Below are 57,671 nucleotides of genomic sequence, written 5' to 3' on the forward strand. Positions count from 1 at the left end.
CAACACACATTTAAAACATAGATTTTTATTTAATATTTTTTCACATATATTTTTTTAAACACCAATATTATAGTATAATGGCGCAGTGACATTGAAATTTACTTTTTAGAACTCTTAATAAAGACCTGTTGAATTAATTGCTTGTCACAATGTTTCATTGGGAGCATGCATTAATTAGACTAGTCTTTATTTTTAGTGTTCTTAAAGTAAATTACTAAGTCCACAAGCTTTATACTATAATATTGCTAGTTCTAAAAATTACTTTCTCATTCCGTTTATCATTCCCCATACTTCATCAGCAGTTGTTATGCCTTTAGAGCTTAATTGGAATGCTCTTTGAGTGCTTATTATATCTGTGAATATCTCAGCAGTATCCACATTAGATCCTTCTAAAATTCCTTGATGAATATTGTAATCATTACTTAATGTTACTTGTGCATCATCTGATGCCACAAAGTAGTTATCTCCAAGAGCAATAAATGCTTTATCTCCTACTGCAGTAAACACTGGTATTTGTCCTACTTTTACGTATTCACCATCAACTTTTGTTGATACCCCACCTTCACCATCTATTGAAATGTCTTCACTAGATAATTTAGGACTTCCTTCTGACATACCATCTGCATATTGTATGTATATCTTATTACCTCTAGCATCAACTAATACACCATCTCTATCAATCTTTAAGTTACCATCTCTAGTATATGCTATAGAACCATCATTTTGAACTGCTGCAAAGTACCCTTTTCCATCTATAGCTATATCAGTTTTAACACCAGTAGTTAAAAGATTACCTTGAGTATCCTTTCTATAATTCATACCTAATTTAACACCAGTACCATTAATGGCATCTTTATTTACAAGAGGAGTTCCTTTTCTATCTAATGATTCAGTTAAAAGATCACTAAATTGAACATCTGTTGCTTTATATCCAGTTGTTGATGTATTTACTAAATCATTTGAAAGATAATCTAATTTTTCTTGATATGCATTCATACCACTTTGGGCATTTGCAAATATATTAAACATATTTTTATCCTCCCTATCTTACAGATCCAATTTCATTTGCAGCTTTTTGAACAGTTTCATCTTGCATGCTAACAAATTTTTGATTAGTTTCAAATTGACGTTTTATTTCCATAAGTTTTACCAGTTCTTCAGTTGGATTAACATTTGAAGTTTCAAGAACGTTTTGTCTTACATTTACCACTGCATTATATACTGGATTATCACTTTTATAATAGTTATCGCCAAACTTTTCTAATGATGCATAATCTGCAAAATCTGCTGTTAATAATTTATATGTTGATTCTCCTGTAGCACTTTGAATATTGTTATTTCCATCTAAAGAAAATTTTTCTTTTCCTACAAATATACGTTCTTCTGCACCAGTTCTATTATTTTTTCCTAGTACATAATCTCCCTGACCTGTTATTAAATATCCTTGTTGATCTATTTTAAAACCACCACTTCTTGTAAATAAACGTTCATTTCCTTTTTGTACTGTAAAAAATCCTCTTCCATCAATACCAAAGTCAGTATAGCTGTCTGTTGTTTTAAAAGCACCCTGCGTATATATAGTGCTTACATCATTAACTTTTACGCCTAAATTTAAATTACCAAGTTTATTTGGAATATGTCTATTTCCAACTTTATTTTGTCTATTAGTTATCATAACATCTTCAAAACTTTGTTTTGTTAAAGTGTTTTTCTTATAACCATTATTATTAACATTAACAATATTATTAGTAACAGTTTGTTGTTCATTTTCTAATGTTATTAAACCGGATACAGCCGTATAAAAACCTCTTATCACTTACTTATCAACTCCCTCTTTAATAATAGCTTTACATTCATCATTATAGTGCATGCCTAAGCCTCTAGCTCTTTCTTCTATTTTGCTGTCAGAAAGATTAAAACTACTCTTATATCCAAACATAAGGGTTACTCCTATAACTAATCCTATACCAATACCAAATAATATTTTACTATCATTTAAGAAAAATATCATGTCTTTTAGCTTTTGAATAAGTTTCTTACTAATAATACTTCCCCCTTACTTATAGACAAAACTTTACATATCTCTTCATCAGTTAAATTTTGCTTTATTAAATCAGTTATCATCAGTTGCTTATTAGATTCATTTGTCACTTTCTGAGTTTGAAAATTTATCTCTGAAATAATTCCGTTACTTATTTCTTCAGTTTCGCTTTGTTCTATAGCAATATGTTCTTCTTGAATATTATTTTCTAGTTCACTAGTACTTTTTGTTTTATAAATATTACTATCTAATATATTATCGTACTCTTCTTCAATATCATTAATCATATTTAAATTTACTTTTATAGTTTTGATTTCTTCTTGAAGTTCTGTAAGACTTTCACCTATATCTTTTCTTAAAAGTCCAAGTTCTAATTTATAATCATTTAAATTTTCTTTTTCTTCATTTAAAGTAAATTCAAATGAAGTTGTGCCTTTACTCATTATTTTATAATTATATACAATTAAAATAATTCCAATTGCAATCAATATTAATGGTACCATCGAATCGCCTCTTTAATCAATGTAATGTAATTTTTTCATAGCTTCTCTTAAATTACTAATAGATCTTGCATGTAATTGACATACTCTTGATTCCGATACTGACAATATAGCTCCTATTTCCTTAAGTGTTAATTTTTCATAATAATATAAATTAAGTATTAATTGCTCTTTTTCTTTTAGTAACTTAATTGCATCTGATAATACTTCTAACTTTTCTTTTTCTTCTAATTCTCCCTCTGGACTAGGACTATTCTTATCTTCTATTATTCCTAAAAGATTAACTTCTTCATCATCTGAAAAAATTATATTTTCTAAAGATACCATAGATATGTGATTAATATAATTTTCTATTTGAGAAACTTCTTCCAAAGATAATTCTAAATATTGTGCTATTTCTAAAATATTAGGTTCTCTCAATAATTTATTCTGCAGAGCTTCAATAGCACTATTATATCTATTTAATTTATCCATGGCACCTTTAGTAATTGGTCTATTCTTACGTATTTGATCTATTATAGCTCCTTTTATTCTAATAGAGGCATATGATGAAAATTTCATTCCTTTTTCAGGATTATATTTGCTAATAGCGTCCATAAGTCCTATTATCCCATAACTAACTAAATCTTCATACTCCATATACTTGTTTTTACCAATCATAATCCTAGAAGCTATATATTTAACTAAAGGGATGTACTCTCGTACTATTTGTTCTTTTACATTATTATCTTGTAAATTACACATTCCTCTCAATCCCCCTTTTCTTACTCTTAATACTCTTATTATTATATTATTTTCAATTTTTTATAATATAAGAGCAACTTTTATCTTTTGTTAAATAATGATTATAGTATTTCTCTTTGTTTTCTCATTATATTAAAAATTTCACTTATAACCTTATCTCTTTGATTTTCACTAATCTCAATAAATTTAACTCCATAAATATATTCGTTAAACTCAGTTATTTCCAAACGCATAATTTGTGCTTTTATATAATTCAACTTATCATTTAATGCAAATTCTAATATTAATTTATCATACTTTTCTAATTTTTCTTTAGTTTTAAATCTCATTCCACCACCACTTAGATCAATCATTAATGCATCCTTAAAACTAGTGATTTCTTCATCTTCTGATTCTGTTATTTTTTTTAACTTAACAATATTCATAAAATCTACTCTTACGAAATCTCGTCTTTGTATTTCTCTTACATTATATGGCTTACTTAATTTATAATAAATTATATTATTTTCTTTTCCACGCTCTAAAACATCACAATAAAAATTAAAGCACTTTCCACCTTTTGCATAAGAATTTATCTCCATCTTATCATCTATCTTTAAAGCTAAATATTCCCCATTAAACACCGGAATATTTATCTTAATGCAATCATCTTCAATATCTTGTATTAAACTTTTAAAAGCTTTATCCTCTACTAAAACCTCTACTCTATCATTAACTTTTAATATAAACTTTGACATCCTTGACCTCCTATGAAAATATTCTAAATAATTTTTTAAACAATTCTCTAGGTCCACTTGAAGTCTTCACATCTTGCCCTAAAATCTTTAATGCAATATTATCTATAGACTTAGATGCTTCACATGTAGGATATGATATTACAAAAGGCTTTTGCATTTTAACACTTTGAACAACTTTTCTGTCATCTATAACACAACCTAAATATTCTAAATTTAATTTCAAAAATCTTTTTACTGCTCTTTGAAGTTTATTATATACATCTATTCCTTCTGATGAATCAATAGCTCTATTAACTACAACCATTGCATGATTTTTAATTTTAAAATGATCGGCTGCTTTTATTAAACTATATGCATCAGTAAGTGCTGTAGGTTCTGGCGTTGTTACTATTATCAAATCTTCTGATACAGCCATAAAAGACAAAATGCTCTTATTTATTCCAGCACCAGTATCCATAAGTATATAATCAAAATCACTAAGAGATTCTAATTTTTCTAAAAATAAATTTCTTTCGCTTTCTTGTAATTCATCTACCTTGTTTAATCCAGATCCAGCTGGTAATAAACTTACTCCATTAGGTCCTAACATAATTATATCCTCTATTTTTTTTCGAGTAAATATAATATCAAATATATTGTACTTAGGATAAATACCCATTAGAACATCGTCATTTCCCATACCTAAATCTGCATCAAAAATCAAAACTTTTTTACCTTTATTTTGTAAACAAATTCCCAAATTAACAACAAAATTACTTTTACCTACTCCACCTTTACCAGATGTAACTGTAATTATCTTAGTATTTGACTTATTATCAGTATTTTCGCTTTTATCAACAAGTTTTCTTAAAGCTTCAGCTTGATCTAGCATAAAGTTTCCTCCCCTAACATAAATCTAGCCAGTTCTTCTTTAGTTGGGACTATTATATCATTAGGTACATTTTGTCCTGTTGTTATATACTTAACAGGTTTATTAGATCTCTTCATTATGTTATATAGTGATCCATATACTGTTGTTTCATCTAATTTAGTAATTATTACATTGTCATAAGATAAATCTGAATAACCATTCAATATGCTTACTATATCTCTATTTTTAGTTGTTGCACTAATTACCATACTCACATAATCTGGATTAGCTTTTTCAACAAATGCTCTTAGCTCTGAAATCTGCATTGTATTTTTACTACTTCTACCTGTAGTATCAATAAGAATAACATCACAATCTTTCATTGAATTTATTGCTTCTTCCATTTCTTTTATAGTAATTACAACCTTAAAAGGTATATTCATTATTTCAGCATAAGTTTTTAACTGTTCTATTGCCCCTATTCTATATGTATCAACAGTTATTAATCCAACATTTTTTTTATCTATAAGAGATAATTTTCCTGCAAGCTTTGCTATTGTAGTAGTTTTTCCAACACCAGTTGGACCCACTAAAGCTATTTTTCCAGAAATATCCCCACTGCATTCCAAAAGAACTTCTTCAAAAACACTTCTAAGAAGTTCATATTTATCTACATTTTCATCATCAATACTATTTATTTTACTAAGTATCTCTTCATGAAATTCCTCATCTACATCTATATCAATAAGTTTTTCTTCAATTTTATCAATCTTTTTAATTTCATCTTTTGAAGTATTTTCTATAACTCTGTTCAAAAGCACTTTCATTTCACTAACCTCTTTATACATAGAATCTTGAACTAATTCTGGCTGTGAATTTTCTTTTTCTTCTACTTTTAAGTTAGTTGATAAATTTAAAGCCGCTATTGTTGTATTTTCATCTTTTTCTATTATGGTATTTTTATCAGAAGTTTCTAACAATCTCTTTATATTACTTAATGAATCTTCTATTTTACCATCTTTTTTGTTATTAGTCTTGTTTAAATCAGCTGCATTTTCCACTGCTGCTGTAACCTCTATTAACTTTCCCGAAAAGAATCCCTTAAATCCAGGCTTTCTTACTTTTCTTTGGCTTATTATGATAGCATCTTTTCCTAGTTCATATCTAATTCTAGTTAATGCTTCATTCATGTTACTTACAAGATATCTTTTTATGATCATTGAATAGTTACAACTCCTCCACTATTAATTTCTATATCATTTGGTACTTCATTTAAAGAAATTACCATGACATGTGGAAATACCATTTCTATTAATTTCTTAAATACTGCTCTTATATTAGGAGATACTAATATAACTGGTTGATTATTATTGAAGTAAGTTGTTTCAAGTATATTTTTTATACCTCCAAGCAATCTAGTTGTTGTATCTGGATCTACGGTTGGGAAAGATCCTTGCATTGTCTTCTGAATATTTGACCCTATCATTTCTTCTACATTAGGATCTAATGTTATAACTGTAATTGCTCTATCTTCATTTATTAACTGATTACAAATTGTTCTTGATAAAGCAAATCTAACATATTCAGTAAGCACTTCAATATCTCTTGTATTTCTTGAATTATCAGCCAAAGATTCCATTATCGTAACCATATCTTTTATAGGCACTTTTTCTTTTAAAAGACTTTGTAATACTTTTTGAAGTTCCCCTATAGTCATTAAATCTGGAATAAGTTCTTCTACAACAGCACTATATTTATCTCTTAAGTTATCAACAATAAGTTTAACCTCTTGTCTACCAAGTAACTCGTAAGAATGAGATTTTATAGTTTCTGTTAAATGTGTTACCATAACTGTCGTTGGATCTACCACTGTAAATCCTTTTATTTCAGCTTCTTCTCTCTGATCTTTATTAATCCATACAGCTGGCAATTTGAAAGTTGGTTCTAAAGTCTTTATACCTGGTATTTCTAAGCCATCCCCTGTGGGATCCATGCAAAGTAACATACTTGGCATAAGCTCAGATGAAGCTACTGTTGTTCCTCTTATTTTTATAACATATTCATTGGTCTTTAATTGAAGATTATCTCTAATTCTTATTGGTTGTACTACAATCCCCATTTCAATTGCACATTGTCTTCTAACAGAAGCAATTCTTTGAAGCAAATCCCCTCCTGAGCTTTCATCTGCAAGAGGAATTAATCCATAACCAATTTCAACTTCCATTGGTTCTACTGAAATTAAATTCATTACATTTTCAGGTTCTTTACGCTCTGCTTCTATAATTTCCTCTTCTTCAGAAACAAATTCTTGTTCTAATTGTTTAGTTTCTTCTTTATAAAGCATATAAGAAAGAACTGCCATTGAAATTGCTGCAATTAAAAATGGAACTTTAGGCATATTAGGAACTAATGCTAAAAAGAACATAGCAGCACTTGCAATGGATGTTGCTATAGGAAATCCTGTTAATTGCCTTGATAAAGATTTACCAAAGTTTTCAGCATTTCCTGAACGTGTAACTAAAATACCAGAAGCTGTAGATATTAATAACGCTGGCACCTGACTTACAAGTCCATCACCCACAGTAAGTTGAACATACTTAAGTGCTGCATCTCCAACACTTAAATCTTTTTGCATAACTCCAATTATTATACCTGCAATTATATTTATTACAGTTATTATTATACCTGCGATAGCATCTCCTTTTACGAACTTAGAAGCACCATCCATAGATCCATAAAAATCTGCTTCTGATTGTAAATCTTGTCTTCTTTGTTTAGCCATTACTTCATCTATAAGACCTGAATTCAAATCAGCATCTATACTCATTTGTTTTCCTGGCATAGCATCAAGTGTGAATCTTGCTGATACCTCAGAAACTCTACCCGCACCGGCTGTGATAACCATAAATTGTATTATAATTATAATTAAAAATATAATTATACCAACTACATAGTTTCCCCCGATAACAAAATCTCCAAATGCTTGAATTATCTTTCCTGCATCACCTTCACTTAATATAAGCCTAGTTGATGATATATTAAGTCCTAATCTAAATAATGTAGTAATTAATAGCAGTGTTGGAAATACTGATAATTGCAATACATTTGTAGTAAACATTGTTATAATTATAATAACAACAGATAACGTTATGTTAAATGCCAAAAGTACATCTAATAATGTTTTTGGTAATGGTATTATCATCATAAGTACTATACATATAACACCAGCCGCTACAAGTACATCTAAGTTGTTTTTTATATCGAGTCTTTTATTTTCAAGTCCCAACCTTATCCCATCCTTTATTTAATATAAAACTAAGAGTTCTTCTTTAACTTCAATACTATTGCTAGTACTTCTGCTACCCCTTGATATAAATCTTGTGGTATATCTTGATCTATTTCTACCCTGTCATACATTAGCCTTGCTAATGGCTTATTTTCAACAATAGGAACATCATTGTCTTTAGCAATTGTTTTTAATCTAATTGCAACATTGTCTGCACCCTTAGCAACAACTTTAGGTGCTTCCATGTTTCCACCCTCTTCATATTTTAATGCAATAGCTAAGTGAGTAGGATTTGTAATTACAACTGTAGCATCTGAAACAGATTGCATCATTCTTCTCATTCCCATTTCTCTTTGCTTTTGCTTTATTTTCGCTTTTAATTGAGGATCACCCTCTGCTTGCTTATATTCATCCTTAATTTCTTGTTTAGTCATTTTTAATTCTTTGTTATGAATTCTAAATTGTACAAAATAATCTGTTGCACCAATAATAACTAATGCCAATGTTATTTGCATAAATATTCCTACAACTAAATTTTTTACTTCATCCCCTAAAGAAGGTAAATATAAACTCGAAATATTTATTATATCAACGTAATTATTCTTAACATACTTATAAGCTAGTATAGATATTATTGTTACTACTATAAGATTTTTAATTAAACCAACTAAACTTCTTTTAGAAAACATATTTTTAAAACCTTTTAAAGGATTTATCTTACCTAATGAAGGTTTTAATGGTTCTCCTGTTATAAGGAAACCAGTTTGAATTATACTTGATGCTACTCCTGCTATCATTATTGCTAATGCAAATGGTAAAAACACAGCAGCTACCTTTAAAAGACTAAATACAATAAAGTTTATAGCAGTTAATTCATTAAAATCTTTTAAACTTGGGAATGCTAAAAAATAAGTTAAAACACCTTTAAAAGTATTTACTAAACTTCCCCACAACATAGAAACTGCTAATGTACATGCAGCCATAGTAATAGCAACACTTACATCTTTACTTCTAGCCATTTGTCCTTTTTTCTTTGAATCTGATTTTTTCTTTGGAGTTGCTTCTTCTGTTTTTTCATCTGCAAATATCAATGCTAGAGGAATTGCAGGAATTGCTCTAAAAATATGTTCAAAAACATCTGATAAGTTATAAACTGCACTACTAACCACTTTAAATATCAGCGGTAATAAAATTACAAATGTAGCAAGTCCTAATAAATTTTTAATTGGTAAACCAAATATCATTATTGGAATTGTAGGTACAGTTCTTGATATCAGTCCTAAACATAAATCAGTTATAACAATTATCAGTACAAGTGGTACTGCTATTTTCACTCCTAATACAAAGTATTCAGTAATAGTAGAAATTACAGCCATCATAGTTTCTTGATAAACTAATGTTTGACCAATAGGTACTATTCTAAAACTTTCAATTAATAATTTTATTACTATATGATGACCGTCCACAATAAAGAAAATAACTGTGGCTATCATATAAGAAAAATTTCCAATTAAAGTAGTTTGAGAGTGTGAAGTTGGATCTAATATTGATACCATAGAAAATCCCGCATGAATATCCATCCAGCTTCCTGCAAATTTTACTACTTCAAAAATCATGTTAGTTATGAATCCTAGCACTAAGCCAGTCATAACTTCATTTAACCCATAAATAATTAAATAATATACATTATTTATTTCATTTACAGTTGAATAATCTACTCCAGCTAATACCGCAATAGAGATTATTAAACTTAATGCTCCTTTTAATATATGTGGTGTTCCTGTTTGAAAAAATGCATTAACAATAACAAAATAAGATGTTAATCTTAAAAATATAAAAAATAATGCAAGAAAGTAGGCCGTTTCAATCACAATGCACTACCTCCCCTTTACGCTGTAACTTTTGTAATCAATTCAAATATTCTTGTTGTAAAAGACATTAAGGTTTGAAGCATCCAGCTTCCTAAAAATATTCCAACTATAGCTCCAGCAATTAATTTAGGAACAAAAGTTAAAGTTTGTTCTTGAATTTGGGTTGTTGCTTGTATAATACTTATAAGTAATCCAACAATTAATACTACAAATAATATTGGTGCTGCTAGTTTTGCAGCAACTATTATAGTATCTTTAACAACCCCATTTAATAACGCTTGACTCATAAATTTCCACCTCACGAAAAGCTCATAATTAACGATTTTACGAGTAAGTACCATCCATCTACCATTACGAATAATAATAATTTAAATGGCAATGATACCATAGCTGGCGGTAACATCATCATACCCATTGACATAAGTACGCTTGCCACAACCATATCAATTACTATAAACGGCAAATATATTAAAAATCCTATTTGAAACGCTGTTTTTAGTTCACTTATTGCAAATGCAGGAATCAAAGTTGTAAATGGAACATTTTCTCTAGTTAATTCTTCTTTATTCACATTATTAATCTCTACAAATAACTCTAAGTCTTTTTCTCTAGTTTGTTTCAGCATAAAATCTTTTATCGGTTTTGAACCTATTTCAATGGCTTCATCCTGTGTTATACTCTGCTCAATATATGGTTTAAAAGCATTTGTATTAATTTCATTATATACTGGTGACATAATAAATATAGTGATAAATAATGCCAATCCTGTTAAAATCTGATTTGGTATTGCTTGTTGTACACCTATAGCACTTTTAATAAATGAAAATACAACTACTATTCTTGTAAAAGATGTTAACATTATGACTATAGATGGTAGTACTGCAAGAATAGTGAAAAATATTAATATCTTTATATTATTAACATAATCGTTGGGACTACTTTCACCATCTCCAATACCTAAATTTACTTGTGGTAAATCTATGCTTTCAGGAACTGCATATGCTTTTATTCCACAAAATGTTATGATAGCAAAAGCCAAAATCAACACAAACATAACTTTGTTTTTATTTTTTTTCATCTTTATCTTCCTTTGATGTGTAAATTCTTAAATATATTTAAAACCTTTTTCTTTATATCTTCAGATTTCTTTATATATGACTCATTTATAAGATACATATTATTTCTTTTCTCTTCTTCAATTTTATTAATTTCTTCTTCAGATAAATCTTCTAATTTTTCCATACCTGTTTGTGTATTTGTAAGTAGATATCCCTTATTACCTACTTTGATTACTACTATAGAATTTTCCTTTGTTATTTGAGTTCTATCTATAACTTTTACATATTTATTGTCATTAACTGCTTTTACCTTACTTCCTAATATTTTAAACATTAAAAACATAAGTGAAAAGACAACTAATAAAGACATTATCAAATTTAGAATCATCTTAAAAAAACTAAATTCCATATTTTTTTCTTCTTTCTATTGAGTTATTATACTATCAAATCTAACATCAACTATCTTACTCTTTGTTAATTGCTTATTTATTTTGTCCATAAGTTGATCTTTTATTTCTTTTTCATTATTAGTATTATTAATATAATCTAATTTTAAAGCTTTTAAATAAAATATTATTGAATCTCTTACTACAACTTTTTTTTCTTTTAGTTCAGTTTCTGCATCTTTATCTGTCTTATCATACCCTATTGATATTTGACCTTTAAAGTATCTCTTTCCACCTTCATCTGCTAGGTTTGCAGTAATTTCTCCAATATCTACATAAGTTATTTCAGTGGTTTTTTCTTGAATAACTGTTTTAGCATTCTTTTGCATAAACATATAAGTTGCGCCAAAAACTCCTCCACCAACTATCAGTAAAGCTACCACAAATATTATAATAGTTTTCATATTGCCTGATTTGCCTTTTGCTTCTTTATCCTTACCCTTATCTTTATCAGCCATTATTATCGCTCCTTATTATCTTTTTCATTAATTATTAATATGTTAACTCTTCTATTTTTAGCTTTATTCTCTTCAGAATTATTATAAACTATAGGTCTATACTCTCCATATCCTGCTGCACTAAATTTCATTGGATCATTACTCTTTGTCTCAACAAAATATTTAACTACATTTACAGCTCTTTGAGTAGATAATTCCCAATTACTTGCATATTTATAATTACTTATAGGTACATTATCCGTATGTCCTTCTACTATAACTGAATTAGGTAATGCTGAAATTAATGTATTAACTTTATCTAAAACTTCCTTACTACCAGGAATTAAATCTGCTTGACCAGATTGAAATAAAACAGTATCTTTTAGCTCTAATATAACGCCACGTTCATCTTGAATAATATCCATAGCTCCAGATAAATTGTTTTTTTCAACATAATCTTTTACATCTTGATACATAGTTTCTTTTCCTAAAGATTCTGCATCAATTACACCTTCAACATCTGATTCTCCACCAATTATAGGAACCTTTCCATCATATTGGTTGTACTGAAGAAATGTGTCAGCTGACTGACCTGTCATAACTGATACAAAAGCCTGAGATATTGATTGTACTTTTTGTGCATCAACACTTGACATAGAATAAAGTAAAATAAAAAAGGTTAAAAGTAGTGTAACACAATCCGAATAGGTACCAAGCCATTCATCACCTCTTAATCCGCCTCCATCATCTGACTTCTTTTTTCTAGCCATTTTTAAGCAACCCCTTCATTATTTTCTGAATTATTTTGAGCATAAACTATTCTTTCTTGTGGTGATAAGTAAGATATTAATTTATCTTCAACAATTCTAGGATTTACTCCTGATTGAATTGAAAGTATACCTTCAAGCATCATTTCTTTTATAGCAACTTCTTTTTGACTTTTGTTATTTAAATTTTGTGCTATTGGTGATGCAAAAATATTAGCTATAAGTGAACCATAGTATGTTGTTATAAGCGCTTTACCCATTCCTGATGCTATTGTACTAGAATCAGTTAAATTGGCAAGCATTTGTATTAATCCTATAAGGGTACCTAACATACCGAATCCCGGTGCAAATGCTCCCCAAGCTGAAAAAATTCCTGCTCCTGATTTATGTCTTACTTCCATTTCTGATATATCAAGTTCTAATATTTCTTTTATAGATTCTGGCTCTATTCCATCAACAACCATTTGTAAGCCTTTTTTTAAAAATTTATCTTCTAATTGAGATATTGTATCTTCTAAAGATAATAACCCGTCTCTTCTAGCTTTTCTTGAAAGTTCTGTGAACTGACTTATTGTTTCCATTGTAGATGACTTTGGTTCTTTAAATGATTGAAGAAATAATATTCCTGCTTTTTTTATTTCATCTAGTGGATATACAATCATTACTGCTGCAATAGATCCACCACCTGTTATAGCAACTGAAGGTAAATCCCAAAAAAGCTTTAAGTTACTTGCACCTGAACCTCCACTTGCCATTCCATAAATCATTAATCCTAAACCCATTATTAATCCCGCGGCAGTCATTATATCAGTTTTTTTCATTACTAAATGCCTCCTCTATCTTCCCTGAATAAAAATTTCTCTTTTATACTTTAGAATTTTAAATTTAATTTCATCTACACTTTCAATAACTATGTACTTCTTCCCATTACTTAGTGTAATTAAAGTTTCTGGAACTTGTTCTATTTTTTCAATATGATCATCATTTAATATAAATGATTTATTATTCATTCCTGTTAGTTCAATCATTGACATCCTCCCATTAAGTATAAATCTTATACTCTAATATTATTTGTTTAAATAATTAGGGAGAAAATATTACTCCCTAATCATTAAATTATCTTATCTCATTAATCCTGTAATTGTTTGAAGTATTTCATCACCTGTAGTTATCATTTTTGATGAAGCTTGGAAAGCTCTTGTTGCTGTTATCATATCTGTAAATTGTTCTGTTAAATCTACATTTGATGATTCAAGGGTTCCTTGTACAAATTCTCCAAAGCCTTTACTATTATCTAACTTCGCTGGATCTCCACCTTCATTTTTCATTCCACCTACAGGTGTTTTTATTATTTCAGGTCCTGAATTAGGAGATGTCTGCAACTTATTTCCTCCTATTGTAGTTAAACCTTCTGGATTTTTAAAAGTAGCCATAGCTATTTGACCAAGTGCAGTTCTACTACCATCTCCAAGAACTGCTGTAATTACACCATCTTTTCCTATAGAAAAACTTTTAACAGGAACTTCTATTGGTTTTTCACTAGTATTAGGAGTACCATCATCATTAAGAGGATAAGTTTTTACCTTATCTGGTATTTTTAAAGTATTAAGTTCTTTTCCTTCCCCTACTGCTTTTAATGTTTTGGAATCAGCATCTACATAGTTTGCTACTGCAACTTTAGTGGTACCTCCATCTGGAGTTTCCCATTCTATACTAGCCTTTGCATCTGCCTCTTCCCCATCTTGAATCAAATATCCCATTACTCTGTATCCATCTGCTGTTAAAAGATTTCCTTCATAATCAAGAGTAAAATTACCATCTCTTGTATATAAAATTTCACTTTCACTACCACCTGATAATTTTCCAGAAGTCTCTATTCCAATAGTTCCAGTACCTTCACTTGTTCCACCTTTATAAACCTCTGGACCTTTACTTACCATAATATATCCATCACCATCAACACATACATCTAAGTTTCTTCCTGTTGATAATGCATTACCTTGTCCCATAACTTTATTTATACTTGAAAGTTGTGCTCCAAGTCCTACTTGTTTAGCATTTGTACCACCTTTTTGCCCAGTTGGTGCTGTTGCTGATGACATATTTTGATAAAGCATATCAGAAAATCTTGCACTTGATGCCTTAAATCCTGTTGTACTTACATTGGCAATATTATTACCTATAACATCTAATTTAACTTGGTTAGCTTTCATCCCACTTATTCCTGAGTACATCGATCTTAGCATATTTAATTTTCCTCCGTTTATTTTCAAATTTTATCTTTTGTTATCAATAATCATTAAAGTTTTATGTTTTATTTACAAACTGTTAATAATCAATTTATCTCTTCTAATCGTATAGCATATAAAAGTTATAATAACTTTTATTAATAAAGCTAATATTCAGCCGGAGTGTAAATTTCTGAATATAAGTTTTTTATTAATCTTATCTCATCAAGCCAGTTATTGTTTGAAGTATTTCATCACCTGTAGTTATCATTTTTGATGAAGCTTGGAAAGCTCTTGTTGCTGTTATCATATCTGTAAATTGTTCTGTTAAATCTACATTTGATGATTCAAGGGTTCCTTGTACAAATTCTCCAAAGCCTTTACTATTATCAGTATAATCATCTGCTAATTTTCCCTTTGGTGTCTTTATTATTTCAGGTCCTGAGTTAGGTGATGTTTGTAACTTATTTGCTCCTATTGTAGTTAAACCTTCTGGATTTTTAAAAGTAGCCATAGCTATTTGACCAAGTGCTGTTCTACTACCATCTCCAAGTACTGCTGTAATTACCCCATCTTTTCCTATTGAAAAACTTTTTACTGGTACTTCAACAAACTCAGTTGTTGGATCTCCATTTTCATCTCTTTTAGGTGCTAAAACTTTATCTGGTATCTTTAAAGTATGAAGTTCTTTTCCTTCACCTACTGCTTGTAAAGACTTAGAATCAGCATCTACATAATTTGCTATTGCAGTTTTTTTGCCATTTTCTTCTTTCCATTCTATACTAGATTTAACATCCCCATCTGTGCCATTTTGAAGTAAGTATCCCATTACCCTGTATCCATCTGCTGTTAAAAGATTTCCTTCATAATCAAGAGTAAAGTTTCCATCTCTTGTATACAAAATCTCGTTTTCGCTACCTCCTGATAACTTTCCAGATTTATCTATACCAATAGTTCCTTTTGCATCAATTGTCCCACCTTTATAAACTTCCGGACCTTTACTTACCATAATATATCCATCACCATCAACACATACATCTAAGCTTCTTCCTGTTGATAATGCATTGCCTTGTCCCATAACTTTATTTATACTTGAAAGTTGTGCTCCAAGTCCTACTTGTTTAGCATTTGTACCACCTTTTTGCCCAGTTGGTGCTGTTGCTGATGACATATTTTGATAAAGCATATCAGAAAATCTTGCACTTGATGCTTTAAATCCTGTTGTACTTACATTGGCTATATTATTACCTATAACATCTAACTTAACTTGATTAGATTTCATTCCACTTATTCCAGAATACATTGATCTTAACATATTTTATTGCCTCCAAATCATAATTTGTTAACTTGTCTCTATCATTCAACAAGTTTAGGCTTCCATACTAACAATGTTCAATTTACAATATTTAATTTACAATCATAAAATTATTTATTCTTTAAATGTTAATTGTCAATTGTCTAAGGTCCAGCCTATAATATTACCACACTATCTATATTGGTAAATATATTATCTTTTGCTCTTTCTTTCTCAATAGCTGTTATTAATGTCCTATTTTCTATACTTGCAATTAATGCAGTATCTTTGTACAAAATAACAGAATTCTTTGAGTTTTTATCTTTTGCGATTTGGAATCCTTTTTCAATTTCTTGCATATCTTTATCTGTAAAGTTAATTTCATTTAGTCTTTCAGCTGCATGCTTTGATACAATAAAACCTTGATTCTTATTGATAACATTATTTAATACATCTTTAAAACTATTTTTTTCTTCTGTTTTTGTTGTAAATTTTGGATTGGTATTCTTAACAGGTTCAAAGGTACCTATTGGATACACTTGACCATTGATTATTCTATAACTCAATTATTTTCCTAATATTGATTGTAATTTTTCAAGGTCATTTGCATAGTCTTGTCCGTATCCTGCCTTGTCCTTATTATCTACCATTCCTAAAACTTGACTTACCTTTTCTTCTTCTGTTGGATTTTGTGAATCCACCTTATTTGTATTTTCTACTTTTGAATCTTCTTCTGGTTTCTCTTCAGGCTTTTCCTCTGGCTTTTCTTCTGGTTTAACATTCATGTCATCTTCAGTTAAATCTCCTGCTTTTACTATTGAAGCGTATGGATATTCCTTTGTAATTAAGTTTCCTTCTTCATCTTCAGTCTCTACTCTAACTTTAACAACACCATTATCTATAAATGTACTTTTTATGGTTCCTTTTATTATGATGTTCTTATTATTTTCATCATAAGTAGAAATAACTACTTTTTGATCCTTTAAAGCTGAAGCTGATAAAAAGTCTGAATTCACTAATATGCTATTAACATCTGACGCTGTATAATTAGGAACTTCTAAGACTGTTTGTATCTTACTAACATCAAATACTTTGTACTCATTTTTACCATTTTCATTAACTTCTACAGAAATATAAGTACCATATTTATCTTTAGACACTCCTCTAACTACGCCTGTATATAATTCACCTTTACCATTTACTGCATCTAATGTTACACCCTTACCAATTAATTGTTGATATGAAAAATTACTCATCGTATCATTTAAGTTGTACATTTGTTCCATAGCTGCAAATTGTGCCATTTGAGTAACATATGCCGTTGAGTCTTGATCAGATGTTGGATCTAAATTAGATAACTGAGCTGATAAAAGCTTTAAAAATGAGTTTTTATCAAATTCTTGACCTGATTTAGATATTTTAGTTCCTCTATCAGTTGTCATTTTCCCTTGAGTAGAATTAGTCTTACTATTTGCTGCATTAGATGCATTGGTCTTACCGAGAGCTGCATTTACATCACTCATAGAAAAAGTCATAACTTCACCTCCTAAGCAAAAAAGTCTAAATTACTATTTAAATCTTCTATAATATCATCTTCTGATTCCACTGAATCAATTTCAGATGTTTGTCCATTATTACTGTTTTGTTTTTGATCTTCTTTAGCTAATCCTCTTCCAAAGCCTTGTTCTTTAAAGAATGTAGTATCTTCTTGATACAATTCTACATTTACATCAGCAACTTTTATATTTTGTTCACCTATGGCTTTTTTCATTTCAACTAAATTTTGTGAAAGAAGTTCAAATGTTTCTTTAGAATTTGCTTTTATATTAGCTTTCATTATTCCATTTTCTTGAATCAAACTAATAGTAACTTGACCTAAATCTTTTGGGTTTATTTTTACTGTTAATTCTTTCATAGAGTTTGTAATCATAAGCTTAACATTTTTAATTAAATCGTCTCCCATAGTTGCTTTATTTATTGTTACTGGCTCAGTTGGAGCAGCTACATTATTTGAATTAATTTCATTTCTTGAAGAAAGTAAATTGATTTTATTTAATACGCTATCATCTTTATTATTGTTTAAAAGCTTATTTAAAAAATCATCTTCATCTGAAGTGCTTGTAGGTACTTTTTCTTCTTCAATATTTTGATTATTCATTTGAGAATTGGCATTTTGCTCAAAATTCTTAAATGCAGTATTAAAGTTAGAAGTTTTATTTTCCTTATTTTCTAATGAACTTGATATTTGGCTCATTAAATCTTTAACTTTATTTGATACATCTGTATCTTCATCAAGTTTATTTCCTAACTTACTCAATAACTTATTTAATAAATCTTTATTATCAGAATTTAATAAATTAGTTAAAGGACTTTCTGAAGCATTTAATAGATTTTCAAGAAGCTTAGGTAAATCACTATTTTCTTTACCTAAGTTGTTAATTATTGAATTCAATATATCAGAATTTAAATCTTTTACTTCAATATTTTCATCTTTAACAGAAGATAACATATTAAAAATTGAATTTAACATTTCAATAATTTCATCTTTTGATGCAGTATCAAGTTTTTCTTCTATTTCATTAATTTTTTCTTCTACATTAACATCTTTGTCATTAACATTTTTATCTACAGCTTCAATCTTACCTTTTATATTTTCACTATCATTCTTTGTATTTTCTACTTTTGTATTTGATTTTTCATTTAGTACATCTTTAAAGCTTGTATCATCTTTACTTTTTGCAGTGTAATTTTTATCATTACTATGTGATACACTATTAACTTTAGATGGTGTTACATTAGATTCTGTATTTAATGATGTTAAATTTAAATTAGAACTTATATTCATTTTCATTTATTCTCACCTCCCTTCATTGATTCTTCTCATATATGAATAAAGGGCTATTTCATCAAGGTTAACTTGTTCAACCCTTTCTTCCTCTTTAATATGTTCTAAAAGTTTTTTTTCTTTTAATATTTCAACAGTTTTCCTATCAACCTGTTTAGATACCAAATCATTTCTAGCTTCATTGACTTTTTTATCCTTCAAAACTAAATCTTTTTCAGTTTCTTTAATTCCAGTTTCAAGTCCTTGAAGATAATACCTTTTTAATTTTTGGTATACTACATCTTCCCCTGGAACAATTCCATTATATTTATCATAATTAAACTTTAATTGATTTAATTTTTTTTCAGTGTTTTGTTTTTGTCTTTGTGTTTCAGTAAAAATTCTTTTGCTCTCTTCTTCTTTATCTTGTCTTATTTCAAGAAGCTTATCTAAACTAAATTTAAATTTTTCTGCCACTTACCATACCTCCACTACTGATGTGTGATATTTACTATTCAAACATTGACACTAAATAACTTATACTCTCATCAAAATTTGATTTTTCATTAACAGTTTGACGCAGAAATTCTTCTATTTTATCATGATAAGAAATTGCTAAATCTATTTTTTTATTACTACCTTTTACATATGCTCCTATATTAATTAAATCCTCTGATTCTTTATATGTTGCTAAAAGGTCTCTAGCAATAGAAGCTGCTTTTATATGCTGTGGTGGAGCTATTGAATTCATAAGTCTACTTACACTATTTAATATATCAATTGCAGGATAATGATTTTTATGAGCAAGAGATCTTGATAGTACAATATGCCCATCCAAGATACCTCTTACAGCATCTGCTATTGGTTCATTAAAATCATCTCCATCAACCAAAACTGTGTAAAAAGCAGTTATTGAACCATCTTCTGACGTCCCAGACCTCTCCATTAATTTTGGTAACTTAGCAAATACTGATGGTGTATATCCCTTTGTTGCAGGAGGCTCTCCTATTGCAAGACCTACTTCTCTCTGAGCCATTGCAAATCTTGTAACAGAATCCATCATTAAAATTACTTTTTTACCTTTGTCTCTAAAATATTCTGCTATTGCAGTAGCCGTAAGAGCACCCTTTAATCTTATTAATGCTGGTTTATCAGAAGTAGCACAAACTACAACTGATTTTTTCATACCTTCTGGTCCTAGATCTTTCTCTATAAATTCCAGAACCTCTCTACCTCTTTCTCCAATTAAAGCAATAACATTGACATCTGCCTTTGCTTCTCTTGCTATCATCCCAAGAGTAGTACTCTTACCAACTCCACTTCCTGCAAAAATACCTATTCTTTGACCATCTCCACAAGTTAAGAATCCATCTATAGCTCTAATACCTGTTGGCATTATTTCTTTAATTCTTTTTCTTTTCAAAGGATCTGGTGGATTATTTTCTAGTGGGTAATCTTCTCCTTCTAGAAGCTCTTCACCCCTTAGTGGCTTTCCTAATCCATCAATAATTTCACCTAATAGTTTGTCAGAACATCTTACACTTAAAGGCTTACGCATTGGAACTACTCTACATCCTGGAGAAATTCCTATTAATTCATCTAATGGCATTAAAACAACAAATCCATCTTTAAAACCAACCACTTCACAATTAACAGGAGTATTTTTTTCATTATATATAATACATAACTCTCCAACAAATCCTTTTATTCCTTTTACTTCAACTGTAAGACCAATTACTTTATTAACTACACCTTCAGTATATATTGAATTAGTATTGTCAACCTTCTTGATTAAGTTATTAAAGTCAATATCCATCATGTTTAATACTCCTAATCTTGTCCCAATATTTCTTTTTTTATTGCTTCCATGCCTATATCAAATCCAACAATTACTTTACCATTGGGCTTTTCTATGATAGCATTTCCTGGCTCTATAAAGTCATCATTTAAGATGAAAATCTCATCTTTTATAGAATAAGAAATTTTCCATCTATTAACTTGTGATTTAAGCTCTTCGGCATGAAGAGAATTGCACTTTATTATTAAATTCTCTTCATCTTTAGATAATTGAATAGCTTCTTCAACCAATAAATTCATTGAATCTTCATGACCTAATTCTTTCCTTAAAATATTTTTAGCAATTTCTAAAGATAATTTTAAAATATCAGATTTCTTATCTTCTAAATATTTAGCATAATTCTCATTAGCAGATCTTAACACATCTTCTGCTTTATCAATAATTTCTTGAGATTTAGCTTTAGCTAAGTCTATATTTTCATCATAAGCTTTTTTATATCCGTCATCATAACCATTTTTTAGCCCTTCTTCATATCCCTTTTCATAAGCTTCTTTTTCCAAATTTTGAGCTTGCATGGTTCCTCTTAAAATGATTCCCTGTTTTTCATTGTTGGCATCTTGTATTATTCTTTTTCCTATTTCTTCATACTTTTCAATTAAAGCATCTACTTCTTCTTTTGAATAAAATTTTTCTTGAAGTTCTTCTTCAATATTTTCTTCAAACTCTGTTTTCTTTTTCTTAGATATATATTCAGTAGAAATTTTCTTTTTTTCTGCATCCAAAGCACAGTTCTTTTTTATAATACTATACGATGATTGCATCTTCTCCACCTCTTGAAATTATTATTTCATTTGATTCGTCTAATCTTCTAATTATAGAAACAATCTTTTGTTGTGCCTTTTCAACATCCATAAGTCTTACAGGTCCTAAGAATTCCATATCTTCCTTTAAAGAAGCAGCAGCTCTCTTAGATTGATTTCTATAAATTGCATTTGCAACATCTTCTGAACAGCCTTTAAGTGCAAGTGATAAATCACTAACTTCAACTTCTCTAAGAATTCTTTGAATAGATACATCATCAAGAGTAATAATATCTTCAAATACGAACATAGAACTCTTAATCTTATCTGCAAGTTCTGCATCTTCTCTTTCAAGACCCTCTGTAATATTCTTTTCAGTTGTTCTATCAACTTGATTTAAAATGTCAACTAATGTTTGAACTCCACCTAAGCTTGTCATCTCTGTCTTTACTACAGAAGACAACTTACTTTCAAGTACTGCCTCTATCTCTTTTATAACCATTGGAGATGTATTACTCATAGTTGCAATTCTAAATGCAACCTCTGCTTGAGTTTCTTCTGAAAGTTCTGCCATAACTTGAGCTGCTTTATCAGCTTGTAAATAGCATAAAATTAAAGCTATAGTTTGAGGATGTTCATAAGTTATTGCATTTAAAAGCTGATGAGCATCAGCTTTTCTAGCAATAGCAAATGGTCTGTATTGTGATGTAGCTTCTGAAACTTTTTCTAAGATTTCATTTGCTCTTTGTGCACCTAAAGCTTTTGATAATAAAACTTTAGCATAATCCATTCCGCCCTCAATTATATAATCTCTTGCTTTATTTATTTCTAAAAATTCATCTAAAATTTCTTCTCTTTGTTCTGATGTAACAGAAGTTATATTAGCAATTTCATATGATATCTTTTGAATCTCTTGCTCAGGTAATTTTTTCAATATTCCTGATGAAGCTTCCGGTCCAAGCGTTATAAAAAGTATTGCTGCTTTTTGAACTCCTGTTAATTTTTTAGGTTCTTTACTCACAGACTATCACCTCTCATCCTCTGCAAGCCAAGCTTTGATAATTTCAACCACTTGCTCTGGCTTATCTGTGGCATATTTTTTAATTTCATTTTCCATATGAGTTTTTTCATTTTTAGTCTCAAATTCTATTGGTTCAAATAATTCTGATTCTTTTTCATCCCCAACTACTACATCTAACAATTGAGTTTCATCATCATACTCATCTTTAGCATTTTTTCTTCTCTTTTTAACTAAAATAACTATTATTATAATTAAAGCTAATAATGCTACAGCACCCATAATTATATATTTTTGCATTTCCTTTTGTTTAGCTTCTGCATTAAATGCATCTGTTTGGTTTTGAGCGTCTTCTTTTAGGCTTGGATCAAAATTCATACCTAATACAGAAATTTGATCTCCTCTAACAGAATTAAATCCAATTGCATTAGATACTGCATTTTCAATAGCCTTTTGAGTTGCTGCGTCTAAATTTCCATCAACCACAACTGAAGCTGTCATTCTCTTAACTTCACCTGGCGCGCTAATAACCTTAGTTTCAGTTTTTCCAATTTCATAGTTATTTTTTTGTTCTTCTCTTGTTGAATTAGAATTTGTATTATTTTTATTATCTGTAGTGTTACTTATATTATTATCAACGGGACTCTCGCTAATGTTCCCATCAGTACCATTATTATTAACTTCTTTAATTGTTTGTTGACTTACAACTACTTTATTAGGATCAAGCACTGTTTGTGTTTGTTGCTTAGAATCAAAATCTAAGTCTACATTAATAGTAGCCTTAACCTTGTCTTTACCTATAACAGGTTCTAATAAGCTTACTATTTCCTTTTGTAATTTACTTTCATAATTTTTTTCTAAAGAATATTGCTTATCTAACGATTCTGAGCTCATCATCTCATTTTCATCATCATTTAAATTAGCTGTAAGTAAATTCATCTTATCATCTATGACTTCAATATTTTCTTTAGGAATATTTTCTGTACTACCTGAAACAAGTGCAACTATTGATTTCACTTGATCTTTAGTAATTTCGCTTCCTGTCTTTAACTCTAAGTATACAGCAGCCTTTCCTGGCGTACTTTCCTTAACAAAAACTGAGTCTGTAGATGGTGTTATATGAACTCTTGCACTTTGTACTTGAGAAAAACTTTTTATTGTTTTTTCAAGTTCTCCCTCTTGCATTCTTAACTTTTTAACTTTAAACTCCTCGTCCGTCATTCCAAAAGAACTTCCACTATCCATTAATTCATATCCACTACTTCCTGATTTCAATTCAGGAGCTAGTTCTAGCCTTAATTGATCTACCTTATCATTAGGTACTAAAATAGTATCCCCTTGTATTTTGGTTGTAACTTTTTGTTCATTTAGCTTAGCGAGTATAGTCTGTGCATCTTTGGGATCAAGATTTGAAAACAAAATTTGGTACTTATTTGATGATGTGTAAATTACTGTACTTGCAATAGCAAGAATTACAGCAACACAGGATACAAAAATAGCAATTTTTATTTTCTTGCTTTGAGTTTTAAACTTTTCCCACAGCCCTTTGACTTTTTCTAAAAGTTTATTCATTTATCGTAGCACTCCTCACTTCAGTTACAATTGCATTTTTATTAATTCTTTATATGATTCCACTAAATTATCTCTAGTTTTAACTAAGAATTGTAATGCTAAGCTTGCCTCTTCTCCTTTTATCATAACTTCATCTATATTTACATCATCACCTTTAACAAAAGCATTGGTGTAATTATCAGCTTGTACTTGTTTTGTATTTACATCACTTATACAATTTTTCAATGTTTCACCAAAGCTCACATTGTTTTCTTTATTAGATGTAACTTCTTGTCCATTTTTATTATTTAAAACATCAAATTTATTGTTAAATAACACTTGTTTTTGGTCAAACCCATTAATAATCTTCATTCTTATTTACTCCTTATTTACCAATTTCTAAAGCTTTTGAAAACATTCCTTTAAGTGCATTTAATGTTTCTACATTGGCTTCATATGATCTTGTAGATACCATCATATCCGCCATTTCATTTAGCACATTAACATTAGGCATAGTTACATATCCTGTTGCATCCGCATCAGGATGAGTAGGGTTATAAACCTTTCTAAGTGGTGATTTATCCTCTACGATTTTCACTGGTTTAATTCCTGCCATTTTTCTATTTTCATCAAGTGCTTCTTGAAAAACTGCTATTTTTCTAACATAAGGACCACTACCATCTGCACTTCTTGTGGTACTTGAATTAGTCATGTTAGATGTTATTGTATCCATTCTTAATCTTTCTGCTGAAATACCTGTGGCACTTATTTGCATAGATGTAAATGCATTCATAAATTATCCCTCCTTTACTTTATAACAGTTTTTAAACTATTAAATTTCCCATTTAATTTAGTAATCAAAGCATTGTATTTTAATGTATTAGCAGCTTGATTAACTTTTTCAAGTTCTAAATCTACATTGTTATCATCAGTTCTCATACTAGTATTTTCTTCTCTTACGACTTCTATATCGCCATTTAAATCATTATTTCCTCTTAAATGTCTAGAATTTGTAATTTTCAATGATAAATCCTTTGTATCTGAGCTATTTTTTAAGTTTTCTTCAAAAATTACATTGAATTTTTTATATCCTTTTGTGTTTATATTTGCCATATTATTAGCTATAGCTTTTGACCTTGCATTAGATGCTTTAAGTCCATCTTTGATCAAATTATATGTATCATATGATTTAATTGAATTTATAGGCATGTGTTTCCCCCCATAATAATTTCTTTAATAATTTAAATAGTTATATTTTACCCAATAATAATACATTTTTTATCTATTTAATATAATTATAAAATAATAACTATATTTATGCTACATCTTTTTTTACTTTTAATCCAAATTATTACAAATATTGCAATATTTTATTCTAAATATTTTGCATTTCCATAAATCCATATTCTATTATACTATATATAAAATTGTTTTTAACTACTTTTTTTGAAAACAATTAAATATTTTATAAAAATTTCATATTTCAGTATATCTTATTGAGAAAACTATAACTTTTTCACCTTTTCTGTCATATTCATTTTTATTTAATATAAGACATGTATTTCATATTTTTTATCTAGTGTTTAATTTTAATTAATTAATCTAATCCAAAATAAAAAACCACCCCTAAAGAGTAGTTACATAATGAAATTAATTATATATAAAAAAACATATTAATTAAATTAATTGCTTTTACATAGAATTAATTAAAACAAAAAGTATATTATACCCTTCGGCAACTGGCTGGCATAGATTGCTCCTTAGCCCCTATAGCTTTGCGTCACTAACTTTAATTAGTTTTGCCTATTCAATTGTATTACATATTACAACTATATTATAACCTATTTTCCATGATTTTTCAAAATAAAACAAAATTTTTTTAAAAATTTTTTAATAAAATTTCCAACAATATATTTTGCTTTTTAATTATATAAATAAAAACGCCTTACTTAATATAAAAATCAACATAAAATCAAATTTATTATTAAGTAAAGCATATAAATATAATATTTATTTATCTAATATTTTTTAAAACATTCAATGCATCTTGTGGGAAATTATTACTTTGAGCAATTAAAGAAATAGATGATTGTATTAATATTTGACTTTCTGAAAACTTAAGCATCTCAAATGCAATATCCGCATCTGCAATATTACTTTGAGATTTTTCTAATGACATACTATTTTCAGATATAGCATCTCCCGTCCCCTCAAGTCTTAATTGTATTGCTCCGTACTTACTCCTAGCACTAGATACAGATTGTATAGCTGTATCTATTATATCTAAAGAATTACCTATATTATCTTTATTTGTTACATCTAAAAGTTTTTTGCCAGTATCATCTTTGAATCCTAACCCTTCAGCTGTAAGATTAAACTTAGGTAGAACTGTAAGTTCATCTTGTAAACTTCCTATCATAGAAGTTACTGCTCCATCTTTAATAGTAGCCTTATCTTCATTTATAAGTTTAACACCATTAAACTCTGTATTTTTAGCCATATAATCTAAATGATTTGTCAACTGATCAATTTCCTTTTGAATTACTTCTCTGTCTTTAGAAGTTAATGTTCCGCCTCCTGCTTGAACTGTTAACTCTTTAACTCTGCATAAACTGTCATTCATTTCTTGCATAGCACCATCAAAAGTTTGAATCATAGAGTTAGTATCTTCAATATTCCTTTTTGCTGCTGCATTACTTAAAACTTGTATCTTAAGCATTTGGCTTTGAGTTATCTTATTAGGATTATCCTTAGCTGAATTAAGCTTAAGACCAGAACTTATATTGTTAACAGCAGAAGAATTATTTGTAAGTTGCTTTTTATAGTTATTATATATATTTGCGGAAAACATATTATGACTTAATCTCATTTAATCACCACCATTTTTTATTTTAACAATATTTAGTTATCGGTTTTTATCATAAAAACTTTATGTTTTAAATTTACATTTGCATCTATCTGGAAATATTTACACCCCAGGGGTGATTTATAAAAAAACAGATAAGGTTTTTATTTTTATCTCATCTGCCATTTATATTTAAACGTCAAACTTTTTTATCCCAAAGACCTTGTTCAAAACATTTGTAATTCGTTCAGCACCTCTACCATCAACAATACATGTACTCTTTTTACTCATTTTCCTTCTTTTATTAATATTCTTATTTAATTCTAAAATTGCATTACACAAAACTTCTTTGTTAAGTTCATCATACCACCCTAAATATTCTATAGCACCTTTACTTTGTAGATTTATAGCAACTTCCTTTTGATTATCTGCAAGTATTATTCCTATTATTGGAACTCCACACGCTGCAAATTCATATAATGTACTTCCACATGCAGAAATAGCTATATCACATTTTTTCATCAACTTAACCATATTAGCATTAAAATATAAATTTACATTTTTCGTTTTTTCACTTAATATTATTAATTCTTTAATATTGTCTTCTTCAAAAGATGGACCTATTACAACATGAAATCTAAATTCTAACTCTTGTATATAATTACATATAATATTCGTAAGTCCTTCAGAATCTGATCCCCCTACAGTTATCATAATATCCGCTATTTGTGGATTAACAACCTTTTTTTGAATGTTTCTAAATTCTTCTCTTAACATAGTATATTCAGTTCCTAAAAATAATTTTGTATTTTTATTTACCTTATAGAAACATTTTTCTGCTCCAATATTTTGATTAATTATAAAATTTACATTAAAGTAATACAAATTCATATCATCTATATATCCAGTAACTTTAAAAAATTTCTTAGTAATATTAAAGTACTCCTCATTCACATCATAACTATCTGTGATTAAGCAATCTGCATTAACTTTGCATAATTCTTCAACAAAAATACCTTCTTTTATAGTTACTACATTAAATCCTTCAGATTTAATCTTGTCTATACCAGGTTTGTACTTATTAGATGTTAGATAATCTATTCTACATACATAAAAAATATCATTGGTTTTTGCTAATTCTTTAGCTAAAACTAATGTTCTCATTATATGTCCCATCCCTATTTGAGAACCACCATCCGCTCTTATTGCTATTTTCACTTAATCACCTGACTCCACATATCCCCATTTTAAAGGTGTCCCTTTTTCAAAATCTCCATTACATCTTTTTCCTATTACATCCTTGATGTACTTAGGATGTAATCCAAATCCTGGTCTTATAGATTTAACATTTTCTTCTGTAAACTTTTCTCCTGCTTTAATATCCTTTACTATAAATAATGATCTACTGAATTCTCTATTCTTCAAAGCTTTATCAGATAATGTATAATTTACTTTTCCTAATGCCTTTTCTATATCTCTTATCGATGATACCATTTGTGCAAATTCATCTATATTTAGTGAGAATGTAGAGTCCGGTCCTCCCATTTTTCTATCTATTATAAAATGCTTTTCAATCACTTTTGCACCTAGAGCGACTGCTCCAGTAGGAACAGTTATACCTAAAGTATGATCTGACAATCCGCATAAAACATCAAATGTCTCTGCCATATTAGGTATAGTTTTTAAATTCATTTCTTCTAATTTAGATGGATACGCACTAGTACATTTAAGTAAAATTACTTGGTCATTTCCAACTTTTCTACATACATCTACTGCATCTTGTATTTCTTGAATAGTTGCTATTCCAGTTGATATTATAACCGGCTTTCCTTTTTTAGCTATATATTCAATTAATGGTATATCCGTAATTTCAAATGATGCAATTTTATATGCTGGAACATTTAATTCTTCTAAAAAATCAACAGCTGATTTATCAAAAGGTGAAGAAAAACATATAATTTCTTCTTCGTCTGCAACCTCCATTAATTCTTTATGCCACTCCCATGGAGTATATGCTTCTTTATAAAGCTTATGTAGAGTAGTTCCATCCCATATAGTTCCTTGTTTAATTTGAAAATATTCATTGTCACAATCAAGAGTTATTGTATCAGCAGTATATGTTTGCAATTTAACTGCGTCTGCACCAGCTTTTTTAGCTTCTCTTATCATTTTTTTTGCAATCTCTATATCATGGTTATGATTTGCAGAAATTTCTGCTATGATAAATGACCTATGGTCATTTGATATTATCTTATTTTTTATCTTTATGCTTTTCATACTTATTCACCTTTTTATACTTCTTATTTTTCCAATAATTATACTAAATATATAAACTATATTATTAATTTAAAATATCAAAATCAACTAACTCCAACACTTTATCAATACACTTAACAAAGTACTTATTATCGATAACTTCAATAACTCCTATTAAACTTAATGAAATTTTTTCACTCGCAATTTTAATTTTATTAATAATTATTTTTCTACCATCTTTCAAATAAGAATATGCGCCTGGATAAGGATATGATTGAGCTCTAACAAAATTAATTATTTGATTTGAGTCTTTAAGAAAATCTATATAGCCCATTTCAGGTATTCTTTTTCCATAATAACTTGCATTATCCTCATCTTGCTCTGTTCCCTTATAGTTATTATCTATTTTTTTTATTGTTTGTATTAACAATTCAGGATATTCTTTTTCAAACTTTTTTAATAAATCATATCCAGTTTCATAATTTTCAATCGTTATTTTTTTTTGTTCTATTATATTTCCTGTATCTACGCTTTCTTCTATAAAATGAGATGTAATGCCCGAATACTCTTCTCCATTTATTATACTCCAAACATGCGGAGTTCTTCCTCTATACCTTGGTAATAATGAACCATGTATATTTATTGCATATTTAGGAATAGTAAAGATTTTTTTAGGAATAATATATCTATAATTTATGCTTATTAAATAATCTAAATTCATATTGCGAAATTGTTTTAAAAATTCATCAGTATTCTTTCTAGTATCTTTATATGAGTAATCTATATTATTTTTAATTGCAAATGTATCTAAACTTTCCTCTCTAAGTTCCTTATGTGTAAGCAGATAACTTATCTCATAATCATTATCTAATAATTTTTCAATACATTCTACTCCTAATTTGCCAAATCCACAAAATAAAATTTTTTTCACAATATTCTCCTTAATATAATTTTTTTTGTTCTATATTTTCATTAATACTTACTATTTGAGGATTTTTATTTAAAAAATTTACTACGTCTTCTAATAAAAAATATCCATTTTCCTCAAACAAAGCTTCATATATAGCTTTTATAACTTGAAGATCCTCTTCTGTATCTAGCGTTACTCTATATTTTGAATAATCCTTAGAATTCTTATATGATAAAATTCTAAACTTATTATTTAAATCATATAGATATGGTGTTACATGTTCTCTTTCATAATCTTTTTTGGCATTATTATATACTTTTTCTAATGCGTCAAATGAAAAAATTTCTACATCATAACCCCTTGGATAAGTTCTATCTATTGTATTACTTATATAATCAATATCATTACTCTTATCTAAATACATATCAATCATATCCTTTAATATTTTATAATCTAAACAAGGACAATCACTTGTTACTCTTATAACTATATCAGCATTGTTTTCTTTAGCAGCAAAATAATATCTAGAAAGAACATCGTTTTCTGATCCTCTAAAATATTTAACTCCAAGCCTATTAGCTTCATATAAAATTTTATCATCTTGAGATTCTACAGTTGTCGCAATAACTATCTCATCAATATTAGGTACTAGTTTTAACCTATTCACATCATGCTCAAGTACTGTTTTCCCGCATATTTCTTTAAGAACCTTGCCTGGTAATCTTGTAGAACCAACTCTAGCTTGCACTATACATACTACTTTCACTTAAACTCCCTACCTTAACTTATTTAATTATTTAACTATAAAACCTAATAATTCCACTTCTTTTCTTAATTGCTCTATACTAAGCCATTTATTATTATTTGATGAGTTATATTCAAATCCATCTTCTATTTTTTTGCCACCTGCAGTCATAAATAGTTTTGAATTCCACCAATCAAAATTAGGGTAAATTATGTAATGTTTGTCATATTCATAAGTCATTCTAGAATCGTCACTAGTTATCATAACTTCATGAAGCTTTTCCCCTTCTCTTATTCCAACTTCTTTAATATCAATTTCCTTACACATAGCTTGCGCTAAATCTGTTATTTTAAATGACGGTATCTTAGAAATATATGTTTCTCCACCTTTCGATTCATTTAATGCCTTAAACACTAAATCTACACCTTGATCTAAAGTAATCCAAAATCTTGTCATTCTAAAATCAGTTATAGGTAAAACTCTCTCCCCTTTATCTAACAATTGATTAAAAAATGGAATCACTGACCCTCTGCTTCCTGCAACATTACCATATCTAACTACAGAAAATATAGTTCCATCTCCACCCGAATATGCATTTCCTGAAATAAACAACTTATCTGAAACAAGCTTTGTTCCACCATAAAGATTTATTGGGTTAACTGCCTTATCTGTTGATAAAGCTACACATTTCTTAACTCCTTTGTCAATACAAGCATCAACTATATTTTGCGCTCCATGAATATTAGTCTTGATAGCTTCAAATGGATTATATTCACAAGCTGGAACTTGCTTCATAGCTGCTGCATGAATAACATAGTCAACATCCTTAAATGCTCTATATAATCTATCTTTGTCTCTAACATCTCCTATAAAAAACCTTAGTTTATTCACCTTATCTGGAAATTTTGTAGTAAAATCCTTTTTCATCAAATCCTGCTTAAATTCATCTCTTGAATATATAATTATTTTTTGAGGATTATATTCAGTTAATATTCTTTCTGCAAATTTTTTACCAAATGATCCTGTTCCACCTGTTATCAATATATTTTTATTATTTATCAATTTTAACCCTCCAATTACTAGTCATTTATAAAATTTCTTTTTTCATATTCTTTAATCCTTTTATAATAACTATCAAAAAAACTTTCTTTTATGTAAAATTTTTCAGCTATAAATACAGGTATGGTAAATCCTCCAAATCCTCTTTTAAAATCGCTAATACTTTTATCCTTTTGGGTTGGAAAATATCCTATAGTATCATTATAATCCTGTATTCCTAAATCTATATATTTTATATTTAGTGATTTTAAATATTTTATTGCTTCCCATATCATAATATGAGATATTTCAAAATCAAACTCTTTATAATTCTTTGACTTGCAACCCATGGAATAATATGCAACATCTTTATAGTAATGAAACAGTATATAACCAACTACTTCACCATTGTAAGAAGTCTCTATAAGTATTGCATGATTATTTACTATCCATCTATAAATATTTTCGAATGTGTTTTTAGGTCTTGTAACTTTCCCTGCAATGTTAAAATAATATTTCATAAACTTATGCACATCTTCATCATTTATATTCGTATAATCTATTATTTTTGAAGTTAAATATCTATCTGCTTTGTTAATACATGATTTAAATCCTTTATTAAATTCAGAAAAAATACCTTTTTTATCTTTTAAAATAGATATCATAGAAGTTTGTCTACTAATATCTAGAAAACCATTATATCTTAAAAGATAATTGTGCTTATCAATGCTTTCAATATAAGTAACATTTTGATATGGAATGATCATTTCAATTTTTTCCACATTAACATCTAATGCTAATCTATCTATAGTCTCTATTATTAAGCTTAATGTTTTCTGTCTAGTTTTTTTATTTAATTTATCACTTATTAATGGTGCTAATAGTGGACCTCCTCCATAAGCCAAATATTTTTTTTCTTCACATTCTTCAATAAAAACAACCATTACACCAATTACTTCTTTATTATCATTTAATACAAAAAAAGATTTATTCGTAGCAGTAATATTAAAATTTGAATTAATGTTATATTCAATTACATTTGAAGTATAAAAGAAAGTTCCATTAGAATTTTTGTAGCAAAAATCATCCCATTTATCATATTCATCTATATTTAAAAATTTTATCTTCAACTAAACTCTCCTATTTCTTAATGTATTAAATATGCCAGTTTGATCATATGAATCATTTTTATATATTACTACGGTATAATCAAATGGCAAATAATCGCTTTTTAATACAACTTTTTTTGAATATTTATAAGCAATATTTAATATTTTTTCTGGATTGACATAATAGAAGTCTTTATCTTTAAAATTTACTCTCTCTGTAAGAAAGTTAAAAGCAATTGCTTCCTTACACATATCCATAGCCTTTTCAATAGTATTATGAATTAACTCTAAATTATCTATTTCGCTAGATTTTATATTAAAAATTCCAGATTCAACTATGTAATCATATTTTTCATCAAAATCTTTGTTTAAGAAATCACAACATTCGAATTTAACATGTGAATTACCATATTTTTTTTCAGCAACATTAATAAATTCTTCTACTATATCTAAACCACAGTAATTGTAATTATTATTTTGTTCTTTTAATAATTTATTTAAGTCACCAAATCCGCATCCAATATCTAATATAGATTTTCCTTCTATAGAAAAGGAATTTATAAGATTTTCAAATCTTATAAATTGTTTTTCTTTTGTCCATAAAACCGCCTCTGGAGAATACCCATTACTCTCAAAACTTTTCTTATATTTATTTTTTAAATATACATTTCTATTTACTAATTTGTATTTATCCACTTTATAACTCTCCTATATTTTCCCATACTTTTCTAAATGCATTAATCACATCATCCATGTCTTCTTCAGTCATGGATGGAACTATAAATTCATGAGTCATTAAATCTTCAAAATGCATTTTTTCACACGTTGGACAAATTCCTTTGCTATAGTTTAGTTGTCCTTTATACATTGGACACTTAAATGGGCATCCTGTTTCACCATAACCTACAAGTTTTTGATAAATTGGTTGTAAATATAGTGGCCTAACATAACCACTACTAAGTTTTACACCTTCATTTTCTCTCATTTCAAAAGGAGTTAATTCGGCATTTACAGCTTCAATAAATCTTTCTCTGCTTATTCCTGCAATTTCTTTTTTTAACTTAATGGCATGAACATAAAAAGCATGCTTACAACCTTCTCTAGTTTCTGGAATTTCGATACAAGGAATTTCAGACAATTTCTCCGATATATATTCTACATTCTTTAATCTTGCTTCTAATAAATTATCTAATTTCTTCAACTGTTCTCTTGCAATAGCAGCTTCTATCTCTGTCATTCTATAATTAAATCCAATCATATTAACAAGATTATTCACACCTTTAGCTTCTACAACGGCTTCTGCATGATTTCTTATAAGCATCAATCTCTCAGCTAATTCATCATTATCAGTTACTATTATGCCACCTTCACCACAGTGTATATGCTTGTGATAATTTAATGAATATATTCCCATATCACCTAAGGTACCTGCATACTTTTCTTTGTATATAGCGCCTGGTGCTTGTGCTGCATCTTCTATTACTATTAAATTATGTTTTTTTGCAATAGCATTTATTGCATCTGCATCATAAGGCTGACCCATAATGTCTACAACTATTATAGCTTTAGTTCTTTCTGTTATTTTTTGTTCTATAGATTTAACATCTAAGCAAAAATAGTTTTCTTCAATATCTGCAAATACTGGTATTGCATTATAAACTAACGCTGCTGAAGCTGAAGCTGTCATCGTATAAGGAGATACTATAACTTCATCACCGGGTCCTATTCCTGCTGCTCCTACTGCACAATATAAAGCTGATGTAGCTGAATTCACTGATATAGCATATTTTACTCCAAACTTTTCAGCCCATTCTTTTTCTAATGCTTTTACTTCCTCTCCACCATAAAAATCTTCATGCCATGTTCCTAAAAATCTTGAAAGTTTACCTTTATTCAATACTTTTTCAACTGCCTCTTTTTCTTCTTTTCCAATTGGATTATATGCGGGAAACAACCTTTCCCTTACTTTTTTACCACCATTTATAGCTAATATCGACATATTATTTCCTCCATAAAATTTATTATATTATCTATAGCACCTTTTTGTATCTTAAATTCATATCCTTCATTTTTATCATTCATTACAAATTTTTCAATTTTTTCTTCCAATTCTTTTGTATATAAAATAGACTTCACCGCTCCAATTTTATCTAAAATAAAAGGATTATCTCGATTTAAACCCATTTGCATACTAATTATTGATTTTCCTAGTGCTGCACTTTCTATTAAAAACATTGATGACATACCACAAATTAAATTTGAAGTACAAATTAACTTAAACCCATCTAACTTCTTATCTATTAAAATTGAAATATTATCATTTATATTATCTATAAGATCATTATAGTTATTTTCATCTTCTTTAGGATGTAATCTAATAATTAGTCCTATTTTTCTGTTAGTCTTTTGTCTAACTTGATTTAATACATTAATAAATTCTTTAAAAATACTTCTTTCACTATATCCCCAATAATGTTCTGAAGTGTCACTTTCACCATAAGTTTTTGACAATGGTTCTGATGCATAAGTTATTATATAGTCCTCCATATCGAATCCAATAATTTTTCTAAAATCTTTTATAACTTTATCACTAATTGTTTCTTTTTTACTTATAAGATAATCAAAATACGGCTGACCTGAAATAAGTATCTTATCTTCGGGTATTCCTTCTTTAATCATCTGTTCTTTGGAGTAATTATCCATAACTAAAATTTTATAAGGTAAATAAATATGCTCTTTTTTCTTTTCATACTCTTTTAATTGACTAACACCAAATTTTGAAAATCTTAGTCCATAATTTATCCATTGATCTAATATCGCAAAAGATGGTATTTTTAATCTTTCAGCACATTTCCATAAATATTTTTCAGTAAAGTCATCTGCACTTGTTCCTGTTATTAAAAAATCTGGAGCTTCTTCTAATAAGAATTTATATATTCCATCCTCTGAAATATAACTTAAACTACCACTAATATCTATACCTTTCAAACCATATTGCTCATATCGATTTAATGCTACATCTTTACCATATATCTTTACATTATATCCTTCTTCTTTTAATTTTTCGTATAAAGGTACTACTGTATTTGCTCCTCCTGGATCTCTTGAAAATAGCAATACTTTCTTATTCATACTTAATTCATCACCTTTAATCTTTCACAAATCTCCATATCCTTATATCCATCTTCTAAAACACAGTTTAATTTTTCATTATATATCAAATTATTATATATATTTGTAACTGCATTTAACATAGCCTTATTTAATTCAGTTTCATATTCTTTTTCTTTAAATAAATTTTTATATCCACTAAAAACTTTACTATCTGACACACTATACTCTTGAATTTTAAATCCAGAATCAATTATCTTTATTCTCTTCTTTTCAAATAATAATTCTAATTCAAAAATAGTGTAATTATAATATGGTATATTTTGCATAACAAAATCGCCACCATTTTCAAAATTCAAAACAGCAGATACACTTGGATCATCATCATAAAAATCATAACTATGGTTTATAACTTTAAAATCCTTTATTTCTCCAATTAAATATCTTAGTAAATCTATTAAATGTGATCCATTATGTAAAACTCCTTTACCATAATATCCACTTCCACATAGAAATTTTCCATAGTTCCCTTCCAAAATGCTATCTTTTAATATACTAAATTCAGCTACAAATCTTCTTGAATAATTTACTAAACATCTTATATTTTTTTCTTTATATATTCTAATTATTTCGTTTGCCTCATTTATATTTTTAACTAAAGGTTTTTCACAAAAAACTAATTTTATTGGGAAATTTGATATTTTTTTCAGTATACTATAATGATAATTATCTGGTACGCATATTGATACTACATCAATATCATTTTCACTAAATGCCTCTTCAATTGTTGAAAAATAATTAACCTTCCATAACTTCGCTGCTTCTTCGCCCTTCTTTTTTGAAGTTTCCACAAACCCTAAAAGATTAAATCCTTCTATCTTTAAAAAAGCATGTGCATGTGTAAGTATATTTTCTGAAGATGGATTATCAAAAAATGCTCCTATATTTCCTGCTCCCACAATTAAAACATTATACTTTTTCCCCATGTTTTTCTTGCCACTCTTTCTGCTCCCTAAACGGGTTTTTTCTATGCGTATTTTCTAATTGTTTTATCATTTCAGAATTTTTAATTAATAATTCAACTACATCTTGTGCTGAAAAATCTGAATCTTTAGTATATAATATTTCATAAATCTGTTTTATAAATTCATAATCTTCTTTTGTATCTAGGGTAATTTCAAATTCTGGATAATTCATCTTTTCTTCTGCTTCCCAATTTATTAGCCTGAATTTTTCTGGATTCGTATAAATATAAAGAGATACGTGCTCGTGATCAACTGGATTTTTAGTAAGTTTATTAACCTTTTCTAAAATTCCAACAGGAAAAACTTGAGTATCGAAACCTCTTGGAAATGTTCTTTTCAAAATATTGGATGCATAATCATACTCTCCAGAAAAAAATATTTCAACAAGTTTATCTACATGTCTCCAATCTATCATAGGACAGTCACCTGTAATTTCAACAATTATATCTGCATTAACAGATTTTGCACTTTCTAATACTCTTAAAAGAACATCATCTTCACTACCTCTATAATATTTACATCCTATTTCTTTGCAAAGCTCTACAATTGAATTGTCTTCCTTATTAACGGTTGTAGCCACTATTACATCATCTATCACTTTACTTCTTTTTAATCTTTCTACAATATGCTGTAAATTAGGTTTGCCACAATATTCCATGAGAACTTTTCCTGGAAGTCTTGAAGATGTCATTCTTGCTTCTATTGTAGCAACTATTTTTCCTTTGTCCTTATACATTTCTATCATCTCCATTTTACGAATAATTTTATTAGAATAAATATTATACATTATTAAATTATTTAACACCAATTACAACTTTATTAATAATTGGCTTTATTTCATATCTCAAAATATCTGCTTGTAATGTATAATCCTTAGCTTTTAAACATTTTTCCATTTCAACAAACCAACTATAAATCTTTTGGATATCAATAGCTATATTTTCTTTAGTTGAAACATTTATAATATAATCAAAATCTATAAATATTTTATCTAAAATTTTCATTGCTTCATCAAGTTGATTTGTTATTAATTTTTCCCAACATTCATCTATATTATTTACTACAAAAGTAATTTTTGTCTTTAATTCACTATTAATACTCATCATTTTCTCCTTTAAGAATTTCATATCTATATGCATTTTCCATTATTAGAAGTTTATCTAGTGCATAACAATATATACTTAATTCTTTTTCTATTTTATTTTTTTTAGAATATATATGTTCTGCACTCTCTACTACATCTCTTATTATATATTTGTATAATTCAATTTCATTAAATTCTTTTTGTTTTTCCTTTAAATAATCTAGTTTATATTTTTCACTTGAACTACTCTCTAATATTCTTATTAAATCTTTACATATTTTTATAACATTATCTATATCACGTCCAACAACTTTTATAAATTCATCTATTAAATCATTGTCTGCATTTAATACATGTTCTTTATAACACTCATCAATTATACTTTCTATATTATATTCTTTGCCCTTACTAAGTATATTATCTACATACTCATTAAAATCTATATTTTCTGCTCCTTCGATATTTAAACCTAAAGAATTTCCATTTAAAAATTTAATATTTGAATTTAGTCTTATGCAAAATTCAACTGATTGTCTAGTAGCTAAAAATGCAGGATCTGTATATACATCTTCGCCCTTTGCATTTTTAGTTTTTATATATCCATCTTTTTCAAATTCGCTACTCATATCTTTAAAATCATCTGCACTATCAGCATAATTTTTGCCATTACTAAAACAATAATCTTGTCCTAATAATATTATAGGATTACATCCTAGTCTTGCTAAATTATAAACAATAGAATTTGCTACGGAAGGTCCTGAAAACAAATTATACTTTTCCCATAACAGTTTATCACTTATAAACTGATCCATTACTGTTGTATTCATTAAAAATTTATTTCTATTAAATAAATCAGGTACAGTATGACATACCATAGTCGAATACATAAGTGCTGAGTCTTTGTTTAATTTTAAATTTTTAAATAATTTTTCCTCTGAAATCCAAGTATCTATAGCACCTAATAAATGTCCTTTAATATTGTTATTATCTAAAACTTTTACTCCTGTTCCAACCGGGGCAATTATTGCTTTATTACAAACTTTCTTTAAATGTTCTAAATTGTAATTTAAAGATGGACCTGCGCCTACTATTATAGCAGGTATGTTTTCAAATTTAGAATGTAATTTTGTTATAGGACATGTTTCCTTTAAATATTTTAAATTTATTATATAGCTTTGAAGCCATGGTCTATGAGAACTAAGTTTTGTGTGAATATTTACCCTATGAAGATTTAAAATTTTTCTCATATCCTTTATTAACTTTATAATTAATTCACTATATAAAATTTCATATGCTGGCAAAATAACGAATTTAACATTTACTGTCTTTTCACTTTGTACTAGATTATAAAAAAAATTACTTATATCTTCACCGTTATCACCCAACATAAAATGAATATTATTATTATTATTAAAAATAGTTTTTATATCTATACTGTTTAGAGCCACTTTAAAAATTTCACTATCTGGTTCAATGATAAAACATCTTTTACCATTACTATTTTTCACTATTTCTCTTGTTTCATAACCTAGCCCCATACCTATTATAAATATAATATCGCTGTTATCATTTAATGCATATTCACATATAGTTCTAGCTTGTGTTTTAGTATTATACCTACTATGTATTGATATATATCCATTTCCATTCTTTTTAATTAATGTATCACTATTATCTTTAGCTTTTATTACTTCTACCGTATTTATGTCTACTTCGGATATTTTATTATAAAGATCTAAATTAAGTTCTTTTAAATATTGCATATTTTTTTTATAAATCTTATTCATAAACAGTAATCCCTTCAATTATATGTTATTTCAAAAAAAGCCAGCTAAAAGCTGGCTTTTTGATATTATTACTGGCTTTTATAATTATCTTAATAATTGTAAAACACCTTGTGGTTGTTGATTAGCTTGTGAAAGCATTGCTTGTGCAGCTTGACTAAGAATATTATTTTTAGAGAAATTCATCATTTCCTTAGCCATGTCAACGTCTCTAATTCTTGATTCTGATGCTTGTAAGTTTTCACTAGCTGTTCCTAAATTATTAATTGTATGTTCAAGTCTATTTTGAACAGCACCAAGTTTTGATCTTTGAGATGAAACTTTTTCAAGTGCATTTTGAACTGTTGATATAGCAGCATTTGCTGAATACTTATCATCAACCTTAAGAGCAGTTCCATCATTAGCTTTTAATCCTAAAGCTTTTGCTCTCATATCGCCAATACCAATTTGCATAGTTTGACCTGAATTAGCACCAATTTGAGCTGTTATTGAGTGACTTCCATCAGTAGTTTCTGCTTCTGTCTTATTGAATACTAATGTAATACTTTCTCCAACTTTCATATTAGTTCCTATACCTGTTGCGTCAAATTTAATATCTCCACTAGTTATTCCAGCAGTACCGCTTATTGTGATTCCATCAGCTGCTATTGTAATGTTAGTAGCATCTAATTTCGCTCCTGAATTATTACGGAATTCATATTGTGCAGTTCCGCTAGCGCCAACTCCTGTTTTAGTTATACTTACAGCGCCATTAATTTGTGTAGCATCTTTTAATGCAGTCACAGTAGCAGCATCTGTACCAATTTGTATATTACCAACAGAACTATTATTATTAACTGTTACTGTTCCATCAACTTTACCATTAACTCCAACAACATCACCATTTAAAAGTTTCTTAGTATTGAATTCTGTTGTATTACCGATTCTATCGATTTCATCTGCTAATTGGTTAACTTCTTCTTGAATAGCTTTTCTGTCAGTATCATTGTTAGTATCATTTGATGATTGAACTGATAATTCTCTCATTCTTTGAAGAATTGAGTGAGTTTCATTTAAAGCACCTTCAGCTGTTTGAATCATTGATATAGAATCTTGTGAGTTTCTTCCAGCTTGATCTAATCCTCTAATTTGTCCTCTCATTTTTTCAGAGATTGCAAGACCTGCTGCATCATCTCCAGCTCTGTTTATTCTTAAACCTGAGCTTAATTTTTCCATTGATTTTCCTGCTGTACTTGTGTTTCCTGTCATTTGTCTATGAGCGTTCATAGCGTTCATATTGTGATTAATAATCATAATAAATTCCTCCTTGAATTTAACTGGACATCCATGTCCTTAATTTTTTATTTATTTAAAATTAAAGCTTTTAACTTTAATATTTAAAACTTATTTGTTTTATTAAATGTTTATATTTATTATATCGTTTGACCTATTATTCACTTTATAGTTTTTAATAAAATATTTTTATAAATTATTTAACACTTTCAAAAGCAAACTAAATCTTACTACATATTATATCGCACGTAAATTATAATACTTAACATATTTTAAACTATTTTATCTAAATTTATTCCTTTTCCAGGTTCAACAGCCATATTATCCATCATTTCTGTCATTTGATCAGCAACTTGTTTTTCTGAATTCATTCCAAGCTTTAAAACAGATAATTGAACTGCAGTTTTTAAAGTTCCTTGATTCATAGAAATTGACATTGCTCCTATATCCATAAATATTTCACCCTTTCTTTTATTTAATTACTCTGACCACCTTTGCTTATGCATACACCAATAAGTTACTAAACAGAATTTTTTATTTAGCACTAAACCCTTTTTGAAAAAAAGTTGCTTCCTCTATTAACATTAGCATAGCCTAAATTGGCTTGTTTTTTAGCAGCTATTTCCTGTATTTCTTCTTTAACAGATGACATTTTTTCTTTTAAAATATTTTCTAACTCTTTGTCTAATACATCTAATTTCTCTTTTGAATATATTTTTTTTATTTCACTTTTATCTAAATCTAAAGCTAAAATCTTTTTAATAGCATTATCTCTTTTTTCAAATAAAGAAATGTCTTCTTTATCATTTTTTATTGAATTTATTATTTCTAAAGTTATTTCTCTATACTCATTAAAAATATCTATATTCATATTTTTAGTTCATTCCCAACTGTGACATTAAATTAGATTGTTGTGAATTAAGTTTATTCATCATTTTTTCAAGAGTAGCATATTTAGAATATAATGCTTGTTCTCTTCTTGAAAAACTCTTTTCCATATCTTTTATCTTCTTTTCATAATTTGTTATGTTCTTACTAAGTTCATTAGTCGAAAATGTAGAAGTCCCTTCAAAACCAGCCTTCTTTAAAAGAGGAGAACTAGTACTTTTTCTAAACTCCACATCTATGGTATCTTTTAACTTAAATAATATACCTGTTTGATTTTTTCTTTTTCTTATCTCTTCAGATGATAACCCTGCTAATTCTTCTTCAGTTGGAGATGGTGTAGTAAATAACTTCATAACATTTTCTGTATTATTTTCCAAGGCTGTTGTAAGTGCATCCTCATCTATTGTAAATGTTCCATTTAAACTTCCTGAATAGTCTTCAACTGGTTTTATTCCCACTTTTTCAAGTTTCAATCCACTATCTTCCATTAAAGTTCTCATAGATTCCTTCATAGAATTAGCTATTCTTGTAATATCAGAATCTCTATATAATTGACCTTTTTCAACTTTTTCATTCCAAAGCTTAATCTCATTTTCTGACATATCCTTCTTTTGATCTGCTGTAAGAGGATTATAGCTTCTATCATGTTTAGTGCTGACAGTGGTATTCATTTTTTCTATAAGCTTATTATAATCATTTACAAATGCTACAATCTTGTCCTTTAATTCTTTCGCATCAGTTTTTCCTGTTATCCTTATTGCATTTCCATCTAGCGACTTATTGTTAAATGTAAATGCTACATTGTCTAAAGTCACAGTGTTGGAATTTCCCTCATGAGTATATATATCCCCCCTACTGTTCATTATCTCTATCTCAGCACTCTTACCTTTCCCCTCTAAAGCATTCACTTTATTTCCACTTTCACTAGTGATTAAAAGCGAATTATCACTACTGTCAAGCGCTACTAAACTAAAACTTTCTTCTCTTCCTAGAGCTTTTGTTTCAAACACTATACCTTTAGAAAATTCACTATATTGTGCTGTAACATCAGATCCTTTACCTTTTAAAGCTTTATTCAAATTTTCAACCAGTTCAGTTTTAGCTTTAGAACTTAATTCTCCATTAGAATCAAGTTCTTTATTTGTAATAGCAACAATAACATCTTCTTGCTTTATTGTTCCATCTTCATTCTTAACTGGATTTCCATTTTGGTCTTTAACAGTAATTTTTAAAGATATCTTATCTGCATTTTTAATATCATCGCCTTTTAATGTAACTTTAGCAGATGTAGCTAACTCCTTTATGTTTACACTATAATTTTCAGCTTTTGCACCAGCTTGAGCTTTTACAGTAACAGCACCCTCATCACTTGATGTAAAACTTACAGATTTATAATTACTAGATTTTAATAAACTATCACTTTTAACTATATCTAAATGTTTGTTAAAAAAGTCTGTATTGTCTTTTATAACATCCCTATATAATTTTTGTTTTATCTCAACAACATCTTTCTTTTGTGTCATTTGATCTACTTTTATTCTATAAGGTTTCATGGAATTCTTGATTATTTCATCCATATCAAGGCCTGTTGCAAGTCCTGTAATTCTCATTTCACTTCACTCCTTTTTTTATTATGCTCTTTTAGATTTCTTTTCAGCTTCATGCCATATGTCTCTTACTTCTTCAATAAGAGGTATAACTTCATCCATTGTTTTAACATCTTTTTTTAAGTTTACCTCAAAAAGTTTTTCATTTATGAATCCATAAATATTAAACATATTTACTGCCCATTCCCCAGCATTTGTATCAATTGATGCTCTAAGTTCAGTAAATATATCTTCTGTTTTTACTATATTTTCATGTGATTTCTTTACATCATTATCAATTATAGCTTGTCTCGCTATTTTAGAAAACTTAACTGCACCATCAACTAACATTAATAATAATTGCTCCTTTGATGCATAATTAACACTATTAGTTTTATAAGCAGTATATCCATTAGAATACATTGATTTTTCCTCCTACTTCTCTATATCTAAAAATCTACCTTTAGAGTTTGTTTCATTTAAATTTTCTACTTTTTCTACCTTTACATATAAGTTTTTTACATTACACCTTATTCCCTCAATTGTAATGTATTTCTTTGGGGATTTTTTATTTTTATCTTCTGTTTCTTTATGACCCTTATCTTTATTTTCGTCTTCTTTTAAATCTTTCTTTATACTTATATGATTATTTCCATGTATCTTATCAGTCTTAATTTCTTCTTTTAATTTATCTCTAATATCAGTGTCAACCTTATTAAGCCTAAATTCCATCTCAATCCCCCCTAAGATAATTAAGCTTTCTTATCTAATAATCCAAATTGCTTGCACATACTTGCAACCATATCTAGTATTTTCTTTGGAGGAATTTCCAAAATCACTTCTTTGGTAGCATCATCTACTATCTTTATCATTATCGCTTTTAAATCCTTATGTACAGAATACTCTGCATGTGCTTTATCATCTTCTAAAAATTTATTTAATTTTTTAAGTGATTTATCTAATTCTTCTTTGCTGTAATCATTATCTAAGGAATCAGATTTTTCTACTTGTTTTATCTGTACATCATTGTTTGCATTTTTAAATTCTGATGTAGCACCTTCAATATCATTGTTAATAATATTAACTTGTCCTATATGATTAATATTCATTTTTATTCACCCTCAATACCTATTTAATTTTTTAATAATTTCTTTTAAATATATATTTAATAAATAAAGTGTCATTGTAATTCGACTATACTCATTTTTAGTANNAGTATTCCTAAGTTTAATTATTCATTCTACTTTACCTATGGATATATCAACACGCTATTAAAACAAAGCTAAAAAAATTACTTCTTTAATCCTTTTAATAAATTTACATCTATACTCACAGCTTTTTTATTTTCTTCTTTAACAGCTTCATATAATTCTTTTCTTAATATAGTTGTTTCCTTTGGTGCATTTATTCCAAGCTTAACACTTCCATCTTCTAGCTTTAATACTGTAATTTCAATATCGTCACCAATCATTAAAGACTCATCTTTTTTTCTTGTAATAATCAACATATTATCACTCCTCTATTAAAAGATGTTTTATTTTATAATCTAAGTTATCTAATATTATTTGTTCCCCTAAATTATTAGAAATATTTATAATTATAGGTGCCTTTAAGTTTGTAGTAATTTTTTTTGGATCAGAATTTAATGTTACAGTAGTTAATAAAATAATATCATTTTGATTTTTTACATCTAATTTATTAATTTCTTCATCACTTAACTTAATTTCATAATCATTAAAAAATTCAAAAGGAGACACTACAATAAAGCCTGTATTTTCATCTTCTAAAGATTGAAGTAATTTAAAAGGTTCGCATTCTTTTAAATCAACTAAAATATATTCTTTCAAATTTTCAAATCCTAAAATTCCTTTTCTTAAAGTAATTTTATCTTTTTCTTCATATTCTATATTTCCTTGTACCTTAGAAACAAATACCATAGTTTATTCCTCCTATTTTATAAATAGTCTAATATCGTTGCTGGAAGTATTTTAGCACTAGTTTGAAGTGCTGCCATATATACTGTTTGCATTATTGAATACTGTATCATTTTTTCCGTAAAATCAATATCTTCAGTTTTTGATAAAATATCTGTCATATCTAAATTTTCTGATTCATTCTTGTCTTGAGCAGATTCCATTCTATTTTGCATAGCTCCAACTTCTGATCTATTTTGAAGTAAATTTTTAATTATATCATCAACTTCGCCAAGACATTCACCAGTTATTTTAGACTTATCTCCACCAGCTCCAAGATTTGTTATAATTTTATTTAATGTATTCATAACATTAGTTCCATTGCCTTCTAAAATATCAACTGCATTCTTATTATAATTAATTAAAACACCTTGAGAAACTTCAACATTTAAATCTGATCCTATTTGATCTAATGCATCAAAAGATGGCACCATAGATACTGCACTACTTAAACTCTGATTAGAAGAAAAACCATTTGAATCTAATACTGCTTTAAATGCATTTTCCAAATCATTTCCTTCAAGTGGTTTACCATCAGCTGCAGTAATTTTAACTGGTGCTAAATGTTCTTCTTTAGGATTTGCAGGATCTGTATTATTTATAATTGTTATTTCTATATTGTCGCCTTTCTTTTCCATGTTTTTAATAACTTTTGTGTTGTCATCACTCTTAATTTGATTTGTAAGTTCTATTTTCACTCCATCTGTAGTCTTACTTACAGCATTTCCATCCTTATCAGCATAACATAATTCACCATTAGAATTTACCATTATAGGCTTAGATGTACTTTTAGTTCCTCCAAATATATATACTCCATCAAAGTTAGTATTTAATATTTGACCCATTTCATTAACTCTTTCTTTAATTTCATCTTGTATGGCTTTTTTTTCATCAGGACCATATCCACCATTACCAGCTGTAACTAAAAGTTCTCTCACCCTTGCAAATACATTTCCCATTTGATTTAATGAAGTATCTGTTGTATCTAACCAATTTGAGATATCTTTAATATTTTCGTTGTATTGTTTATTAGCTCCAATTTCCGTATACATTTGCATTGTTCTTGAAACTTTATATGGATTATCTGATGGTCTACTTATTTCTTTACCTGATGATAATTGATTTTGAATTTTTTGTATATGATTCAAGTTTGTTGTCATATTACTTTTGTAATTTGAAGCTAACATACTTGTAGTTATTCTCATAATCTTCGCCTCCTATTTCTTAATATAAATATACTTCTTTTCATTTTTTTCATTTAAAATACGTTCGTATATAAAAAGTGGCTATTCCACACTTAATGAACAATTTACAGTTGACAATGCACGATTATGGTTGAAAGCCACTGGCTTTCTTTAAAATGTATATTTTAATAAATAGCGCTGCTATTTCATACTTAATTGTCACTTGTACATTGTCAATTCAAAAATATCTCCTTACCCATAGCTTTCATCAGATTTTTAAAATTTTATAAATTCATATACACCCAACTATCTCTTAAGTCCATTTATAACAACCTCAAGTAGCTCATCTACTGTTGAAATTATTTTAGCATTTGCACTATATGCATGTTGAAATTGTATTAAATTAGTCATTTCTTCATCTAATGAAACTCCTGATGTTGATAATCTTTGCATTTCTAAGTCTTTTAATATTTTACCTTGACCACTTACATTTCTACTTGCAGTCTCTGCATTTACACCTAATGTATTTATTATTTCTTTATAATAAGCATTAATTGTAGAACCTTGTGCACTACTTATCATATTTATTCCATCATCAAAGTTTACCTTTGTATTATTAAAGAAATCATCTCTACTTTTTATATCCTTAGAATTAGATAAATTCATCTTTACAGTTCTAAGACTAGCAATTGCAAGTGCTCTATCACCATTACCTTCACCAGCCTCATCTTTACTTGAAGCATTTAATAGTGATACATTTTTTAATACATCTTTATTAATTGTTATATTTTTGGCACTTATGTTTTTTTCTAATGCCTCATTTTTAGCTACGCCAGTCAACCCTGTTACATCTGTATTATTAGTAAATATAAGTTCATACTTGTCAGTTGGAGTTTTACTTCCTGTTTGAATTGCATTAACAGAATAAGCAAGTCCTACAGCAATTCTATCTAAATCAGCCATGTATCCCTTTATAGTATCTTGTACACCTTGGTTCCCTGCTATATCACCTTTTATATGTTTATTATCTACAGTGTTAACATCAACATCTAATTTATGAGTTTGTAATATCCCCGTATTTATATCTAAGTCTTTTTGTTTTATAGTTTCTCCATCTTTTAAAGTTTTTGTATTGTATTTATATGTGGGTGGTGTAGTTGGAGGTGTAATTTCAGCACCTTTTTCTCTTACAGTAACATTTCCATCTTTATCCGCTGTTAGTACTCTATTTTGAGTTAAAGATTCTGCAATTTTCTTTGCTTCAGTTTCGTCTGCACACTCAATTGTAACAGTTTGCTCTTTAGCATTTAAATTTCCCAAAGGGTGATATTTAAGCTCTACTGTATACTTTCCACCCGCTTCTTTTATTTCGGCATTTTTAACATAAGAAAATCTAGTGTATCTTTCATCTGTTGGGCTTGAATTAACTAAATTGTTAACAGGATTTTTATCATTTTGATATCCTTCTAATTTTAAATCTATAGCTTCTTTTTCTTTTCTATCAACTGTTATTCCAAATTTATAACTTAACTCATCTAAAAGATTGTCTCTTGCATCCATTAAATCGTTAGGTTTTTGACCAACTGCACATACACTTGCTATTTGCTTATTTAGTTCATTTATTTGATCTAAATAATTATTTACATCCTTAATATTAACTTGTAATAATTCTTGCGCATCACCTAATTGTTTATTAAGTTGCGTATAAGTATTATTTAATGCATCTGATAATGCTGATGCTTTTTGAAGTGCTATGGTTTTAGTTGATGAATCATGTGGCTTTTTAGATAATTCTTGGAATGAATCAAAAAATTCTCCTAATAATTCTTGTATTCCTGAATCAGAAGGTTCTCCAAATATGTTTTCTACACTGTATAAAAATTTATCTTGAACATCATAATTTCCAAGCTTACCCTTTTCATGTCTTACTTGAAAATCAATAAAAGAATCTCTTATTCTTTCTATTGATGAAATTTCTGCTCCTGTACCAACTTGTCCTACTGTACACGTATCAAATCTAGACATTCCTCCAAAAGGTCTTGTAGTTGTTGCTACTGCCCTTTGTCTTGAAAATCCAACCGTATTTGCATTTGCAATATTATGAGACGTTGTATTTATTGCTCCTTGTTGTACATTTAATCCTCTTTTTCCCACATTAAATGTATCAAATAATCCTGCCATTCATATTCCTACCTTTCAAAATTCCTACATCCATGTCTTTTTTATTCCCCATCCATGTTTTTAATTATCTATATTTTGAATATATGTTTATATATCCCATATGTAAAGTGGCATATATAAACATCTTACTAAAATATAAGCTATAATTAAAAAGACTTACACTCTTTTGAGCATTATCTTCTCAAATTACCATAAGAGTTATAAGTCTTCATTTCCCTATTAGGGTTCATAATGTTTAACATTTGATTATTAAACATTATTTGTTGTTTTAATAACATTTCATTAGTTTCTTTTTGAAATGTTAAATCTTTCAATGTTTTTTGAATTTTATCATATGATTTATACAATTTTTCATCATTAGCTGTGTTTAATATATCTTTTATACTTTGTTTTCCGATTAGTTGTCTTCTTTTTACTTCTTCACCAGCTATTTTTTTATTACATTCATTCAACTTGTCAACTAATCCTTCTAATCCAAACACATCTTTTTCCATTATCATTTTATATTGTACTTCAAACAGACCTAATAATTCTCTTAATGCATTTTCTTCATTTTCTATTATCTCTGTTAGTTTGTTTATCATTATCTATTTTTTATTCTCCTTTATAGCTTCTAATATACTCTTTGCAGTTAATTTAGAATCTATTTTATAAGTACCATTTTGTATCTTTTCTTTAATTTCTGCTACTTTTTTAGCATTATCTATATTATTTTCCAAAGAGTAATCTTTTATAGATTTTCCAAGTGCTGAAATCTCTATTCTATCTCTTGTTTCAACTTTATTAGCTTTTTCAACTTTATTAATGTTTTTATTAGAATTATATATATTCACTGCAGAATGTGCATTAATTCTATTAATACTCATATTTCTTTTACCTCCACAATCTTATCTTTCTCATCTTTCTTCTTTTATTATCGTACTCTTATATATTAAGTTTAGTTATTTTTAACAAATTAATACCTTAATAATATAAGTATTTCTCTCATTTACAAATGTGAAATCTTTTTTACAAATATTTAATAATAAAATAATTTTATTAAGACACTACGTTTCTTAATTTTTCTGATATTAAAATTATACTACTAATTTTATTTAAGGCATATAAAAATAAACAACAATTCCAAAGTTACACTGAAAATAGAGATATAATTAATTTATATAACTTTTGATACCAAAATTATATACTATTAATTATATCTCCATATATTTTCAATTACTCTTAATTATCTAAGAGATCTTATTCTTTCAGCATTACTTACTATACTTGTTATTCTTACACCAAAATTTTCATCAACAACAACAACTTCACCATAAGCTATTTTCTTTCCATTAACTAATATTTCAACTGGTTCTTCTGCTAATTTATCTAATTCAACTAAAGATCCAGTACTTAAGTTTAATATATCTTTTATGCTCTTTTTGGTTCTACCTAAAACAACAGATATATCTAATGGAACATCTAAAATTAAGTCTATATTCTTAGGTGTTTGTGAAGTATCTCCTGGAACTAGTGTTTCAAAAGCTGCTTCATGCACTTCTACTGATTGTTGTTGCACCCGTGGTTGTTCTACTATAGGTTTCGCTTGGATTGGTTGTGGTGCTGGCTGAGGAGTAGCTGTCTTTTGCGTAGTTGCTTGAACTACTGGTTTTTCTTCTACAACCTTTGCTGGCTCACTAACTTTACTATTATTATCTTCTTGACCCATCATTATAGAAACTATCTTTTTAGCTGTATTCAATGGTAATATTTGCATTATATTACTATCAACAAGATCTCCTATTATTAATCTAAATGAAACTCTTACTATTTCCTCATCTTCTGATAAAGTGTCTGTAATAGGTTCCTCTTTTTCTTTCCACAACTTTGATTTTGGAGGAGATATATCTACTCTACGTGAAAACATTGTTGCCATTGAAGTTGCTGCTGAACCTATCATTTGGTTCATTGCTTCTTGAACAGCACTAACTTCTATTTCTGATAATTCAGGATTTTCGGCAACCTTACCATCTCCACCCATCATCAGATTTGCTATTACAGCTGCATCATCTGTCTTCATAACCAATATATTTCTTCCTATTATTCCCTCTGTGTATTCAACATCTAAAACTATGTTAGGAGTTTCAAAAGAAGCCTTCATATCTTCTAATGTTGTTAAGGAAACTATAGGTGTTGTTATATTTACGTTTTGATTAATAATTTGATAAAGAGCTGTAGAAGCTGATCCCATGGATATATTTCCTATTTCCCCTAACAGGTCTTTTTCAATATCAGTCAATTTTTCTGTATTCCCATTATCTTGAGGAACTTCTTGCGTTTCTTCATTACCAAGTTCTCCTGCTAGAAGCGCATTTATTTCTTCTTGCGATAGAAAACTATTACTCATACTCTTTCACTTCCTTATCTATTATATCTAAAATAGCAACACCCATATTTTTTCCTGATACACCAGGTTTAGCGTAGTAACATTCTTCATTTCCTACATATACCTTTATAGGTGAAGAGCTCTTATTGTCAAGCTTAATAATATCGCCCTTAGTTAATTTCAAGAAATCATCTACTATGATACTTGTATTGCCAAGTTCTGCAAATACTTCAATATCAACCTTTTGGATTCCTTCTTCCATTTTAACTCTTGATTCCGCAATTAATGTTTCATCATCGTTTTGGAACCAATATTGTACTACTAATTTATCTAATACTTTTTCTATACTTAAATATGGAATACACATATTCATAAATGTACTGTGTTCTCCAAATTCTACAGAAAATGTAATAAGGGCTACTGGTTCATTTGGCGCTAATGTTTGATTTATTGCTGGATTTGTTTCTATTCCTTCTACCTCAGGACTTACATTTAAAATATCTTCCCATGCTAATTTTAGATTACTGATCATTCCAGTAGTAACTTGTCTTATTATATTCTTATCTATGTCTGAAAATTCTTTATTACCTATTTTCCTATCTCCACTTCCCCCAAGTAAAATATCTATTATTTGAAATGACAATTTAGGGTTTGTTTCAAATATAATTGATCCTGTTAAAGGGGGCATTTTAAATATAGTGATGATAGTAGGATTTTGTACGGAATGTATAAATTCCTCATAGGTTATCTGTTCTACAGTTTCTATTTTGACTTTAACATTCTTCCTTATTTGTCCTGTTAAATAATTTGAAGTTATTCTTGCAAAGTTATCATGAATTAGTTCTAAAGTTCTTATGTGATCTTTAGAGAATTTTTGCGGACTTTTAAAATCATATAACTTTATTTTATGTTTTTCCTCGTCCTTAGGTACGGTCTCTGGTTCTAACTCACCTGTAGATAAAGCAGATAACAAGGCATCTATTTCACTTTGTGATAAAACATCTGCCATTTTTTTATCCCTCATTTCATTACTAATTTAATAACTTATCAATGTTTATTATTGTTAGAAGTTTGTCGTTATAATCTACAATTCCTTTTACATAATCTGGTCCATTATTTTCATCTAATCTTTGTATATCTTTTTCTTCTATATCTAACACTTCGTCAACTTCATCAACTGATATTCCGATTTCTTCTTCCTTAACAGTCAATATTATTATGTTATTTTGCTTGGCACTTGAGTCAACATTTAATAACAGATTTATATCAACAAGTGATTTTATACTTCCTCTTAAGTTTATTAATCCTTTGATATAACTAGGTGCTTTTGGCACTCTAGTTATACCCATCATATCATTTATACTTTGAACACGTTCTGTTTCAACAGCAAAATATTCATTTCCTAGTTTAAATACTACTATCTGCATTTAATACACCCCCATACTTGCATTTTAACCAAGTACTTTTTTTATTGCTTCTAATACTCTATCAGCTTGGAATGGTTTTACTATAAAATCTTTTGCTCCTGCTCTTATTGCCTCCATAACCATAGATTGTTGCCCCATTGCAGAACACATTATTATTTTTGCACTTGGATCAAATTCTTTTATTTGTTTAACTGCTTCAATACCATCAACATCAGGCATTGTTATATCCATTGTTACAACATCTGGTTTATCTTTCTTATACATTTCTACTGCTACTGCACCGTTACTTGCTTCTCCAACTATTTCGAAATCATTCTTTTCTAATATATCCTTTATCATCATTCTCATAAACGCTGCATCGTCTACTATTAAAACTTTAGCCATTTAAATCTCCCTCCAAAATTAATTTACTCCAATTGATTTTAATATTTTCTCTAATGAGCCCGGCATTGGAACATAATAAAAATGTGCTCCAATCTCCTCTTGAGTATCATCTAAGAAAACTGTCTCTATGTCAAGTATATTTTCTTCATATTGACAAGATTCTATGAATGTTGTTGTTAAAATTGCACTAATCATATCATATGCAACTGCAGGAACTGATGGAATTATCTTAAGATTAGTGAACTCAGCTATTGCATTCATATATGACCCTGTAATTATGTTAGTTATTTCACATAAAACTGATTTTCCTAGTTCACTAGTAATTTCTTCCTCACAACCTGCTAATCTTTCAATCATAGTTTTAGCTCTATTGGCATTAAAAATTAAAAGAATATTCCCTGAAATATCTCCAAGTACTCTAATAACAATCCCTGCAACTTCTTCTTCACTATTCAATTCAATAATATCTTCAAGTTTTACTATATTTACTGATGGTACTGTCATATCTATTTTTTCAGATATCATTACCGAAAGAGCAGTTGCAGCATTTCCAGCACCAATATTAGATACTTCTTTTAGTGCATCTAATTGCATACTATTGAAGTTGGCATATTCCATTTCATACCTCCTATAAAATTATACTATAATAATGCTCCCACATCTAATATTAAAGTAACTAGGCCATTACCTAATATAGTTGCTCCAATGTACTGATCTAATCCCTTTAATGTTTCACCAAGAGGCTTAATTACGATTTCTTGTTGACCAAGTAATGAGTCTACTAGTAAACCTATAGTTTTATCACCAACGTTTACTATTATAACAAATTTCTTTTCAGTTTCACCAGCCTCAATATCTAATGTTTCATTAAGTCTTACTAACGGAATTACATTTTCTCTATAAATTATAACTTCTCTTCCATTACTTGTCTTTATATTTTCTTCTTTATAATCTATTACCCTATCAATAAATCCTAAAGATATGGCAAGAGTTTCTTCCCCTATCTTTACAAGTAAAGCTTGTATTATTTGTAATGTTAACGGAAGTTTTATTACAAATGTTGAGCCTTCACCCTCTTTACTAAATACATCTACTGTACCACCTAGAGATGAAATCTTTGTTTTAACAACATCCATTCCAACTCCTCTTCCAGATATATCTGTAACAACTTCATTAGTACTAAAACCTTGAGCAAAGATTAAATTCTTAATATCATTGTCTGACAATCCTTCAGTATTTATTCCCTTTTCTTCTGCTTTAGCTTTTACTCTTTCAACATTTATTCCAGCACCGTCATCTACTACTTTTATAAGTGCTTTAGTTCCTTCTTGATACGCAACTAATTTAACTGTACCAACTGGATTCTTTCCTGCTGCAATTCTATCTTCTTTAGATTCAACACCATGATCTGCAGCATTTCTTAATAAATGTATTAATGGTTCACCAATTTCATCTATAACAGTTCTATCTAATTCAGTTTCAGCACCCTCTATGATAAAGTTTATCTCCTTATCTAATTCTATTGAGACATCTCTTATCATTCTTGGGAATCTATTAAATACAGTATCTAATGGAAGCATTCTAATTTTCATAACTAAATCTTGAAGATCAGAAGTTGTTCTTCCTACTTGTTCTAATGTCTCATTTAATTCTGGTGATTTATGATCCATTACTATTTGTTCAAGCCTTGTCCTATAAATAACAAGCTCTGAAACCATATTCATTAAGTTGTCAATTCTTACTAAATCAACTCTTACTGATTGATGAGCTTTTTTAGAATCTTTTTTAACTGAATTTGTTTTCTTTGCTCTACTTTCAGCTTTAGGTGCTGGTTTATTTTCCTTAACTTCTTGAGTTATAGGTTCAGATTTTTTTTGTTCATTTTCTTCTATTTCTTTAGCTAAAATCTCATTATTGATTTCCACCATAGAAACTTCAACTTTTTCAACTTCTGATATATTAGTTACTATGTTAGTTATTTCTTCAATTGTATTATGTGTTACTAAGATAAAGCTTAAATCTAAATCAAAGTCTTCATTTTCTATTTCCTCAGTTGAAGGCTTAGATTTTAAGATTTCACCATGATCTTCAAGATCTTTTACAATTAAAAAAGCTCTTGCTGATTTAAGTAGTGTATGTTCATTTATCTTGATTTTTACTTCCATTACATTGAATTCTTTTTCTTTTGCTTGTTTAATTACTGATAAATCATATTCATTTAATTCAAACGAAGAGTCCTTATCAACAATATCTTTAATTTCAACTTCTGTTGAAATTTCTACATTTTCAGTTTCTTTTTTAATTGATATATTTTCTAGTGCTTTTATAATATCTTCTATATCTACACTTTCTTCTGAAGAACTTTGAATATTATCTATCATTCTTTCTAATGTATCTAAGCAATCAAATAGCACAGTTACAACTTGTTGAGTTACATTTAACTCTCCATCTCTAAATTTAGCTAATACATCTTCCATTTTATGAGTTAACTCTGCAACATCATTAAATCCCATAGTGGCAGCCATACCTTTAATTGTATGTGCTACTCTAAATATTTCATTAACCTTATCATTGTCTTCTGGATTTTGTTCTAAATCTAAAAGTGATTCATTCAAAGTTTGAAGATTATCTAAAGATTCTTCTAAAAACATAGTCATATATTGAGATGTATCCATATTATCCCTCCTTATATCTTTTTATAAATAAAGGTAGATGCTTTTTCAAAACCATATTCTTTATAATTATAAATGCTTTCAGTAGCACCAACAAATAAAAGTCCACCTTTTTTTAATGAATTACTAAATCTTCTATAAATATTCTCTTTAGTATCATTATTAAAATAAATAACAACATTTCTACAGATTATTAAATCAAAGTTAGTATCATATCTATCTAAAATCAAATCATGCTTCTTAAAAGTAACCATTGATTTGATTTTATTACTTATATAGTATTTATCGCCCTTATTCTCAAAATATTTACTTAAATCCTGATTTTTAATGTTTTTTATTTCATTATTAGTATATTCACCTATTTTAGCTTTAGATAAAATTGTATTATCTATATCTGTAGCAATTATGTTGTGTCTCCCTCTTGGCGCTATTTTATCTAACATCATTGAGATAGTATAAGGTTCACAACCAATTGAACATGCAGCACTCCAAATTTTTAAATTAGGATTATTAGGTAATAAATCTTTTGTTATTCTATTTTCTAAATCATCAAATAATTCTGGATTTCTAAAAAACTCTGTAACATTTATTGTTATAAAATCTAAAAACTTTTGTCTTTGAACTGGATCACTTTTTATAACTTTAGTGTATTCATCCAAAGATTTAATTCCAACTCTACTCATCAAACTATCAATTCTTCTATTAAGTTGATCTGGTTTATATGCTGATAAATTTATACCTAATTCTTTATGAACCCATTTATGAAAACCATTAAAATCCATACTTTCCTCCTAACGTTTTTTTACAATTTTAGTTACTTCATCACATATATTATTAAGTGGTAAAACTAAATCTACTTTACCTGTTTCAAATGCAGCTTTAGGCATTCCGTAAATAGTACACGTTGATTCATCTTCTGATATTGTAATTCCACCATAATCTTTTATATTGCTTGTACCTTTAGCTCCATCTCTACCCATTCCTGTTAAAACTACAGATATTAAATTACCTCTGTATGCTTTTATAGCTGAATCAAAAAGTTTATCTACAGCTGGTCTAACTCCCCATATTGGATCTTCCTCATTAAGATGAATTTTACCATCTGTACCAATGGTCATATGATAACCACCCTTAGCAATATATATCACATTACTTTCTATTTTTAAGCCTTCTTCACCTTCTACGACTTTAAGATTACAGATCTTATCTAATCTCTCAGAAAAAGCTTTTGTGAACCCTTGTGGCATATGTTGGACAACAAATATTGGTACTCCAATATTTGCTTCAAACTTAGTTAATAATTGTTGAAGTGCCTTAGGACCACCAGTAGATGCACCAATAACAATAGCATCAATTCTCTTATTTTTAATTGTAACCACATTTATATGTTCAGATTTTTTAAAATCTTTTACTTTTGTGTCGTTATACAAATTAGTATTTTTTATTATAGTCTTAGAAGTATCTATTGATTTATTGCTTGTTCTAATTCTTATACCTCTTTTAGATATACTCTTAATTTTTTCAATAAGATTTTCTTGAACTTTTCTTATGTCTAAAGATATACTTCCTGATGGTTTAGTAA

At 28.2% G+C, this 57,671-nt stretch carries 65 protein-coding genes and 1 riboswitch (1 of these 66 running past the window's edge); all 65 genes read right to left on the reverse strand.

Translation table 11 applies throughout. From position 1 onward, the window contains the following. Positions 1–258 precede the first annotated feature (258 nt). On the reverse strand, positions 259–1,029 hold the full coding sequence (locus tag NG904_RS10170; RefSeq protein ID WP_252212626.1) for a flagellar basal-body rod protein FlgG: 771 nt from the start codon (positions 1,027–1,029) through the stop codon (positions 259–261). A 13-nt stretch (positions 1,030–1,042) separates the two neighbouring features. Then, positions 1,043–1,816 carry a flagellar basal-body rod protein FlgG gene (locus tag NG904_RS10175; protein WP_252224883.1) on the reverse strand — a complete coding sequence of 258 codons (774 nt, stop codon included), beginning with the start codon at positions 1,814–1,816 and terminating at the stop codon, positions 1,043–1,045. Then, a complete protein-coding gene (locus NG904_RS17300; protein ID WP_286673943.1) occupies positions 1,817–1,939 on the reverse strand; it encodes a hypothetical protein in 123 nt (40 codons plus the stop codon). It lies immediately after the preceding gene. Between the two features lie 77 nt (positions 1,940–2,016). Continuing rightward, positions 2,017–2,544, reverse strand: a complete 528-nt coding sequence (locus NG904_RS10180) for a hypothetical protein (RefSeq protein ID WP_252231511.1) — start codon at positions 2,542–2,544, stop codon at positions 2,017–2,019. A 12-nt stretch (positions 2,545–2,556) separates the two neighbouring features. Continuing rightward, positions 2,557–3,285 (reverse strand): FliA/WhiG family RNA polymerase sigma factor, encoded by a 729-nt coding sequence (locus NG904_RS10185; RefSeq protein ID WP_252212629.1) that lies wholly within the window; start codon positions 3,283–3,285, stop codon positions 2,557–2,559. A gap of 101 nt (positions 3,286–3,386) precedes the next feature. Further along, positions 3,387–4,022: a flagellar brake protein gene (locus NG904_RS10190; RefSeq protein WP_252231513.1), complete on the reverse strand. Its 636-nt coding sequence runs from the start codon at positions 4,020–4,022 to the stop codon at positions 3,387–3,389. A gap of 10 nt (positions 4,023–4,032) precedes the next feature. Beyond that, complete coding sequence (locus NG904_RS10195; RefSeq protein WP_252231515.1) at positions 4,033–4,893, reverse strand: MinD/ParA family protein; 861 nt, start codon at positions 4,891–4,893, stop codon at positions 4,033–4,035. Beyond that, positions 4,887–6,092: a flagellar biosynthesis GTPase FlhF gene (gene flhF, locus NG904_RS10200; RefSeq protein WP_252231517.1), complete on the reverse strand. Its 1,206-nt coding sequence runs from the start codon at positions 6,090–6,092 to the stop codon at positions 4,887–4,889. The genes NG904_RS10195 and flhF overlap by 7 nt, the downstream gene beginning before the upstream one ends. Further along, entirely contained in the window at positions 6,089–8,158 is a 2,070-nt protein-coding gene (gene flhA / locus NG904_RS10205; protein ID WP_252231519.1) for a flagellar biosynthesis protein FlhA, read from the reverse strand. Before flhA ends, flhF begins: the two co-directional genes overlap by 4 nt. Positions 8,159–8,187: 29 nt before the next feature. Then, entirely contained in the window at positions 8,188–10,029 is a 1,842-nt protein-coding gene (locus NG904_RS10210) for a fused FliR family export protein/FlhB family type III secretion system protein (protein ID WP_252212634.1), read from the reverse strand. A gap of 17 nt (positions 10,030–10,046) precedes the next feature. Continuing rightward, complete coding sequence (locus NG904_RS10215; protein ID WP_252212635.1) at positions 10,047–10,316, reverse strand: flagellar biosynthetic protein FliQ; 270 nt, start codon at positions 10,314–10,316, stop codon at positions 10,047–10,049. 11 nt (positions 10,317–10,327) lie between these two features. Beyond that, positions 10,328–11,107, reverse strand: a complete 780-nt coding sequence (gene fliP / locus NG904_RS10220; RefSeq protein ID WP_252212636.1) for a flagellar type III secretion system pore protein FliP — start codon at positions 11,105–11,107, stop codon at positions 10,328–10,330. 2 nt (positions 11,108–11,109) lie between these two features. Beyond that, positions 11,110–11,496, reverse strand: coding sequence for a flagellar biosynthetic protein FliO (locus tag NG904_RS10225; RefSeq protein WP_252212637.1), 387 nt, complete (start codon positions 11,494–11,496; stop codon positions 11,110–11,112). 15 nt (positions 11,497–11,511) lie between these two features. Further along, positions 11,512–11,991, reverse strand: coding sequence for a flagellar basal body-associated FliL family protein (locus NG904_RS10230; protein WP_252231521.1), 480 nt, complete (start codon positions 11,989–11,991; stop codon positions 11,512–11,514). A 2-nt stretch (positions 11,992–11,993) separates the two neighbouring features. After that, a complete protein-coding gene (locus tag NG904_RS10235; protein WP_252231523.1) occupies positions 11,994–12,740 on the reverse strand; it encodes a flagellar motor protein MotB in 747 nt (248 codons plus the stop codon). Between the two features lie 2 nt (positions 12,741–12,742). After that, complete coding sequence (locus tag NG904_RS10240) at positions 12,743–13,558, reverse strand: motility protein A (RefSeq protein ID WP_252212640.1); 816 nt, start codon at positions 13,556–13,558, stop codon at positions 12,743–12,745. A 15-nt stretch (positions 13,559–13,573) separates the two neighbouring features. Continuing rightward, positions 13,574–13,765 carry a flagellar FlbD family protein gene (locus NG904_RS10245; protein WP_252212641.1) on the reverse strand — a complete coding sequence of 64 codons (192 nt, stop codon included), beginning with the start codon at positions 13,763–13,765 and terminating at the stop codon, positions 13,574–13,576. Positions 13,766–13,858: 93 nt separating this feature from the next. Next, positions 13,859–14,983 carry a flagellar hook-basal body complex protein gene (locus tag NG904_RS10250; protein ID WP_252231525.1) on the reverse strand — a complete coding sequence of 375 codons (1,125 nt, stop codon included), beginning with the start codon at positions 14,981–14,983 and terminating at the stop codon, positions 13,859–13,861. A gap of 199 nt (positions 14,984–15,182) precedes the next feature. Continuing rightward, positions 15,183–16,280, reverse strand: coding sequence for a flagellar hook-basal body complex protein (locus NG904_RS10255; protein WP_252231527.1), 1,098 nt, complete (start codon positions 16,278–16,280; stop codon positions 15,183–15,185). A 155-nt stretch (positions 16,281–16,435) separates the two neighbouring features. Beyond that, on the reverse strand, positions 16,436–16,825 hold the full coding sequence (locus NG904_RS10260) for a TIGR02530 family flagellar biosynthesis protein (RefSeq protein ID WP_252224849.1): 390 nt from the start codon (positions 16,823–16,825) through the stop codon (positions 16,436–16,438). After that, positions 16,826–17,794, reverse strand: a complete 969-nt coding sequence (locus tag NG904_RS10265) for a flagellar hook assembly protein FlgD (RefSeq protein WP_252231529.1) — start codon at positions 17,792–17,794, stop codon at positions 16,826–16,828. 11 nt (positions 17,795–17,805) lie between these two features. Then, entirely contained in the window at positions 17,806–19,110 is a 1,305-nt protein-coding gene (locus NG904_RS10270; RefSeq protein WP_252231531.1) for a flagellar hook-length control protein FliK, read from the reverse strand. Positions 19,111–19,116: 6 nt separating this feature from the next. Beyond that, a complete protein-coding gene (fliJ, locus tag NG904_RS10275; protein ID WP_252231533.1) occupies positions 19,117–19,560 on the reverse strand; it encodes a flagellar export protein FliJ in 444 nt (147 codons plus the stop codon). Between the two features lie 34 nt (positions 19,561–19,594). After that, complete coding sequence (fliI, locus tag NG904_RS10280; protein WP_252212648.1) at positions 19,595–20,902, reverse strand: flagellar protein export ATPase FliI; 1,308 nt, start codon at positions 20,900–20,902, stop codon at positions 19,595–19,597. Between the two features lie 11 nt (positions 20,903–20,913). Next, complete coding sequence (locus tag NG904_RS10285; RefSeq protein ID WP_252231535.1) at positions 20,914–21,702, reverse strand: FliH/SctL family protein; 789 nt, start codon at positions 21,700–21,702, stop codon at positions 20,914–20,916. Beyond that, positions 21,686–22,702 carry a flagellar motor switch protein FliG gene (fliG, locus tag NG904_RS10290; RefSeq protein WP_252212650.1) on the reverse strand — a complete coding sequence of 339 codons (1,017 nt, stop codon included), beginning with the start codon at positions 22,700–22,702 and terminating at the stop codon, positions 21,686–21,688. Before fliG ends, NG904_RS10285 begins: the two co-directional genes overlap by 17 nt. A gap of 6 nt (positions 22,703–22,708) precedes the next feature. Then, positions 22,709–24,271: a flagellar basal-body MS-ring/collar protein FliF gene (gene fliF, locus NG904_RS10295; protein WP_252231537.1), complete on the reverse strand. Its 1,563-nt coding sequence runs from the start codon at positions 24,269–24,271 to the stop codon at positions 22,709–22,711. Positions 24,272–24,295: 24 nt separating this feature from the next. Continuing rightward, on the reverse strand, positions 24,296–24,622 hold the full coding sequence (gene fliE, locus NG904_RS10300; protein WP_252212652.1) for a flagellar hook-basal body complex protein FliE: 327 nt from the start codon (positions 24,620–24,622) through the stop codon (positions 24,296–24,298). Between the two features lie 13 nt (positions 24,623–24,635). After that, positions 24,636–25,043 carry a flagellar basal body rod protein FlgC gene (gene flgC / locus NG904_RS10305; protein WP_252212653.1) on the reverse strand — a complete coding sequence of 136 codons (408 nt, stop codon included), beginning with the start codon at positions 25,041–25,043 and terminating at the stop codon, positions 24,636–24,638. 14 nt (positions 25,044–25,057) lie between these two features. Beyond that, positions 25,058–25,459, reverse strand: a complete 402-nt coding sequence (gene flgB / locus NG904_RS10310) for a flagellar basal body rod protein FlgB (RefSeq protein WP_252212654.1) — start codon at positions 25,457–25,459, stop codon at positions 25,058–25,060. A 522-nt stretch (positions 25,460–25,981) separates the two neighbouring features. Next, positions 25,982–26,064, reverse strand: a riboswitch (cyclic di-GMP riboswitch). Positions 26,065–26,264: 200 nt separating this feature from the next. After that, entirely contained in the window at positions 26,265–27,119 is an 855-nt protein-coding gene (locus NG904_RS10315) for a flagellin (RefSeq protein WP_252212655.1), read from the reverse strand. 168 nt (positions 27,120–27,287) lie between these two features. Beyond that, positions 27,288–28,313 (reverse strand): UDP-2,4-diacetamido-2,4,6-trideoxy-beta-L-altropyranose hydrolase, encoded by a 1,026-nt coding sequence (pseG, locus tag NG904_RS10320; protein ID WP_252231539.1) that lies wholly within the window; start codon positions 28,311–28,313, stop codon positions 27,288–27,290. Beyond that, entirely contained in the window at positions 28,314–29,372 is a 1,059-nt protein-coding gene (pseI, locus tag NG904_RS10325; protein ID WP_252231540.1) for a pseudaminic acid synthase, read from the reverse strand. Positions 29,373–29,436: 64 nt separating this feature from the next. Continuing rightward, positions 29,437–30,282, reverse strand: coding sequence for a formyltransferase family protein (locus NG904_RS10330; RefSeq protein WP_252224814.1), 846 nt, complete (start codon positions 30,280–30,282; stop codon positions 29,437–29,439). 10 nt (positions 30,283–30,292) lie between these two features. Continuing rightward, a complete protein-coding gene (locus tag NG904_RS10335) occupies positions 30,293–31,027 on the reverse strand; it encodes a cytidylyltransferase domain-containing protein (RefSeq protein WP_252231541.1) in 735 nt (244 codons plus the stop codon). A gap of 27 nt (positions 31,028–31,054) precedes the next feature. Then, a complete protein-coding gene (gene pseB / locus NG904_RS10340; RefSeq protein WP_252212661.1) occupies positions 31,055–32,068 on the reverse strand; it encodes a UDP-N-acetylglucosamine 4,6-dehydratase (inverting) in 1,014 nt (337 codons plus the stop codon). 17 nt (positions 32,069–32,085) lie between these two features. Next, complete coding sequence (locus NG904_RS10345; protein ID WP_252224807.1) at positions 32,086–33,174, reverse strand: GNAT family N-acetyltransferase; 1,089 nt, start codon at positions 33,172–33,174, stop codon at positions 32,086–32,088. After that, a complete protein-coding gene (locus NG904_RS10350; protein ID WP_252231542.1) occupies positions 33,175–33,849 on the reverse strand; it encodes a methyltransferase domain-containing protein in 675 nt (224 codons plus the stop codon). Between the two features lies 1 nt (position 33,850). Beyond that, positions 33,851–35,152 (reverse strand): DegT/DnrJ/EryC1/StrS family aminotransferase, encoded by a 1,302-nt coding sequence (locus NG904_RS10355; RefSeq protein WP_252231543.1) that lies wholly within the window; start codon positions 35,150–35,152, stop codon positions 33,851–33,853. Continuing rightward, positions 35,140–36,285: a glycosyltransferase family protein gene (locus NG904_RS10360; RefSeq protein WP_252231544.1), complete on the reverse strand. Its 1,146-nt coding sequence runs from the start codon at positions 36,283–36,285 to the stop codon at positions 35,140–35,142. The genes NG904_RS10355 and NG904_RS10360 overlap by 13 nt, the downstream gene beginning before the upstream one ends. A 2-nt stretch (positions 36,286–36,287) precedes the next feature. Further along, on the reverse strand, positions 36,288–37,250 hold the full coding sequence (locus NG904_RS10365) for a Gfo/Idh/MocA family protein (protein ID WP_252224786.1): 963 nt from the start codon (positions 37,248–37,250) through the stop codon (positions 36,288–36,290). Continuing rightward, on the reverse strand, positions 37,234–38,025 hold the full coding sequence (locus NG904_RS10370) for a cytidylyltransferase domain-containing protein (protein ID WP_252231545.1): 792 nt from the start codon (positions 38,023–38,025) through the stop codon (positions 37,234–37,236). Before NG904_RS10370 ends, NG904_RS10365 begins: the two co-directional genes overlap by 17 nt. A 58-nt stretch (positions 38,026–38,083) precedes the next feature. Further along, positions 38,084–38,392, reverse strand: coding sequence for a DUF8042 domain-containing protein (locus NG904_RS10375; protein ID WP_252212668.1), 309 nt, complete (start codon positions 38,390–38,392; stop codon positions 38,084–38,086). Further along, positions 38,382–40,160: a motility associated factor glycosyltransferase family protein gene (locus NG904_RS10380; protein ID WP_252231546.1), complete on the reverse strand. Its 1,779-nt coding sequence runs from the start codon at positions 40,158–40,160 to the stop codon at positions 38,382–38,384. Before NG904_RS10380 ends, NG904_RS10375 begins: the two co-directional genes overlap by 11 nt. Before the next feature lie 84 nt (positions 40,161–40,244). After that, positions 40,245–41,450: a flagellin N-terminal helical domain-containing protein gene (locus NG904_RS10385; protein WP_252224762.1), complete on the reverse strand. Its 1,206-nt coding sequence runs from the start codon at positions 41,448–41,450 to the stop codon at positions 40,245–40,247. A gap of 251 nt (positions 41,451–41,701) precedes the next feature. Continuing rightward, entirely contained in the window at positions 41,702–41,881 is a 180-nt protein-coding gene (locus tag NG904_RS10390) for a YjfB family protein (RefSeq protein ID WP_252224759.1), read from the reverse strand. 92 nt (positions 41,882–41,973) lie between these two features. Beyond that, a complete protein-coding gene (locus tag NG904_RS10395) occupies positions 41,974–42,300 on the reverse strand; it encodes a flagellar protein FliT (RefSeq protein ID WP_252224756.1) in 327 nt (108 codons plus the stop codon). Positions 42,301–42,304: 4 nt separating this feature from the next. Beyond that, positions 42,305–43,927: a flagellar filament capping protein FliD gene (fliD, locus tag NG904_RS10400; protein WP_252231547.1), complete on the reverse strand. Its 1,623-nt coding sequence runs from the start codon at positions 43,925–43,927 to the stop codon at positions 42,305–42,307. 21 nt (positions 43,928–43,948) lie between these two features. Next, complete coding sequence (gene fliS, locus NG904_RS10405; protein WP_252212674.1) at positions 43,949–44,326, reverse strand: flagellar export chaperone FliS; 378 nt, start codon at positions 44,324–44,326, stop codon at positions 43,949–43,951. Positions 44,327–44,338: 12 nt separating this feature from the next. Beyond that, positions 44,339–44,635: a hypothetical protein gene (locus tag NG904_RS10410; protein ID WP_252212675.1), complete on the reverse strand. Its 297-nt coding sequence runs from the start codon at positions 44,633–44,635 to the stop codon at positions 44,339–44,341. 20 nt (positions 44,636–44,655) lie between these two features. Then, positions 44,656–45,012: a flagellar protein FlaG gene (locus NG904_RS10415; protein ID WP_252212676.1), complete on the reverse strand. Its 357-nt coding sequence runs from the start codon at positions 45,010–45,012 to the stop codon at positions 44,656–44,658. Positions 45,013–45,194: 182 nt separating this feature from the next. Further along, the gene (csrA, locus tag NG904_RS10420; RefSeq protein WP_252231548.1) at positions 45,195–45,410 is read right to left on the reverse strand and encodes a carbon storage regulator CsrA; all 216 of its coding nucleotides are present in this window, start codon (positions 45,408–45,410) and stop codon (positions 45,195–45,197) included. A 4-nt stretch (positions 45,411–45,414) separates the two neighbouring features. Next, entirely contained in the window at positions 45,415–45,840 is a 426-nt protein-coding gene (fliW, locus tag NG904_RS10425) for a flagellar assembly protein FliW (protein ID WP_252224749.1), read from the reverse strand. Between the two features lie 17 nt (positions 45,841–45,857). Then, the gene (gene flgL / locus NG904_RS10430) at positions 45,858–47,081 is read right to left on the reverse strand and encodes a flagellar hook-associated protein FlgL (protein WP_252212679.1); all 1,224 of its coding nucleotides are present in this window, start codon (positions 47,079–47,081) and stop codon (positions 45,858–45,860) included. Positions 47,082–47,366: 285 nt separating this feature from the next. Next, positions 47,367–49,241, reverse strand: coding sequence for a flagellar hook-associated protein FlgK (flgK, locus tag NG904_RS10435; RefSeq protein ID WP_252231549.1), 1,875 nt, complete (start codon positions 49,239–49,241; stop codon positions 47,367–47,369). A 173-nt stretch (positions 49,242–49,414) separates the two neighbouring features. Next, a complete protein-coding gene (locus tag NG904_RS10440) occupies positions 49,415–49,825 on the reverse strand; it encodes a flagellar protein FlgN (RefSeq protein ID WP_252212681.1) in 411 nt (136 codons plus the stop codon). Between the two features lie 3 nt (positions 49,826–49,828). Next, positions 49,829–50,107, reverse strand: a complete 279-nt coding sequence (flgM, locus tag NG904_RS10445; RefSeq protein ID WP_252212682.1) for a flagellar biosynthesis anti-sigma factor FlgM — start codon at positions 50,105–50,107, stop codon at positions 49,829–49,831. A 359-nt stretch (positions 50,108–50,466) separates the two neighbouring features. Then, entirely contained in the window at positions 50,467–51,627 is a 1,161-nt protein-coding gene (gene fliY / locus NG904_RS10450) for a flagellar motor switch phosphatase FliY (RefSeq protein WP_252212683.1), read from the reverse strand. Then, positions 51,620–52,615 carry a flagellar motor switch protein FliM gene (fliM, locus tag NG904_RS10455; RefSeq protein ID WP_252212684.1) on the reverse strand — a complete coding sequence of 332 codons (996 nt, stop codon included), beginning with the start codon at positions 52,613–52,615 and terminating at the stop codon, positions 51,620–51,622. The genes fliY and fliM overlap by 8 nt, the downstream gene beginning before the upstream one ends. A 22-nt stretch (positions 52,616–52,637) precedes the next feature. Continuing rightward, complete coding sequence (locus NG904_RS10460) at positions 52,638–53,033, reverse strand: chemotaxis protein CheW (RefSeq protein ID WP_252212685.1); 396 nt, start codon at positions 53,031–53,033, stop codon at positions 52,638–52,640. A 24-nt stretch (positions 53,034–53,057) separates the two neighbouring features. Beyond that, positions 53,058–53,417, reverse strand: coding sequence for a response regulator (locus tag NG904_RS10465; RefSeq protein WP_252231550.1), 360 nt, complete (start codon positions 53,415–53,417; stop codon positions 53,058–53,060). 18 nt (positions 53,418–53,435) lie between these two features. After that, positions 53,436–54,035, reverse strand: coding sequence for a chemotaxis protein CheC (locus NG904_RS10470; RefSeq protein WP_205449212.1), 600 nt, complete (start codon positions 54,033–54,035; stop codon positions 53,436–53,438). 23 nt (positions 54,036–54,058) lie between these two features. Further along, on the reverse strand, positions 54,059–56,092 hold the full coding sequence (locus NG904_RS10475) for a chemotaxis protein CheA (RefSeq protein WP_205449211.1): 2,034 nt from the start codon (positions 56,090–56,092) through the stop codon (positions 54,059–54,061). Between the two features lie 11 nt (positions 56,093–56,103). Then, positions 56,104–56,871: a CheR family methyltransferase gene (locus tag NG904_RS10480; RefSeq protein ID WP_205449210.1), complete on the reverse strand. Its 768-nt coding sequence runs from the start codon at positions 56,869–56,871 to the stop codon at positions 56,104–56,106. A gap of 9 nt (positions 56,872–56,880) precedes the next feature. Next, positions 56,881–57,671, reverse strand: partial view of a protein-glutamate methylesterase/protein-glutamine glutaminase gene (locus tag NG904_RS10485; protein ID WP_252231551.1) — the 3' portion only. The gene runs 316 nt beyond the window's last position; only the last 791 of its 1,107 coding nucleotides appear in the window; the start codon falls outside the window, past its right edge — the gene reads right to left on this strand; it ends in the stop codon at positions 56,881–56,883.

Origin of the sequence: Clostridium sp. ZBS15 (assembly GCF_023845705.1) — a bacterium.
Taxonomy (GTDB): domain Bacteria; phylum Bacillota; class Clostridia; order Clostridiales; family Clostridiaceae; genus Clostridium; species Clostridium aquiflavi.

Coding starts and splice junctions, on each gene's coding strand:
- NG904_RS10395 (WP_252224756.1), bottom strand. CDS start 42,300: ATGAATATAGATATTTTTAATGAGTATAGAGAAATAACTTTAGAAATA.
- NG904_RS10270 (WP_252231531.1), bottom strand. CDS start 19,110: ATGAAAATGAATATAAGTTCTAATTTAAATTTAACATCATTAAATACA.
- NG904_RS10380 (WP_252231546.1), bottom strand. CDS start 40,160: ATGAATAAGATTTATAAAAAAAATATGCAATATTTAAAAGAACTTAAT.
- NG904_RS10230 (WP_252231521.1), bottom strand. CDS start 11,991: ATGGCTGATAAAGATAAGGGTAAGGATAAAGAAGCAAAAGGCAAATCA.
- NG904_RS10240 (WP_252212640.1), bottom strand. CDS start 13,558: ATGAAAAAAACTGATATAATGACTGCCGCGGGATTAATAATGGGTTTA.
- NG904_RS10285 (WP_252231535.1), bottom strand. CDS start 21,702: ATGCAATCATCGTATAGTATTATAAAAAAGAACTGTGCTTTGGATGCA.
- NG904_RS10170 (WP_252212626.1), bottom strand. CDS start 1,029: ATGTTTAATATATTTGCAAATGCCCAAAGTGGTATGAATGCATATCAA.
- NG904_RS10215 (WP_252212635.1), bottom strand. CDS start 10,316: ATGAGTCAAGCGTTATTAAATGGGGTTGTTAAAGATACTATAATAGTT.
- fliM (WP_252212684.1), bottom strand. CDS start 52,615: ATGGCAGATGTTTTATCACAAAGTGAAATAGATGCCTTGTTATCTGCT.
- NG904_RS10185 (WP_252212629.1), bottom strand. CDS start 3,285: ATGTGTAATTTACAAGATAATAATGTAAAAGAACAAATAGTACGAGAG.
- flgC (WP_252212653.1), bottom strand. CDS start 25,043: ATGAATGCATTTACATCTATGCAAATAAGTGCCACAGGTATTTCAGCA.
- NG904_RS17300 (WP_286673943.1), bottom strand. CDS start 1,939: ATGTTTGGATATAAGAGTAGTTTTAATCTTTCTGACAGCAAAATAGAA.
- NG904_RS10385 (WP_252224762.1), bottom strand. CDS start 41,450: ATGATTATTAATCACAATATGAACGCTATGAACGCTCATAGACAAATG.
- flhF (WP_252231517.1), bottom strand. CDS start 6,092: ATGATCATAAAAAGATATCTTGTAAGTAACATGAATGAAGCATTAACT.
- NG904_RS10375 (WP_252212668.1), bottom strand. CDS start 38,392: ATGAGTATTAATAGTGAATTAAAGACAAAAATTACTTTTGTAGTAAAT.
- fliE (WP_252212652.1), bottom strand. CDS start 24,622: ATGAAGATTATTAATGGGTTTGACCAAAAACAAGTGTTATTTAACAAT.
- csrA (WP_252231548.1), bottom strand. CDS start 45,410: ATGTTGATTATTACAAGAAAAAAAGATGAGTCTTTAATGATTGGTGAC.
- NG904_RS10365 (WP_252224786.1), bottom strand. CDS start 37,250: ATGGGGAAAAAGTATAATGTTTTAATTGTGGGAGCAGGAAATATAGGA.
- NG904_RS10190 (WP_252231513.1), bottom strand. CDS start 4,022: ATGTCAAAGTTTATATTAAAAGTTAATGATAGAGTAGAGGTTTTAGTA.
- NG904_RS10390 (WP_252224759.1), bottom strand. CDS start 41,881: ATGGATATAGGAGCAATGTCAATTTCTATGAATCAAGGAACTTTAAAA.
- fliS (WP_252212674.1), bottom strand. CDS start 44,326: ATGTATTCTAATGGATATACTGCTTATAAAACTAATAGTGTTAATTAT.
- NG904_RS10250 (WP_252231525.1), bottom strand. CDS start 14,983: ATGCTAAGATCGATGTACTCAGGAATAAGTGGGATGAAAGCTAACCAA.
- flgL (WP_252212679.1), bottom strand. CDS start 47,081: ATGAGAATAACTACAAGTATGTTAGCTTCAAATTACAAAAGTAATATG.
- NG904_RS10235 (WP_252231523.1), bottom strand. CDS start 12,740: ATGGCTAGAAAAAAGAAGTCAGATGATGGAGGCGGATTAAGAGGTGAT.
- fliF (WP_252231537.1), bottom strand. CDS start 24,271: ATGAATAAACTTTTAGAAAAAGTCAAAGGGCTGTGGGAAAAGTTTAAA.
- NG904_RS10265 (WP_252231529.1), bottom strand. CDS start 17,794: ATGACTTTTTCTATGAGTGATGTAAATGCAGCTCTCGGTAAGACCAAT.
- NG904_RS10440 (WP_252212681.1), bottom strand. CDS start 49,825: ATGATAAACAAACTAACAGAGATAATAGAAAATGAAGAAAATGCATTA.
- NG904_RS10225 (WP_252212637.1), bottom strand. CDS start 11,496: ATGGAATTTAGTTTTTTTAAGATGATTCTAAATTTGATAATGTCTTTA.
- flgB (WP_252212654.1), bottom strand. CDS start 25,459: ATGCCTATAAATTCAATTAAATCATATGATACATATAATTTGATCAAA.
- NG904_RS10180 (WP_252231511.1), bottom strand. CDS start 2,544: ATGGTACCATTAATATTGATTGCAATTGGAATTATTTTAATTGTATAT.
- NG904_RS10355 (WP_252231543.1), bottom strand. CDS start 35,152: ATGTCGATATTAGCTATAAATGGTGGTAAAAAAGTAAGGGAAAGGTTG.
- fliY (WP_252212683.1), bottom strand. CDS start 51,627: ATGAGTAATAGTTTTCTATCGCAAGAAGAAATAAATGCGCTTCTAGCA.
- fliD (WP_252231547.1), bottom strand. CDS start 43,927: ATGAGAATTACAGGACTTGCAACAGGCCTTGATATGGATGAAATAATC.
- NG904_RS10360 (WP_252231544.1), bottom strand. CDS start 36,285: ATGAATAAGAAAGTATTGCTATTTTCAAGAGATCCAGGAGGAGCAAAT.
- NG904_RS10245 (WP_252212641.1), bottom strand. CDS start 13,765: ATGATTGAACTAACAGGAATGAATAATAAATCATTTATATTAAATGAT.
- NG904_RS10370 (WP_252231545.1), bottom strand. CDS start 38,025: ATGTATAAGGACAAAGGAAAAATAGTTGCTACAATAGAAGCAAGAATG.
- NG904_RS10315 (WP_252212655.1), bottom strand. CDS start 27,119: ATGAGATTAAGTCATAATATGTTTTCCGCAAATATATATAATAACTAT.
- NG904_RS10465 (WP_252231550.1), bottom strand. CDS start 53,417: ATGGCTAAAGTTTTAATAGTAGACGATGCAGCGTTTATGAGAATGATG.
- NG904_RS10460 (WP_252212685.1), bottom strand. CDS start 53,033: ATGCAGATAGTAGTATTTAAACTAGGAAATGAATATTTTGCTGTTGAA.
- pseI (WP_252231540.1), bottom strand. CDS start 29,372: ATGAAAAGCATAAAGATAAAAAATAAGATAATATCAAATGACCATAGG.
- NG904_RS10470 (WP_205449212.1), bottom strand. CDS start 54,035: ATGGAATATGCCAACTTCAATAGTATGCAATTAGATGCACTAAAAGAA.
- fliI (WP_252212648.1), bottom strand. CDS start 20,902: ATGATGGATATTGACTTTAATAACTTAATCAAGAAGGTTGACAATACT.
- NG904_RS10255 (WP_252231527.1), bottom strand. CDS start 16,280: ATGTTAAGATCAATGTATTCTGGAATAAGTGGAATGAAATCTAATCAA.
- NG904_RS10475 (WP_205449211.1), bottom strand. CDS start 56,092: ATGGATACATCTCAATATATGACTATGTTTTTAGAAGAATCTTTAGAT.
- flgK (WP_252231549.1), bottom strand. CDS start 49,241: ATGGCAGGATTATTTGATACATTTAATGTGGGAAAAAGAGGATTAAAT.
- NG904_RS10195 (WP_252231515.1), bottom strand. CDS start 4,893: ATGCTAGATCAAGCTGAAGCTTTAAGAAAACTTGTTGATAAAAGCGAA.
- fliP (WP_252212636.1), bottom strand. CDS start 11,107: ATGAAAAAAAATAAAAACAAAGTTATGTTTGTGTTGATTTTGGCTTTT.
- NG904_RS10410 (WP_252212675.1), bottom strand. CDS start 44,635: ATGGAATTTAGGCTTAATAAGGTTGACACTGATATTAGAGATAAATTA.
- NG904_RS10480 (WP_205449210.1), bottom strand. CDS start 56,871: ATGGATTTTAATGGTTTTCATAAATGGGTTCATAAAGAATTAGGTATA.
- fliW (WP_252224749.1), bottom strand. CDS start 45,840: ATGGTATTTGTTTCTAAGGTACAAGGAAATATAGAATATGAAGAAAAA.
- flgM (WP_252212682.1), bottom strand. CDS start 50,107: ATGAGTATTAATAGAATTAATGCACATTCTGCAGTGAATATATATAAT.
- NG904_RS10415 (WP_252212676.1), bottom strand. CDS start 45,012: ATGAATATTAATCATATAGGACAAGTTAATATTATTAACAATGATATT.